Origin of the sequence: Halomonas garicola (assembly GCF_031935715.1) — a bacterium.
GTDB lineage: Bacteria > Pseudomonadota > Gammaproteobacteria > Pseudomonadales > Halomonadaceae > Vreelandella > Vreelandella garicola.
This window is the reverse complement of the sequence record NZ_JASSZF010000005.1, coordinates 57672-106080: the sequence shown is the minus strand read 5'-3', so window position 1 is coordinate 106080 and position 48409 is coordinate 57672. Positions and strand designations below refer to the sequence as shown.

The following is a 48409-nucleotide window of genomic DNA, read 5'->3' as shown; positions in this document are numbered from 1 at the left end:
CGATTGAAACCGTATCGCGCCATTGCGACGCGCTACGATAAGCTCAAACGAAATTACGAAAGCATGGTGGCCTTGGCATGCGGCTTTTTATGGCTACCAATGTGAAACGTCAACAGGCCCTAAATGAAAATTTCTTATTTTTTTCATTGAAGTGTAAATTAAGAGCTCTTCGACGTTTCATGTGGGTTTAGCCTGAACCTCCGGCACCCTACATATAAAAACCTATGGCGCAGCCAGGGCTATCGGCTCAAGCGCATCAAGCACCCATTCAAAGCCCAGGCTTATCACCACCAAAAGCGCTAGCGTGATAAATAGCGTCACCCCGGACCAGCGGCCCAGCACATGCACCTCGCCCCGGGGCTCCTTGAACACGGTCACCGCTATCACTCTGAGGTAGTAGTAGAGAGATATCAGCGTATTAAGCGCCGCCGCCACGGCAAGCCAGATATATCCCGCCTCGATGGTGACCTCGAAGAGCAGAAACTTGCCGAAAAAGCCGACCAGGGGCGGGATGCCGACCAGGGACAGCAGAGAGACAATCAGTGCGGCGGTAACCAGCGGCCGGCGATAGGCCAGGCCGTGATAGTGCTCGATGTCCGTCCGCCCCCTAAGGTGGGTGACAATAGCAAAAGCCAGCAGGTTGGCCAGCGCATAGGCCACCAGAAAAGCCAGCAGTGCCGGCAGCGCGCCGCCACCGCTTCCGACGACGACAATGGCCATTAACATATAGCCGGACTGGGAAACGCTCGACCAGCCCAGCAGCCGCCTGAGGTCTGTCTGGGCAAGCGCCGCCAGGTTGCCCAGCGTCATGGTGGCCGCGGAGATCAGCGCGACAACGCCCGGCCACATCAGGGTGTCAGGCAATAGCATCACAAACCGCGCAAGGGCCACCGCCGCCCCGATTTTGGGCACCACGGTTAGAAACGCCGCCACGGGGGCCGGTGCCGCCTGGGCCACATCCGGCATCCAAGCGTGAGCCGGCACCGCCCCGAGCTTATAGGTCAGCCCCATGATGATGCAGGCCACCGCTACGCTGAGCGCTATCGAGTCCGTGCCGGCTTGAAAGACCTCTGCGGTCTGAACATAGTCGGTATCCCCCACCAGGCCAAACAGAATCACCACGCCAATGGTCAACAGCGCATTGGCCAGAGCCCCAATCAGAAAATACTTCATCGCCGCTTCCAGCGCCGGGGTGAAGCCACGATGGTAGGCCGCTAGCGGATAGCTGGCGGCGGAAGACAGCAGCACCCCCACCACCAGCTCCATGGCGTCATGGGCAGACGCCATCATGATCGCACCCAGCAGCGAAAACAGGCACAGCGCGTAATATTCGCCGTGGCGAGGATCGCTTCGCATCCAGTCCGGCGACAGCGCCACCACCACCGCGGCGCTGAAAAGCATCAACAGCTTGGCGAAAATGGCCATGCCGTCCAGCGCCCATACGCCGGAAAATATCAGCCCGGCCGGCGACTCCCACTGGGCAAGCGTCGTCACTCCTGCCACCAGCAGCGTCGCCAACGCCAGCGCTGCCGCCCAGACCTGACGGTGCCGTGGAGCAAAAGACGCCAGCAGCACAATCGCCACCGCGCCCAGCAGCAGCGCAATTTCGGGAAGCAGACTACCGAGGGGCATTAGCGGCCTCCGGTCAGTAGCACGCTGGCGCTATCGATGACTTCCAGCAGAAAACCGGGATACACCCCGATCGCAACAACACCCAGCCCCAGCACGCTAAGTACCGTGAACTCAATGCGGTCGAGCTCCTTGAACTGGTCCAGAGAGGCAGGCAGCTTGCCGAAAAACAGCCGGCGCAAAATGTCCAGAAAAAGCGCGGCGGTCACCAGAATCCCCACTACTGCCGGCACGGCAAGCCAGGGATAGACGGCAAAAGTGCCGGCAAAGATCTGAAATTCCGCCACAAAACCGGCCAGGCCGGGCATACCCAGGCTGGCAAACGCCAGCAGTATGGTCAGCCCCGCAAGCCTGGGGGCCCTGTGCGCCAGACCACCGTAGCCGTCCAGATCATAGGTGCCGGTGCGATACCAAAAGCTTCCACAAATGAGAAATAGACCGCCGGTGATCAGGCCGTGGGCGACCATTTCCACCGTGGCCCCGGTCAGCGCCAGCTGCTTCGCCATCAGGTTGTCGCTGAAGCTGGCGGCTATCGCAATGCCCAGCACCGTATAGCCCATGTGATTGATGGACGTGTAGGCAATACGCCGTTTGAGATTACGCTGGCCAAGCGCCACCAGGGCCCCGTAGAGAATCGCCACCAGCGCGAGCAGACCGACAAGTAACGCATAGCGCTCAAACGTCGCCGGCAGCATGGCCAACGGCAGGCGTATCATGCCGTAGGTGCCCATCTTCAGCAGTACGCCGGCAAGAATCGCGGAGGCAGGGCCTGGCGCATCCACGTGCGCCTGGGGCAGCCAGGTATGTAGCGGCACCAGCGGTGTCTTGATCGCCAGCCCCAGCATCAAACCGAAAAACACGAGTCCCGCATAGAGGCCGCCGCCCGCCAGCGGCTGCTGTTCGATGAGCAGGCGTATATCAAAACTGGGCGAATCCAGCGAGAGATACAGGCCAATGATCGCCAGCAGCAGCGCCAATGAGCCGGCAAAAGTAAACAGAAAGAAGGTCAGGGCAGACAGCTGCGGCCGACCGTGCCCCCAGCGCCCGATGAGGAAATACATGCCCACCAGGCTTAAATCAAAAAACACGTAAAACAGCAGCAGGTCCAGCACCACAAATACCGCCAGGGACGTGGCCATCAAAAACAGCATCCAGCCGTAGTACTGATGCGCTTGCGACCGCTGACTGTCTTCCCGGGTATCGAGCGGATAGGCAATGGCCGCCACAAAAATCAGAGCGCTCATGGTCACCACCGCCAGCGCGATACCGTCGACCCCGACCCGATAGGCAACGCCGATGGACGGCACCCAGGGGACTTCCCACACGTGCTGAAACAGCGGGCCGTCGGGGTCGAAGCCAAACCAGGCCCCTATCAGGATCAGCAATGAGATTACGGCGATGAGGGTCGCAAACGCGCGTGCGTTGCGCTCCGTCCAGCGCGGTACAAACGCCAGCAGTAACGCACCCAACAGCGGTAAGCACCAGGCCAATGTCAACATCGCGGGGTTTGCTCCTTACAGCGCATCGCCGAGTAACAGCAGGGTCAATAAAACGGCAAAGCCGATGGCCATACCGGCGTAGTAATGATGGGTCTGTCCGGACTGGGCCTGGCGCGCCCGGCCGCCCCCGCGATTCACCAGCCCGGAAAGGGAACCGGGCAGCCGCTCCGACAAGGCTTCGCCGGCGGTGGCACCAAAATCTGCTATCCGCGTTACGGCAGAAGCGCTGCCGTACAGGCTGGCATCGACGCCGTCCGCATCGCGCCGGGCCAGGGCAGAAGCGGTCTGCGACGCTTGCCTCGATAAAAGGAGCGTGGCCCTTTCCAGCACGTCGCGATCAAAGCGCGCCAGGCGAGCGCTCAGCTTCACCAGGGTGGCACCCACGCCAAGCGTCAAGGGTTCAAGCCCCCACCAGCAAAAAGCGGAGCGCCGCCACCCCTGATGCCCGTCAAGCTGACCACGCTGAACCAGCACCGCGCCGAGGGCCATGCCCAGCACAACCAGCACCAGCGACGCCGCCAGCAGCCAGAGATGAACGTCGGCAAGCTCCCACCCCGGCTGCTGCTGTAGCCAGCGCTGGACCCCGGGCCACCAGAAAAGCGATAGCCCCAGCGTCAGCGCGGCGAGACCGCTCAGCGCCAACAACTCAAGCCGGCAAGCGCCTGACAGCGGCGGCCTGCGCTGCTGGGTACGCCCGAACCGAACGGGGCCAAACATAGCGAGCTGAAACCGGGTGGCATAGACGGCACTTAGCCCGCCGGCCAGCGCCACGCCGGCCGTCAGCCACGGCGACGCCGCATAAGCCACCGAAATAATCTGCTCTTTGGTCCAGGCAGCCCCCAATGGCACCATCCCGGCAAGCGCCAGAGCAAAGATGCCGCCAAGCAAGGCGCTACCCGGCAAGCGGCCCCCTAAACGCATATCCTCAAGCTGATAGCTCTCCGCCTGCCGCTCGGCTACCCCGGCGGTCAGAAACAGGCCGGCCTTGAAAAAGCCGTGGCTCAGAAAATGCAGCAGGGCCACGCCGGGAAATCCGGCACCTATCGCCACCCACATCAGCCCGTACTGTGCCGAGGTCGACGCCGCCAGCAGCTTTTTGGCGTGGCCCTGCACCAGGCTTACCACCCCTCCCAGCAGCGCCGTCGTCAGCCCGATCAGCATAATCGCCGGCATGAGCCAGGCGACGTCTGCCAGCAGCGGCTGCAGCCGTGCCAGGACGTACATCCCGGCGGCCACCAGCGTGGCCGCGTGCAGCAGAGCGGATACCGAGACCGGGCCGGACATGGCGGCAAACAGCCAGACCGAGAAGGGCACCTGCGCCGACTTGGCCATGGCGGCCAGTAAAATACCCGCGGCCGCCACCTGCATCAGGCTGCCGTCCAGCCCGGCAAGCTGCGAATAGCCAAAGCCACCGCTACCCGCAAACACGGCCGCGGCCGCTATATAAAGCCCCAGGTCGCCAAAGCGCGTGACCAGAAATACCTGAACGGCATTTTTCACCGTATCCCTGTCCCGCCAGTAATGAGACACCAGCGCCCACGAACAGGCCCCTATCAGCTCCCAGGCGACCAGCAGGGTCACCATATCCTGCGCCAGCACCAGCAGCTCCATGGCACCGACAAATGCCACCATGATCGCCAGTAGCCGCCCGAGCGGGGCCTGTTCATGTACGCCGGCGAAGAGCAGCACCGGAAGCGCCATGATGGGTATGGCCAGCGCCACGAATTGACTTGACGGTACCAGCCCCACCTGCAGCACCAGCGCGGCGTTCAGCGCGTAGCTCCCCTGCCAGTCATTGGCCATCGCCAGGGCTAGCGCACCGATAACCGCTATCAGCGCGGATAGCGCCAGCAGCGTCACCCCGGTACACCCTTCCCGGCGGCCGCTCAGATAGATCAGCGGTGCCATGAGCACCGGCAGTAATGGCACTATCCACAGCATCATGTTTTCAGCCCTTCAAGTCCGCGATAGACTCCGTGACATCCGCCTGCTTGCCCCGATAAACCGCCACCACCAGGGCAAACCCCATGGCCATTTCAATCGCCATCACCGCCATGACCACAATGGCCAGCAGCTGCCCTTCGGGCGCGCCGGCACCGCTCATGGCCCAGAAACCGATAGCCGCCAGCATCACGCCGTTAAGCATCAGCTCAAGCCCCATCATCAGCATCACAAAGGACTGCTGGGAAAGTGCGCCGTAAACGCCGATACCGATCAGGGCGGCTGCCAGCAGCAATACCGCGGTCAAGGTCATGGTCAGCTCCTTTTAATGGCAGTGGTGATGGCCGTGGTGGTGATGCCCGCCGGCTTCTTCATCGTCGTCGGGCATTCCCGCCGGATCACCGCCGGGTTCGAGCCCGGGCGGCATCGAGCCGTGCTCGGCCGAGCCAAAGCGCCCTCGCTGGCTCGATAGCACCACCACGCCAATCATGGTGGCCAACAGCACCACACCGGCGGACTCAAAGATCAGCATGGAATCTCCCAGCAGCTCATTGCCCAGAGCCACCACGGGCTCCAGGTCATCCGGCAGGGGGCGCTGGGGGAAGCCGGCCAGCAACGCCATCGCCGCCAGTATCACGAAGCTGGCAATGCCCGCACCGATGGAAAGCCTGTGCTGGTGCACCATCATCATGGGGTTGAGGCCTGCCGGGTTCATCATGAACATCACCATGAACAGCGCCATGACCATCATCTCGACGCCCATCATGAAAAACATCGCCACGCCCAGGTACACCGCCGACAGCAGCAGCATGATCACGCCGACGGCAATAAAGGAAAGCAGAAGAAAAAACGAGGCTCGCACCATGGAGTCGGTGCGAAATACCCGCCACCCCGTATAGACGGCAAACACCGCGAGCAGCCAAAAGGCCACATCAACAACGACGGACGTATTCATAAAAGCGCCACCACTCCCGCCCAGATAAGGTCGATAAACGCCAGCGGCAAAAGAATGAGCCACATCAGGCTCAGGCAGCGGGACGGCGTGATGACGGCAAACCAGCGCCCGAGCCAGGCCTGCACGGCGAGTATCGCCAGCATCTTGAGCATGACCCACAGCGGCCCGGGCAGCCACGGCCCCAGCCAGCCGCCCAGAAAGACGGTGGCCGCGATGCCGCTAAAGGCCACCAGCATGGCGCTGCGCGCCAGCTCCCAGACCAGGCGCGGAGGGCCCGAGACCTCGACGCTGGTACCGCCGGCAAGATCCTGGCTATCGGCCAGATTGAACGGGCCGCGAAAGGTGAGCGCCAGCCCCACCAGCAGAAACAGCGGCAGGCCCAGCGGCTGGCGCACTACGTTCCAGACGTCCTGCTGAGACGCCACTATCCGGGTAATTGCCAGCGACTCCGCCGGCAGCGCCACCCCAATCAGAACGAACATGCTGATGAGAATATAGGAGAGTCCCAGCGCCACGTAGCGGTAGGCGCCCATCAGGGCAAAATGGCTGTTGGCTGACCAGCCCTGCAGAAAAATCACCACGGTGGCAAGCGCCTCCACGCTCCCCCACAGCACCAGGCTGGTTGCCAGATCCGTTGCCACCCAGTCCCGGGACCAGGGCACCAGCGCCAGCCCTACCGCTGCCAACGCCAAATAGAGCGCCGGCGCCAGGCGCCAGCCCCAGCGGTCAGGTGCCTCGGTATTATTGGACTGCTGGATCAGCAGCCAGGCGCCTCGGCTCAAGGGCCGCTGCCAGACGCTTTGCGCCCGGGGCAAACCGAAAGAGCGCGCTGCCAGGCCGTCGAGCACCGCCCAGAGATAGACCCCGCCACCCAAAGCGGCAAACACCATCGCCAGCGGCCAGACCAGCTGCTCAAGCATCACGGATGCGGCCATGGGGACACCTCCGCTACGTCAAGACTTGCCAGGGTGGCCAGCGCTTCGCTCCACTCAAGCCCCGGCAGCAGGTTTTCCAGCAGGTTATCGGCATTACCGGCACCGCGGGGCAGTTCTATCGCCTCGGTCGAGGCCGTGACGGCGTCGCTCTGCTGCGCGCGGGCGATCAGCGCCAGCGACTGCTCCACTTCGGCCAGGCGCTGCCGCCACCGCGCCGGCACGTCGCCGGCCTGCTGGGTAATCACGGAGAACCCCAGGCGGCGATAGCCTTCGTCCGCCTGGCGCGCATCGTCTTCTACGCCGGCCGCCCGGGCAGCAAAGCCGGCCAGGGTACGGGCGTGCTCGCTATCCAGCGTGCCGCCTTTCGGCAGGTAGAGGGCAAAAAAGCCGCGGCGGGCAAGCGCGCGCGCAAATGCCTTAAAGGCCTTGCCCAGCTTCTCCACCGGCCGGCTATCGCACTCTTCCGCCAAGCCCAGCGCGCGCCAGGCAAGATCCGGCAGGTGCGCCAGGCGCAGGGCGTGAAATAAAGCGCGCAAATGGTATTGCATGCGCTTGCGTTCCAGCCGCGCAATGGCAACCGGCCTGCTTTGCGCCTCAAGGAAGACCGACGGCACGGCGCGGGGATACGGCGCCGAAAGCACGGAAAACTGCTGCACGATATCGCCCTGCAGCGTCACCTCGGCTTCGAGCCCCGCCGGCCAAAGCGGAAAAAACGGCCCCAGGCGAACCGTCAGAATATCCAGCGCCAGGCCGTCACGCAGATCCGGCGCCGGCGGCATGGCCATGGGCCGGCCGTAAGGCACCCCGCCCATCATGCCCTCGCCGCCGCGGCCATCGTCTCCCAGCCCCTGCCACGGGTTGGGCGGCGTGTCCGGCAGCAGCCGGGAAGCCGTGCCCTGCTCGCCCGCTATTACCCGGCGCCAGGTATCCATGACCGCACCGGGCAGAGCTTCCAGATCATCCATTTTCCCGATGCCCGGCTGCTGCAGCTCCAGCAGCGGCTCGCTTTGATACCAAAGCGTGGCAAACGGGGCCGGCAGCTGGTCGTGCACCCGGCGCAGTGAGTCGTGGAAGTGTGGCGGCACGCCGCCGGCCACCAGCAGAATCGTGGCGTGGCGCGGGGTGTCAACCAGCGTTATGCCAGGCGCCTGTGCCAGCCGGTAAACGGCCTCTTCCCCGTGCATTCCCAGGGCAGGAAACACCGTTGCCGGGCCGCGCATGGCCAGACGCGAAAGCCAGCCTACTGCCACTTGAACACCCCCTCTCGCCAGCCATAAAGAATGCCAACGCCGAGGATGGAGAGAAACATCCCCATTTCCGCCACCGCTATCAGGCCCTGCTCTACATACACTACCGCCCACGGGTACATGAACATCATTTCCATCTCGAAGGCGATCAGCAAAAGCGTCATGGGATAGTAGCGAATATGATAGCGGCTCCAGGCGTGGGTATCTGGCGTGCCTCCGCCCAGAAAAGGAGCGCGTTGCGGATACGTAGGCACAGTTTGACGGTGGCCTGGCCACCGCTGAATCAACAAACCACCACCCAGACTCATTAACAATATAAGTAGAAGGGCGAACAGTTCCATGATAATGCCTTCTCCCTGAATAAGTGGCTCTTTTATATATAGCCTGTTTTACTTAAATCACCACGGGAGGCACCCTAGCACCTGTGAGCCGCCCCAAGGTCAAGGCATTAATGGGAGGATATCTGGCGCATGGCGCCTGATACCTGACAAGAGAGCTATGCGGCAAGGCCGAGCCAGAGCGCTAACGGTACTTTTCCTGTCTTATCGCCTCGCAAGCAGTTTGATCCGGCGCATATCGCGCCCCCTGCCAGGCTCATGCTATAACTTTGACAACTATGCCCACGCCTAATAGCTTTATTTTTAATCATGACCGCTGGTTCATTAACCAAAAGGTGAGCAAGATGAGAACGACGCTATTAGCCATTGCCTTGGCGATACCGGGGCTGGGCACTTTTACCGCCGCCAGTGCCGAAGATACCACCACCGATGCCGAAGAATCGGGCGGGATTAACGTTGGGGAACAGCTGCCGCCAAAGGTTCGGGGGCTGCTGATCGAGGAAATGCAGGGAATCCTTGCTGCCAGCCAGGAAATTCAGGCGGCCATTGTCCAGGGCGACCACGAAACCGTGGCCCAGGAAGCCCAGGCGATTCATGACAGCTTCATCATGGAGCAGGAAATGACCGAGGAGGACGAGCAGGCCCTCCTCGCCGCCGTGCCGGATGAGTTTCTCGAGCAGGACCAGGCGCTCCATAAACTCAGCGAGACGCTGGCCGAAGCCGGCCGCGACCAGAATACAGCGCTTCAGCTGCAGCAGTTTAATGAATTGATGGAAGGCTGCGTACGCTGTCACGGCGACTATGCCTCTGCGCGTTTTCCCGACTTATAAATAGCGCATCACAAGCATTCTTCGCCCGCGACGCGAATACGTGAAAGCCGGAGACAGGCACCTCGTCTCCGGCTTTTTTCATGATTAAGCCAGGAACAGCCGAAACCTTACCGCTCTGCCGCGTGCAGGCGACGGGTGCCGATCCAGTGGTTGGCAAACTGCCAGGCCACCCGGCCGCTGCGCCCGCCGCGCAGGGTGGCGTAGCGTACGGCTTCGGCCCGGGCGGCGTCGTCCCAGTCCGCCGGCGTTCCCAGCTGGCTCACCCAGTGCGCGCAGGTCTGCAGGTACATATCCTGGTTGAAAGGGTGCAGCCCCAGCCACAGGCCGAAGCGGTCGGACAGCGATATGCGCTCTTCCACGGCGTCGCCGTGGTGCAGCTCGTCTCCCACCAGGTGCGACTCGCGGTTGTCATCCATGGATTCCGGCAGCAGGTGGCGACGGTTGGACGTGGCGTACAGCAGCACGTTTTTCGGCGGGCCGGTAAGCGCGCCGTCGAGCACGCTCTTGAGCGCCTTGTAGGCGTCGTCGTGGCCTTCGAACGACAGGTCGTCGCAGTACACTACAAAGCGGTGCGGCAGCGTGCGCAGCTCTTCCACCAGCGCCGGCAGGCGGCCAAGATCGTGACGGTCGACCTGAATCATGCGCAGCCCCTCGGGCGCCAGCGAGTTGAGCAGCGCCCGCACCAGCGACGACTTGCCGCTGCCCCGCGCGCCCCATACCAGGGCGTGGTTGGCCGGCAGGCCCTGCAAAAAGGCCCGGGTATTATCCACCAGCGCCAGCTTCTGGCGCTCGATCCCCAGCAGGTCGTCCAGGGTCACACCGTCGCGCACGGGCACCGGCACCAGCCGCCCGCCCAGAGGGTGGCGCTGCCACAGGGCGGCCACGTGGATGTTCCAGTCTACCTGCTCGGGGGCCGGCGGCAGCCAGTGCTCGACGCGGTCCAGCAGCTGGGTCAGTCGATGCGTCAACTCGGCATCCATCGAATTTCCTCCGTTGTCGATTATGCTAGCGTTACACTCGCTGATTGGTATCCTGCGAGTCTGTTCGTATCTGGCAACTGCTGATAGGGCCCACCCGCCCACCGTTTACTGACCGAGAAGGAAACGTTTATGCGCTGGTTTCGTCCCCTTGCCGTCACCGCCCTTTGTACCACCCTGCTGACGGGGCTTGCCGCCTGCACCACCTCACCCACCGGCCGCTCCCAGCTATTGCTGATGTCCGACGACCAGCTCGGCGAGATGGGCGCCAAGGCGTTCGACCAGTATCAGCAGAAGCTGCCCGCCGCCGACGCGCAAAGCCAGCGCTACGTGCAGTGCGTGGCCCAGGCGATCGTCGCCGAACTGCCCGCCGAGCAGCGCCGGCAGAACTGGGAAGTGGAAGTGTTTCAGGCCGATGAACCCAACGCCTTTGCTCTGCCCGGCGGCTACATGGGCGTGAACAGCGGCATGCTCAAGGTCGCCGAGAACCAGGCCCAGCTGGCCACGGTGCTGGGCCACGAGGTCGGCCACGTGCTGGCCAACCACGCCAACGAGCGCGCCTCCACCGAAAATGCCACCGAGCTTGGCCTTTCGGTCCTGTCGAGCGCCTCCGGCGTGGAGTCCGCCGGCGGCGAGCAGCTGATGGGCCTGTTGGGCATGGGCGCGCAGTACGGTATCCTGCTGCCCTTCTCCCGGCGCCACGAAAGCGAAGCCGACACCATCGGGCTTGAGCTGATGGCCAACGCCGGTTTCGACCCGCGGGAAAGCGTGACGCTGTGGCAAAACATGCAGCGCGCCGGCGGCGGTGCCCCGCCCGAGTGGTTGTCCACTCACCCAAGCCAGGGAAGCCGCATCAGCGGGCTTGAAGCCAGCATGCCCCAGGCGCTCGACGCCTACGAAAACGCCCGTAGTGCCGGGCGCACGCCGGACTGCCCGCGGCCCTGAGCCGGCCCGGGCTCGGCCGCTCGGCGCTGGCAGCGTCGCCCGCTCTTGATTCGAGGACCTCATGATTCGCTTAGGTTTACTGCTACTGATTGTGCCGCCGCTGCTGATGCTCGGCCTTTATTTCTGGGAGCTGGCTGACGTTCGCGCCTGCGAGCTCGACGGCGGCCACTGGGACTACGTGGCCAGCGTCTGCCGCGACTCGGCCCAGGACTTTGCGCCCTGGGTCGAGCGCGCGCCGTTTTTGGTCAACGGCGGCATGATGACTTCAATCGTCGGCCTGCTCTTGTGCATGGTCGGGCTCGCCCAGCGGCGCAAGCGGTAACCCCAGGGTTCAGACGTCAGGCCTCTGCCAGCGTCCGGCGCAGGGTGGCGCGTACGGCGGCGGTCTCCGGGCGCACGCTGCGCCACAGGAAAAACGACTCCGCCGCCTGCTCGACCAGCATCCCCAGCCCGTCCACGGGTCGTGCCCCCCGGGCCTCGGCCCAGCGCAAAAACACCGTGGACGCGGCGCCGTACATCATGTCGTAGGCGGTGGCGCCCTTGGCGAAGAGGGTATCCGGCAGCGGCGGCATGTCGCCGGCAAGGCTTGCGCTTGAGCCGTTGATGACCACGTCAAACGCGCCATTGATCTCTTCAAAACCGCCGCCGCTCACGCGCCCGGCGTCGCTGAACGCCTCCGCCAGCGCCGTCGCCTTTGCCGCCGTGCGGTTGGCAATTACGACCTCCCCGGGCTTTTCGGCCAGAAGCGGCGCGAGTACCCCGCGCACTGCACCGCCGGCCCCCACTATCAGCACCCGCTTGCCCTTCAGCGCCACGTCGTGATGAGCAAGGTCCCGCGCCATGCCGACGCCGTCGGTGTTATCGCCGTAAAGGCGCCCGTTGCCGCCCACGATCAGCGTATTCACCGCCCGGGCCTGGCGCGCGCGATGGCTTACCGTATCGCACAGGGCGTAGGCATCGCCCTTGAACGGCACGGTGATGTTGGCGCCGCGCCCGCCTTCCCGGGCAAAGCGCTGCCAGGCGCCGGCAAAGTCATCCGCGGGGGCCTCGACGGCGGTATAGGTCAGCGCCTGGCCGGTCTGCTCGGCAAAGGCAGCATGGATCAGCGGCGACTTGGAGTGCGCCACCGGGTTGCCGAATACGGCGTAGCGATCGGCCATGATTTACTCCGAATCCTGAGGGGTCTGGTCAAAAGAGCGGCCGGGCGCTTCCGCCAGCCAGTCCCGGGGGGTCAAAAACGCTTCCAGCTCGGCTTCTGCGCTAGCTTCTTCGGGGGCGTAGGCGTATTCCCAGCGCGCCAGTGGCGGCATCGACATCAGAATCGACTCGGTGCGTCCGCCGCTTTGCAGGCCAAACAGGGTGCCGCGGTCCCATACCAGGTTGAACTCTACGTAACGCCCCCGGCGATACAGCTGAAAGTCGCGCTCGCGCTGGCCGTAGGGCGTACCCCGGCGGCGCTCGACAATGGGCAGGTAGGCGTCGAGGAAGCTGTCGCCCACCGCGCGCAGAAAGGCGAAGCACTCGTCAAAGCCGCCGGCAGTGACGTCGTCGAAGAAGAGCCCGCCCACGCCCCGGGTTTCGTCGCGGTGCTTGAGGTAAAAGTAGTCGTCGCACCACGCCTTGTAGCGCGGGTAGACGTCCTCGCCGAACGGCTCGCAGGCGGCCCTGGCCACCCGGTGCCAGTGGCATACGTCCTCGAGTACGGGGTAGAACGGCGTCAGATCGAAGCCGCCGCCGAACCACCACACCGGCGTTTCGCCGGCCTTCTCGGCGATGAAAAAGCGTACGTTGCCGTGGCTGGTGGGCACGTGGGGGTTTTCCGGGTGCAGCACCCAGGACACGCCCACGGCGTGAAAGCTGCGCCCGGTAAGCTCCGGCCGGGCCGCGGTGGCCGAGGGCGGGAGCGTATCGCCGTAGACGTGGGAGTAGTTGACCCCGCCCTTCTCGAACACGGCGCCGTTTTCGACCACCCGGGAACGGCCGCCGCCGCCGGCTTCGCGGTTCCAGCTGTCTTCCTGGAAAGTCGCCCCGCCGTCGGCGTCGGCGATGCCGTCGCACAGGCGCTCCTGCAGGTCGAGAAGGTAGCGTTTTACGTCGTCAAGGTGTTCATGAGCCACGGTTTGCTCCAGGGAACTGGCAGAATGAAACGGAAAGGATAGCCGGTAACGGCAAGGCGCCGGGCGTCAGTCGCGCAGCACGCGCCCGCTTGCCAGATCGCGGATCTGGCTGGGGCGCTCGTGCCCGCCGAGCCTGCCGGGTACAACTCCACCCAGCGCCTCGCCAAACATCGCGCCCGCCTCGTCCGCGGTCATGGCCGGGGGCTCGCCGGCGCGGTTGGCCGAGGTGGACACCAGCGGGCCGCCGAAGGCGTCGCACAGCGCCTGCATGCCGGGGTGGTCAGTCACCCGCAGGGCCACGCTATCGTGCTCGCCGCGCACCAGCTTGGGCGCCGTGCCGTTATCCGGCACCAGCCAGGTTACCGGCCCCGGCCAGCTCGCCCGCAGGGGCGCATACAGCGCCTTGTCGAGCCCTTCAAGCCAGGGCGCCAGCTGGGCCATCCTGGCGGCCACCACGATCAGCCCCTTGGCCGGATCCCGGGCCTTAAGCCGCAGCAGCCGGGCGACCGCCGCCTCGCTGTGCGGATCGCAGCTAAGCCCCCATACGGCCTCGGTGGGGCAGGCAATCACCTGGCCCGCGCGCAGGGCGCCTGCGGCCTTGGCAAGCGCGGTGGCGTCAGGGGTATCAGGGTGGCGGTCAGCCGTTGGCATGGGCTCTCCTCGCGGCATCAAACGGGCGGCGGCCATCGTATCATAGCAGCACCCGCCATCGCCTCGCCTCAGCGGCGCGCCCAGCCGCCGGCCTGGTGGCCCACCAGGCCGTCAAGTTCGAGCATTAGCAGCCGCTGCTGGCATTCGCCCACCGTCAAACCGACCTGCTCCACCAGCACGTCGATAGGCACGGGATTCGCTCCCAGCGCAGCCAGCAGCGGGTCGGCCGGTTCTGCGGGTGTTGCCGGCGCCTGGGGCGCCTGCTTCAGCAGCGCGGGTCGCCCCCCGGTATCCGGCCGGCAGGCGGCGTAGTGCCCGCCCCAGTGGGATAGCTCGGCGACGATATCTTCCGCGTCGCGCGCCAGGCTGGCGCCGGTACGCAGTAGCTGCAATGACCCTCTGGCCTGGACGTTATTGAGCGAGGCCGGCAGGGCAAAGAGCTCGCGCCCCTGCTCCAGCGCCAGCCTGGCGCTTACCAGCGAGCCGCTTTTTTCGGCGGCCTCCACCACCAGCGTGCCCAGCGAAAGACCGGTCACGATTCTGTTGCGCCGGGGAAAAAACGCCGGGTGGGCGCGCGTCCCCGGCGGGTGCTCGGCCAGCAGCAGCCCGCCGGGCGTATTGCCCAGCTGCTGATAGAGCTCCCGGTGGCGAGCGGGGTAGATGACGTCGATGCCGGTGGCGAGCACGGCAATGCTGGCCCCGCCGGCGTCCAGCGCGGCGCGCTGGGCCTCGGCGTCGATGCCCAGGGCCATGCCGCTGGTCACGCAGAATCCGCGCCGGGCAAGCTCCCGGGCAAAGGTGCGCGCGTTAGCCGCGGCTTCCCCCGTAGGCCGGCGGCTGCCCACCACGGCAATGCCGGCCTGGCTCAGCGCGCCGAGATCTCCCTGGGCCCAAAGCACCGCGGGCGGGTCGGCAATCTCGCCCAGCAGCGGCGGGAAGTCCGGATGATCGCGGTGCAGGATCGCCCGCCCCGGGGCCGCCCGCTCCCAGTCAAGGTTCGCCTCGACGGCGGGCGTCAGGGGGCTTCTCGCCGGATGATCCAGCCACAGGCGCAGCGCAGCCGCCGCCTGGCGCGGTAATAGCGCCAGCCAGCCTTCGGGCCACGCCGGCGCTCGCTCCTGCAGTTTGGCCAGGCCCTGGGGGCCCAGCCCCGGCAGGAAGAACACGGCAAGCCAGTCCCGGGTATCCACTGCGGCTCCTTGCGGGCGCTACCCGCTCAAGTTTTTCGCCCCAATCAGCGCGGTGGGTGGACAGCATCCCCCACCGCCAGCGTGCTGGTGGCTTCCATGACGATAGCGTAGCTCACCCGGTCGTAGGGGCGGAACACTACCAGCGTGCCCTCTACCTCACCGGGCAGGCGAACCTGCTCTTCCGTGCGCGGGTCCACAACGCGCTCGCCCTGCTGTTCGATACTCAGCACGTGCCCGGGCTGAATGCCGTCTTCGGTCCCCAGGTCAACGGCGACCACCTGCAGCCGGCCGATAAAGCGCACGCCGCCGGGCACGCCAACGATATGGCCGGCCACGTCACGCTGGGGCACCCGGGGGTCCATCTCTGCCGCGTCGAGGCGCGTTTCCAGGGGCAGGATGATGTCGTTGCTGCGCACTTCCTGAGAAGATTGCTTCACGTTCATGCGCATCATGTCAGCGCTTTTACTGGCCAGCACGCCCTCGCCGATGCTGATCAACTCAAGCCCCAGGGGCTCGCCGGCGGCGTCGCGGTACACCTCGCCCCGGCGGAAAATGCCCAGCCGCTGGCCGCTTTGAAGCTCGGCCGTCGCCGAGGCCTCCACGGGTCGAACGAATATCTGATCCCCGGCGCCGCTGATCAGGCGCTTGTTTTCCGTACCGACGACGTAGGCCAGCTCGTCCAGCGACTCCGGCTTGTCGACCACGCGGTGCTCGCGCAAAAAGGCCTTCAGCACGCTCATGGGCAACGGCAGGACTGCCTCACGGCGCGGCAGCGCGCGCATTTTCGGCGTCATTTTTACCACGTCCTGGCCGCGCTCGAGACCCAGGCAGGGGCGGCCGTCGCAGTCGCGCAGCGTGATCCGGTCGCCGGGGTAAATCAGGTGGGGATTGTCGATCTGGGGATTTTTCTGCCACACGCCGGGCCAGCGCCAGGGGGCGTGCAGAAAGTGGCCGGCGATGTCCCACAGGGTATCGCCGCTTTTCACCGTATAGCGCGCCGGCGCGTCCTGGCGCCAGCGCACCTCGTCCGCCACGGCCGTACCGCCTACCAGCAGGGCGATGACGGCGGCAGCCGCCAGCCTTAGCACCCGGCCGCGGCGCGCTCCCTCAGATCCTTTCATGCTTCTGCTTCTCCCTGTGATGGCTCATGCGGCGCCTGGCGCCCGCTGTCGGCATGCCCGGACGACCGTGATATAATGGCCGGCAGCAAAGCGCCCCAACCGGCCTTCCCCCGGACAGCAACGCACAGCGCCTGGGCGCCTTACCCGAATCAGCATAACGGTACACATAACGCTATGGCTAAACTACCTATATTGACCTTTCCTGACGACCGGCTGCGGACAAAAGCCGCGCCCGTCGAGGCCGTCGATGACGAGGTGCGCGCGCTGGTCGACAGCATGCTGGAGACCATGTACGACGCCCGCGGCATCGGCCTTGCCGCCACCCAGGTGGACGACCACCGCCGGGTCATCGTGATGGACGTCAGCGAGTCGGGCAACGAGCCCTTGGTGCTCATCAACCCCACCTACGAGCCGCTGGGCGATGAGCAGGCGCCGATGTCTGAAGGCTGCCTGTCCATCCCCGAGTACTACGCCGAGGTGCCCCGCCACCTGCGCGTCAGGCTGAGCGCCACCGGCCGCGACGGCGAGCCCTACGAGCTCGAAGCCGACGACCTGCTGGCCCACTGCATTCAGCACGAATGCGACCACCTGGAAGGCGTGCTGTTCGTCGACTATCTGTCGCCGCTCAAGCGCGAGCGCGTGCTGAAGAAAATGCAGAAGCGCCAAAAACAGCTGCTGGACGCTTAGCCCGCGCCGTCTCGCCGAGCCGGATCACCTCGCACCGCGCGGTTTTCCGGCTTTTCGCCGTCGGCCCCGGCGGCCGAATCTATCCGCACCTTTCGCTTCAGGGACATCACCATGTCATCACTGCGCGTCGTCTTCGCCGGTACGCCGGACTTTGCCGCCTCGAGCCTGCGGGCGCTGCTGCAAAGCCGCCACCGCGTGGTGGGCGTTTATACCCAGCCCGACCGCCCTGCCGGCCGCGGCCGGCGGCTGGCCCCGAGCCCGGTGAAAGCACTGGCTCTGGAGCAGGGGCTGGACGTCTACCAGCCGGCCACGCTGAAAGACGCCGACGCCCAGGAAGCGCTTGCCGCGCTCGACGCCGACGTCATGGTCGTGGTCGCCTACGGCCTGCTGCTGCCCCGGGCGGTGCTGGACCTTCCGCGGCTTGGCTGTGTCAACGTCCACGCCTCGCTGCTACCGCGCTGGCGGGGCGCCGCGCCCATTCAGCGCGCCATCGAAGCCCAGGACGCCGAAACCGGGGTGGCGATCATGCAGATGGACGCCGGGCTTGATACCGGCGCGGTGTTCGCCGAGGCGCGCACGCCGATCACCGATACCACCACCGGCGGCGAGCTCCACACCACCCTGGCCGACCTCGGCGCCGAAACCCTCGCCACCACCCTTGACGCCATGGCGGAAGGCCGCGCCAGCGCCACCCCCCAGCCCGAGGAGGGCGTGACCTACGCCGCCAAGCTTTCCAAGGCCGAAGCCGAGCTCGATTTTACCCGCCCCGCCGCCGAGCTTGCCGCCCGGGTGCGCGCCTTCAACCCCTGGCCGGTGGCCTGGTGTACGCTTGGCGATGACGACGCCCGCCTGCGGCTGCTGATGGCAAGCGCCGATAAAGCCGCCGGCACGGCCCAGCCGCCGGGGACGCTTTTGCCCCCGGACGCCGACGCCCTGCGCATCGCCTGCGGCGAGAACGGCGATCAGGTGCTGCGCGTAACCCGGGCCCAGCTGCCCGGCGGCAAGGCGCTTGCGGTGCGCGAGCTGCTCAACGCCCAGTCCCCGCGCCTGGCCGAAGGCAACCGCCTGGGCCGCTACGCCAAAGGAGCCACGTCATGACTCGGGAAACGCCCGCCGGCGCTACCGGCACGGACGTTCGCGCCGCTGCCGCCCGCGGGCTGGCGCCGGTGCTCAAGGACCAGGGCTCGCTTGCCGGCCTCAACGAGGCAAGCGTTGCCCCCCGGGACCGCGCCCTGCTCAAGGAGCTGTGCTTCGGCACCTGCCGCCACCTGCCGCGTCTGGAGGCGCTGGCCGGCGAGCTCTTGCGCCAGCCGCTAAAAAAGCGCGATCAGGACGTCCAGGCGCTGCTGCTGCTGGGGATTTACCAGCTGTTGTACATGCGCATTCCCGCCCACGCCGCCGTGGGCGAAACCGCCGGCGCGGCGAGGCTCCTGGGCAAGGCCTGGGCCACCCGGGTGCTCAACGGCTGCTTGCGCCGCCTGCAGCGCGAGTCCGCCGCGCTCCAGGCCAAGGTCGACCGCACGCCAAGCGTGGCGCTGGCTCACCCCGAATGGCTGCTGGACGCCTTCAGAAGCGCCTGGCCCGAGCAGTGGCGCGCCCTAGCCGAAGCCAACAACCGGCCCGGCCCTATGACGCTGCGCGTCAACGCCCGCCACGGCCACCGCGAAGCCTACCTTGCCGCGCTTGCCGAGCGGGGCATGACAGCGCGGGCCTGCGCCCACGCCCCGGACGGCATCACCCTGGTCACCCCCTGCGACGTCGCCGCCCTGCCCGGCTTCGAGGCAGGCCATGCAAGCGTCCAGGACGAAGCCGCCCAGCTCAGCGCAGTGCTGCTCGGGCCTACGCTTGCCCCGCGCCCGGGAGCCCGGGTGCTGGACGCCTGCAGCGCCCCCGGCGGCAAGACCGCGCACCTGCTCGAACAGTTCGACATCGCCCTGACCGCGCTCGACAGCGACGGCGAACGCCTGGCCCGGGTCGACAACACCCTGGAGCGGCTGGGGCTCAATGCCGAACTGCACCACGCCGATGCGACCCGGCGCGGCGACTGGAGCCAGACCGAATTCGACGCCATCCTGCTCGACGCGCCCTGTTCGGGCACCGGCGTCATCCGCCGCCATCCGGACATCAAGCGCCTGCGCCGCCCCTCGGACATCGTCAAACTTGCCGCCCTGCAGGCGCGCATTCTCGACAACCTCTGGCCGCTGCTGGCCCCCGGCGGCACCCTGCTCTACGCCACCTGCTCAGTGCTGCCGGAAGAAAACGCCGACCAGATCAGCGCCTTTCTTGCCCGCACCCCGGACGCCCGGAACACCACGCCCGACGACGTGGCCTGGGGGCAGCCCAGCGGCGGTGGCCGCCAGCTGTTGCCGCTCGATGACGGACACGACGGCTTTTTCTATGCCAGACTCGTGAAAGCGGCCGCCTGAGCGGCCCATCACCAAGCGCTATTCGGTTCGTAAAGGAGAGTAGAAATGAGCAACGTTTACAAACACGTCGAGCTGATCGGCACCTCGGAAAAAAGTATCGAAGACGCCGTCCAGCGCGCCCTTACCAAGGCCGCGGAAACCCTGCACAACATGCGCTGGTTCGAAGTCGTCGAAACCCGGGGGCACATCGAAGACAACCGGGTCGCGCACTGGCAGGTTACCGTCAAGGTCGGCTTCACGATTGAATAACCGCCCCGCCAGGGCGGCCTGCTCTTTCCTCCGCGGCCGGTTCAGGCCGGCCGCCTTACCCGGGACGGCGCGAAAGCGCCGTCCTTTTGCTGCAGACGCTGAGACGCGATGAAGATCATCATTCTCGGGGCCGGCCAGGTCGGCGGCACCCTGGCGGAACACCTGGCCCGCGAAGAAAACGACATCACCGTGGTGGACACCGACGGCGAGCGCCTGCGCGGGCTGCATACCCGGCTCGACATCCGCACCGTGGTCGGCCCCGGCTCCTACCCCAACACGCTGCGCGAGGCCGGCTGCGAGGACGCCGACATGCTGATCGCGGTGACCAACACCGACGAAATCAACATGATCGCCTGCCAGGTGGCGCACACCCTGTTTCGCACCCCGACGAAGATCGCCCGGGTGCGCACCACGGCGTACCTCACGCGCAAGGGGCTTTTTGCCCACGAGGCCATTCCCATCGACGTGCTGATCAGCCCCGAGCAGGTGGTCACCGACCACGTCCGCCGGCTGATCGAGCATCCCGGGGCGCTTCAGGTGCTCGAGTTTGCCGGCGGGCTGGTCCAGCTGGTGGCGGTCAAGGCCTTCTACGGCGGCCCGCTGGTGGGCCAGAACCTGGGCTTTTTGCGCCGCCACATGCCCAACGTCGATACCCGGGTGGCCGCCATCTACCGGCGCAACCGGCCGATCATCCCCCGGGGCGACACCGTCATCGAGGCCGACGACGAGGTTTTCTTTCTCGCTGCCCGGCGGGATATCCGCGCGGTGATGAGCGAGCTGCGCCGCCTCGAGCGTACTTTCCGCCGTATCGTCATCGCCGGCGGCGGCAACATCGGCGAGCGTCTGGCCGAACATCTCGAGCACAACCACCAGGTCAAGATCATCGAGCATAACCTCAAGCGCTGCACCCAGCTCTCCGAGCGCCTGGACCGCACCGTGGTGCTTCACGGCGGCGCCACTAGCAAGCGCCTGCTGGAAGAAGAAAACATCGAAGACTGCGATATCTTCTGCGCGCTGACCAACGACGACGAGGTCAACATCATGTCGTCGCTTCTGGCCAAGCGCCTGGGCGCCAAGAAGGTGCTCACCCTGATCAACAACGCCGCCTACGTCGATCTGGTTCAGGGCGGCGAAATCGACATCGCCATCTCGCCCCAGCAGGCCACCATCGGCAGCCTGCTCACCCACGTACGCCGGGGCGACATCGTCAACGTCCACTCCCTGCGTCGGGGAGCGGCCGAGGCCATCGAGGCCATCGCCCACGGCGACAAGCAGTCGTCCCGGGTGGTGGGCCGCAGCATCGGCGAGATCGACCTGCCCGAAGGCACCACCATCGGCGCGGTGGTGCGCCGCCGCAAAGTGATGATTGCCCGGCGCGACGTCGTGATAGAGTCAGGCGATCACGTCATCCTGTTCGTCATCGACAAGCGCCGCATCCGCGACGTCGAGCGCCTGTTCCAGGTCGGGCTGACCTTTTTCTGACATGCCGTTTTCTGCCATGCCACACGTGCTGCGCCACCGCGATCACAAGGAGCCGCGCCGACCATGAGCCTGCGGGTGATTCTGCGTATTCTGGGGCTGTTGCTGATGCTGTTCAGCCTTACCATGCTGCCGCCGATGCTGATCTCGCTGTGGTTTCGCGACGGCGTGTGGAATGCCTTCAGCCTGGGGATCGCGATCACCGTGTTCACCGGCCTGGTGCTGTACCTGCCCAACCGCCGCGCGCGCAAGGAGCTGCGCATCCGCGACGGCTTTCTGATCGCGGCCATGTTCTGGGCGGTGCTCGCGCTTTTCGGCTCGCTGCCGCTGATGCTGTTCGGCGAAGGGGCGCTGTCGTTTACCGATGCGGTATTCGAGTCGTTTTCCGGGCTCACTACCACCGGCGCCACGGTGATCACCGGGATCGACTTTCTGCCCGAGTCCGTCCGCTACTACCGCCAGCAGCTGCAGTGGCTGGGCGGCATGGGCATCGTGGTGCTCGCCGTCGCCATTCTGCCGACCCTTGGCGTGGGCGGGATGGCGCTTTATCGCACCGAAATACCCGGCCCGCTGAAGGACTCCAAGCTCACCCCGCGCATCACCGAGACCGCCAAGGCGCTGTGGTACATTTACGCCACCCTGACCGTGGCCTGCATGCTGGCCTACATGGCCGCGGGCATGGGCTGGTTCGACGCCCTGGGGCACAGCTTTTCTACCGTGGCCATCGGCGGGTTCTCCACCCACGATGCCAGCATCGGCTTTTTCGACAGCGCCGCCGTGGAGCTGATCTGCGCCGGCTTCATGCTGATTTCGGCGTTCAGCTTCAGCCTGCACTTTATTGCCTGGCGGGAAAAGCGCCTGCTGCACTATTTTCAGGATCCCGAAGCGCGGTTTTTGATGCTGTTCCTGCTGGGGCTGGTCAGCATCACGGTGTTCACCCTGTGGCTGACCCAGACCTACCAAAGCCCCCTGGGGATGCGCCACGCGCTGTTTGAGGTGGTATCGGTTGCCACCACCACCGGCTTTTCCGTGGCGGACTTCTCCACCTGGCCCGGGGCGCTGCCGTTTCTACTGTTCGTGGCGGCCTTTGTCGGCGGCTGCTCCGGCTCCACCGCCGGGGGGATGAAGGTCATCCGCATCATCTTGATCCTGAAGCAGGGCATGCGCGAAATCATGCGGCTGATTCACCCCAACGCGGTGATTGCGGTGAAGGTGGGCAAGGTCAGCGTTCCCGACAGCGTGGCCCAGGCGGTATGGGGATTTTTCTCGGTCTATGTGATGCTGTTTTTTCTGATGATGGTGGGCGTCATGGCCACCGGAGTCGACCAGATTACCGCCTGGTCCGCCGTGGGCTCGGCGCTCAACAACCTGGGCCCGGCGCTGGGCGAGGCCAGCACCCACTACGGCAACCTGCCCGGCTTTGCCAAGTGGGTGCTGGTGCTGGCCATGCTCCTTGGCCGCCTGGAAATCTTTACCGTCCTGGTTTTGTTTACCCCCGCTTTCTGGCGCCGCTAGCGGCGTCGTTCATTTGTCGACGATTGAGACCTCCTGCATGAGCGAAGATCACGTTCTGTCACCCGCGCCAGAGGCGCTGCCCGCGACCAGCGGGCCGCTGCACACCGTCACCGTGGGCAACACGCACTACACGCTGCTGGGCACCGCCCACGTCTCCCGGGAAAGCGCCGACGACGTCGAGGCGCTGCTTGCCACCGGGGCCTTCGACGCCGTGGCCATCGAGCTGTGCGCCGCCCGCCACCAGAGCCTGACCCAGCCCGACGCCATGGGCGAGCAGGATCTCTTCCAGGTATTCAAGCAGGGCAAGGCCGGCATGGTGGCGGCAAGCCTGGCGCTGGGCGCCTTCCAGCAGCGCATTGCCGACCAGTCGGGCATTCAGCCCGGCGCGGAAATGCGCGCCGCCGTGGAGCAGGCCGAGCGCACCCGGCTGCCGCTGCTGCTGATCGACCGCGACGTGGGCACCACACTCAAGCGGGTGTATCACAGCGTGCCCTGGTGGCAGCGTTTCGGCCTGCTGTCGGGGCTTCTCGGCAGCGTGCTGTCGCGCCAGAAAATTTCCGGCGAAGAGATCGAAAAGCTCAAGGAAAGCGACGTGCTCGAGGCCACCTTCAGCGAGTTCGCCGCCGAGTCCGAGGCGCTCTACACGCCGCTGATCCGCGAGCGCGACCGCTACATGGCCCTGCGCCTGGCCGAAACCGCCCCGCCCGGGCGCTACGCTAACGTGCTGGTGGTGCTGGGCGCCGGCCACCTCCAGGGCACCGAAGAGCACCTCTCGGCGCCGCTGCCGGAAAGCCCGGCGGAAGAGCGCGAAACCCTGGAGGCCACTCCGCCGCCGTCGAAGCTCTGGAAAGCGCTGCCCTGGGTGATCTCGGCGCTGGTGATTGCCGGCTTTGCGCTGGGCTTTTCGCGCAATACCGAGCTTGGCTGGCAGCTGGTCAGCGAGTGGTTTTTGATCAACGGCGTGCTTTCTGCCGGCGCCACCGTTGCCGCCCTTGCCCACCCGGTGACCGTGGTGGCGACGTTCTTCGCCGCGCCGCTCACCTCGCTCAACCCCACCATCGGCGCGGGCTTCGTTGCCGCCGGGGTGGAGCTCTATATGCGCCGGCCCAAGGTGCGCGACTTCGCCACCCTGCGCCACGACGTCACCCGGCTCAAGGGCTGGTGGCAAAACCGGGTCTCGCGCACCCTGCTGGTGTTTCTGCTCGCGACCCTGGGCTCCGCCGCCGGCACCTGGATCGCCGGCTTCCGCATCGCCGGCGCGCTGTTCGGATAACGCTGATGCAACGCCCCCGCACGCTATGGCAGGCCGATGCCCTGCTGCTGCTCGTCACCATGATTGCCGCCGCCGGCTGGATTTTTTCCAAGGAAGCGCTGGCCGGGATGCCGCCGGTGGGCTTTATCGGCACGCGCTTTTTACTGGCGGGCCTCCTGCTGGCCGGCATGGCCTGGTCGGGGCTGCGGCAGCTGTCCCGCTCCGCGCTTTATCGCGGGCTGCTGGTGGGGCTTCTGTTCAGCGCCGCCATTGGCTTCTGGGTGCTCGGGCTTGCGCACTCGAGCCACCTGGGCGAAAGCGCCTTTATCAACAGTTTGGGCATCCTCATGGTGCCCGTGGTCGCCCTGCTGCTGTTCGGCGAGAAGCCGCCGCGCCCCACCTGGGTCGCGCTGCCGGTGGCCCTCCTGGGTTTTTCGCTGCTGTCGCTCAACGCCGGCTTCCGGCTCGAGGCGGGCCAGCTGTTCATGCTGTGCTCGGCAGCGTGCTTTGCCCTGTTGATCAACGCCAACATCCGCGTGGTGCGCCACCTGCCGGCGCTGCCGCTCACCGCCCTGCAGCTGCTGGTGGTTGGCGTGGTTCTCACCCCGACGTCTCTGCTCCTGGAGCACGGGAGCTACCAGCTGACGCCGGCCGTTCTGGGCTGGTTTCTGGCTAGCGCCATCCCCGCCACCGCGCTGCGGTTTTTCCTCCAGATCAAGGGGCAAAGCCTGACCACGCCAAGCCATGCCTCGGTCATCCTGATGCTGGAAGCGGTGTGGACGGCGCTGTTTTCCGCCCTGTGGTTCGGCGAGACCATGACTGCGCTGCAGCTTGGCGGCTGCGGGCTGATTTTTGCCGCCCTGCTGATCAGCCGCTGGCGCCGGATCGTCTCGGCGCTGCGCCGCAGCCCGGCGTAAAGCACTGCTCGGCGCTGGCTTTGCTCACTCCCCCGGCGCGCCGGCGCCCGGCTCCTCTGCTTTAGGCACCGGGCGACGCTTCCACCAGCCGGCGAGCACCGAACCCGAGACGTTGTGCCACACCGAGAAAATGGCCCCCGGCAGCGCCGCCCCAGCGGTAAAGAACTGGCTCGCCAGGCTGACCGCCAGCCCCGAATTTTGCAGTCCAACCTCAAAGGCAATGGTGCGCGCGGTGCGTTCGTCAAAGTGCGCCGCCTTGGCCATGCCGTAGCCGCCGGCAAGCCCCACGCCGTTGTGCAGCACCACCGCCAGCGCCACCGTCGGCCCCAGCGTTAGCAAGCGGTCGGCGTTCAGCGCCACCACAATGGCGATAATCAGCACGATGGAAAGCATGGCAAGCGTCGCAAGGCCCGGCTCTACCGCCCGGATACGCGCCCCCAGAAAGTGGTGCACCACCACCCCGGCCGCCACCGGTATCACGACCAGCTGGGCGATGCTCGCCAGCATCCCCAGGGTCGGCACGTCGACGCTGTGCCCGATCAATAGCAGCGTCAACAGCGGCGTAGCAACCACCGAAACCAGCGTTGACACCATGGTCATCGATACCGATAGTGCCACGCGCCCGCCGGCAAGCCAGGCCATGACGTTGGACGAGGTGCCGCCGGCCGTGGCGCCCACCAGCACCATGCCCAGGGTCAGCTCGGGCGAGAGCGAAAGCAAAAGCGAGATTAAAAGCGCCGCCAGCGGCATGATCAGAAACTGCAGCGCCACGCCCACCAGAATCGGCGCGGGGGATTTCACCACCCGGGCAAAGTCGCACCCGGAAAGCGTCAGCCCCATGGAAAACATGATCACCGTCAGCAGCAGCTGGATCTGCCCCGACATGCCCGTAAACCAGTCCGGCACTACGGCCGCAACGGCGGCCAAGAGCACCGCCCAGACGGGGAAAAGCCGGTTAAAGCGCTCAAAATACTGCATTATTGCTGTCATCCTCTACTCGGGTTTGCCTCGCCAGCAGCCGCTGCATGGCGGGGCTGGGCGCGTCGATTTTGCGGTGGCCGCGGCTGGCGGCGTAGCTTTCGTTAAACGCCTCGAAGTAGTCGTCGAGGGCGCTGGCGGCCTCACTATCGCCGTTCTGGCGCAACAGCTCCGCGGCGACTTCGGCGGTGCTTAAATGCTCGGCCAGGGCGGATTTGCGCAGCCGGTAGCGGCTTTGCCGCGCGGTGCGCAGCGGCAGCACCGGCAAGGCGTCCAGATAGGGGCTTTTGCGAAAGATCCGCCGGGCCTGGCGCCAGGTGCCGTCGAGCAGGAGATACACCGGCACGCGGCCCTCTCTCTGCGCCTTGCCGACCGCACGATTATCCACCATCCGGTCATTATCGTAGTCGGGCTGATCGTCGGGAAATACCACAAAGGGCGCGTAGCGCTCGTCTTGCAAAAGCGCCAAAAGCTCGGCGTCGGGCTCGGTACGATGCCAGGTAAACACCCGGGTATCTTCCAACACGTCGCCGATCAGCCGGCCGGTGTTGGTGGGTTTGTAATGCTCCATGCGGTGGGTTAAAAGCCACACCCGAGCACGGCTTGGGGCGCTCACCCGGTAGGGGCAGAGGCAGTTGAGCGCCGGCAGGTTGCAGCCCTCGCAGCGCACCACGAAGCTGCCCCGCGCCTTGAATTCGCCCCGGGTAAAGGTGGCGTCGGGCGTATTCATACGGCCTCCGAGTCGGCAAAAGACTCGCAGTATAAAGCAGCCGCCCCAGCGTGACGACGCTATTAGCACGCGGCCTGTTCGCATCAGCCGTATCCATGGCTCGCTATGTAAACCATTTTATTTTTTCGGGTTGACACGGAATACGGCGCATCGCTAAAGTTCCGTCAACTTTAAATACGAAAAAGGTTTACTCATGCCCGCAACCGCCTCCCGGCAGCGCCATGACTGGTCGATTGACGAGATCAGCGCGCTGTTCGCCCTGCCGTTTAACGATCTGCTGCTGCGCGCCCAGCAAACTCACCGCGCCCACTTCGAGCCCAACGCGGTGCAAATTTCCACGCTGCTGTCGATCAAGACCGGCGCCTGCCCGGAAGACTGCAAGTACTGCCCCCAGTCCGGCCACTACAACACCGGGCTGGGGAAGGAAAAGCTGATGGAGGTGGACAAGGTCGTGACCCAGGCACGGGCGGCCAAGGCGGCCGGCGCCAGCCGTTTCTGCATGGGGGCAGCGTGGAAAAGCCCGCGCGAGCGCGATATGCCGGCGGTGGAAGAAATGGTCCGCCAGGTCAAGGCGCTGGGGCTTGAGACCTGTATGACGCTGGGTAGCGTCAGCGACAAGCAGGCCGAAAAGCTCGCCGCGGCGGGGCTCGACTACTACAACCACAACCTCGACACCTCGCCGGAATACTACGGCGAGATCATCACCACCCGCACCTTCGGCAAGCGGCTGGAAACCCTCGACCACGTGCGCAGCGCGGGGATGAAGGTCTGCACCGGCGGCATTCTGGGCATGGGCGAAAGCCATCGCGACAGAAGCGCTTTGCTTCAGCAGCTGGCAAGCCTTAACCCGCACCCGGAGTCCGTGCCCATCAACATGCTGGTCAAGGTGCCGGGCACGCCGCTGGAAAACGTCGAAGACCTCGACCCGCTGGAGTTCGTCCGCGCCATTGCCGTGGCACGGATCATGATGCCGCAAAGCCACGTGCGGCTGTCTGCCGGGCGCGAGAACATGAGCGAATCGACCCAGGCGCTGGCGTTTATGGCCGGGGCCAACTCGATCTTTTACGGCGACAAGCTGCTGACCACCGACAACCCTCAGGCCGACCGCGACCGCGCGCTGTTTCACAAGCTCGGCCTGCACCCGGAAACCCGCGACGCCGTCCACGCCGGCGCAGACGACGCCGAGGCCGCCCAGCTGGCCCGGCAGCTGCACCTGGCCAAAGCCAACGCGCTAGCGGTGGACGCCAGTGCCTGAGCCAGTCGCAGAACGCCCCGCTAGTGCCCCGCAGCCGTGGCATGAGCACCTCGCAAACGCCCGACACCAGCGCCAGCAGGCCAACCGCTGGCGCACCCGCCGGGTGATGCTGGATGCCGCGCTGGACTTTGCCGGCAACGACTACCTCGGCCTTGCGCTTGAACCGAGAGTGCGCGAAGCCACCGCCGAGGGAGCCCGCCGCTTTGGCGCGGGCGCGGGGGCCTCGCACCTGGTCAGCGGGCATTTGGCCGTACACGAAACCCTTGAGCGCAAGCTGGCCGAGTGGCTGGGGCGCGAGCGGGCGCTTTTATTCTCCACCGGCTACATGGCCAACCTCGGCGTGATTCAAGCGCTGGCCGACCGCGACACGGCGATTTTTCAGGATCGGCTCAACCACGCCTCCTTGATCGACGGCGCGGCCCTTGCCGGCGCGCGCTCGCGGCGCTTTCACCACCGCGACGGCAAAGATCTTGAGCGGCTGCTGTCGCGCAGCGGTGCCGCACGCAAGCTCGTCATCAGCGACGGCGTGTTCAGCATGGACGGCGATATCGCCAACGTGGCCGAGCTGGCCGCCACCGCCAAGCGTCACTCAGCCTTGCTGATGGTCGACGATGCCCACGGCGTCGGCGTGCTGGGGGAGTCCGGCGGCGGCTGCACCGAAGGTATGGGTGCGGCTGAGGTGCCGCTACTGGTGGGCACCTTCGGCAAGGCGCTGGGCACCGGCGGGGCCTTTGTCGCCGGCGACGCCGGGCTGATCGAGCATATTACCCAGTTCGCCCGCAGCTACGTGTACACCACCGCCCAGCCGCCCGCCGTCACCGCCGCCACCCTTGAGGCGCTGAATATCGTGCGCGGCGAGCCCGAGCGTCGGGCGCGCCTTGAGGCCAACGTCGCGCTCTTCCGCCGCGAAGCCGCGCGCCTGAACCTGCCGCTGGCCGACTCCATCACGCCCATTCAGCCGCTGATGCTGGGCGATGAAGCGCGCACCCTGCGCTGGGCCGCCGAACTTGAAGCCGCCGGTTTAGCGGTCGGCGCGATTCGCCCGCCCACGGTGCCAAAGGGCCAGGCGCGGCTGCGCATAACCTTAAGCGCGCGGCACACCGGGGCCGATATCAAGCGGCTGCTTGACGGCCTTGGGCGCTGCCGGCGGGAGGACGCCCCATGAGCCAAGGCTTAACGCTTACCCTACTCCACGGCTGGGGCGTGGACGCCCGCGTCTGGCAGCCTTTGCAGCCCCACTGGCCAGAAGGCGTGGGCGTCGCTGCCCCCAACTGGCCGGGATACGAAAGCCACCCTGCCCTTGCCGACCCGGCCGAACTTTCTACCACGGCCGATCTTTCTGCCAGCGCCGATATTGCCGCCACGGCCAGCGCCATGGCCGCGAGCCTTCCACAAAACAGCGTGTGGGTGGGCTGGTCGCTGGGCGGGCTTTTGGCCGTGGCCATGACCGACCACCTGCCGCCGCCCCAGGGCATTATTCTGCTCGGCGCCGGCGCACAGTTCTGCTCGCCTAACGGCGTTACCCCCCAAGCCCTTGCCGAGTTTACCTCCGCCTTTCAGCGCAGCCCCAGCGCCGCCTGGCGGCACTTTCTGCGCTGGCAAAGCAGCGGCGAGCCCGAGCCCCGCACCGCCCTAAAACGATTGCACGCGCTTTTAGGCAAAACCCCGCCGGCGGATACCCCCACCCTTGCCGCGGGGCTTGGCTTTCTGGAAACGTTGGATAACCGCGAACGGCTGCAAACGCTGCCCTGCCCCGTGGCCACGCTTGCCGGGGAAAACGACCCCTTCCTAAATCAGCCGCCCGCTGGTGAGACGACGGCAGGCGAGCAAATGGCTCAAGCCGGCCACTGCCCGATGGTTTCCCAGCCCGCGGCATTAGTGGACGCGCTGTGCCGCATCGCGGCTGAAATGACCCAGCCTGGGGAGGCCTCATGAGCACCCTTGCCTTATTGGACAATACCACCAACGCACCCAGCGGCGACTGGCAGGCGCGCGTGGCCCGGGCGTTTTCCCGCGCGGCCGAGCTCTATGATGAACGCGCCAGCGCCCAGCGCCGCATCGGCGAGGGGCTGTGGCAGCGCCTGCCGGGCACGGCTCAAAGCGTGGTGGACGTGGGCTGTGCCACCGGCGGCTGGACGCGAAGGCTGGCCGAGCGCTACCCAGCGGCAACCGTGACCGGCGTGGACATCGCCCCGGGCATGCTCGCCCAGGCGCGCAAGCGCGGCGGGCGGGTACGCTTTCGCGAAGGCGGCGCCGAGGCCCTGCCGGCAGGCGACCAGAGCGTCGAGCTGATTTTTTCCAACCTCGCGCTGCAGTGGTGCCGGGACATTGACGCGGTCATGGCCGAGTTCGCCCGGGTGCTCGCCCCCGGCGGGCGTGCGGTATTCACTACCCTGCTGGCCGGCACGCTTGAAGAAATCGGCGCGGCCTTCAATCGCCCCGGCGCATTACTCGACTATACAAGCCGGGCCGACCACCGTTGTGCCGCCGATGCCGCAGGGCTCAGGCTGACCCGCGAGCGCACCCACCTTGAGCGCTTTTACTACCCGGACATGGCCGCGGTGATGGCCTCGATCAAGGGCGTGGGCGCGCAAATCGCCCGCCCGCAAAGCAAGGGACTAACCCGTCGGGATCTCAAGGCGGCCACCCAACGCATGGAGCAGCGGCGCACGCCCGAAGGTCTGCCCGTCAGCTACCGCTGCTTAACGCTTACCTTGGAGCGCCCGTGAACGCCTACTTTGTTACCGGCACCAACACCGACGCGGGCAAAACTCTGGTCACCAGCGCGCTGCTGTGCGCCGCTCGGCAACAGGGTTTGAGCACGCTGGGGCTCAAGCCCGTGGCCTCGGGCAGCGACGCCACCCCGAGCGGCCTGCGCAACGCCGACGCGCTGGCGCTGCAGGCGCAAAGCGTGCCGGCGGTGAGCTATGACACCGTCAACCCCCACGCCTTTGCGCCGGCTATTGCCCCGCATCTGGCGGCGGATGAGGCCGGCTGCACGCTCAGCGCCGGCGGTTTGGCCAACGGCCTACACAGCACCCTTGAGCGCCACCCGCGGGACTTGTGCCTGATCGAAGGCGCCGGCGGCTGGCGGGTGCCGCTCAACGAGGCCGAAGACTTCGCCGACCTGGCCGCGCGGCTGGATCTTCCGGTGATTCTCACCGTGGGGCTAACCCTTGGCTGTATTAACCACGCGCGGCTCACGGCGGAAGCCATCGCCGCCGACGGTCTGACCCTTGCCGGCTGGGCGGGCAGCGTATTGGAAGCCGATTTTGCCGCCGACACGCCGCGCTTTAGCGCCAACCTTGAGCTGCTGGAAGACCGGCTCGGCGCGCCGTGTCTCGGCGTGATTCCCCACCTTGACGCCCCCGGCGCCGAGGCGGCCTCTCACTATCTCAGCCTTTCTTGTCTGACCGCACAGGAGCCCGCATGACCTCCCCCGTTTGGCACCCCTACCAACGCCTGAGCCATTCCACCGATCAGGCCGCTACGCCACCCAAGGTAGTCGGCGGCGACGGCGTCTATTTTGAGCTTGAGGGCGGCGAGTGGCTGCTGGACGCCTGCTGCTCCTGGTGGTGCATGATCCACGGCTACCGCCACCCGCGGCTAACCCGCGCCATCGCCGAGCAGGCCGAGACGCTAAGCCACGTGATGCTCGCGGGGCTGACCCACGATCCCGCCGAACGGCTCGCTCGAGCGCTGGTGCGCGTCACGCCCGCGGGGCTCCACCACGTATTTTTCATCGACAGCGGCTCGGTGGGCATGGAAGTGGCGATGAAAATGGCGCTGCAGTACCACATCCTCACCGGCAGCCCGCAAAAAACCCGCATGCTCGCGCTCAAGCGCGGCTACCACGGCGATACCAGCGGCTGCATGGCGGTGTGCGATCCGGACAACGGCATGCACAAGCTGTTCAGCCCGCTGCTGCCCCAGCACCATTTTGCTCCCGCGCCCACGGCCCCCTTTGACGCCGCGCCCGAAGGCGTCGAGAGCGACCTGGCCGCGCTGCGCGAAGTGCTGGAATCCCACCATCACGAGATCGCCGCGCTGCTGATGGAGCCTTTGTTGCAGGCCGCCGGCGGGCTCAACATGACCTCGCCGCACTACCTGCGCGGCGCGCGCAAATTGTGCGACGAGTTCAACGTGCTGCTGGTGTTTGACGAGGTAGCCACCGGCTTTGGCCGCACCGGCAAGCTGTTCGCCGCCGACCACGCCGAGGTGACGCCGGACATCATGGTGCTGTCCAAGGGGCTCACCGGCGGCTATCTCGGCCACGCCGCGACCCTGGCCACCGACCGCGTACACGACGCCTTCAGAGGCGAAAGCGACATCCACGCCTTGATGCACGGGCCGACCTTCATGGGCAACCCGCTGGCCTGCCGGGTGGCGTTGGAGAGCCTGGCGGTGTTTGAGGAGGAGAACTATCTGGAGAAGATCGCCCGGCTAAGCGCGGTGCTAACCCGGGAGCTTTGCGAAGACGCCGAGCTTGCCGCGAATCCCGCGGTAGCGGACGTGCGCGTGCTGGGCGCGGCGGCGGTGATCGAGGTCCACGACGCGGCGGATCTCGACGGCCTGCGCGACTTCGCTCGAGCGCGCGGCGTGTGGCTGCGGGCCTTTAACCGCTACCTCTACACCATGCCCGCCTACATCACCACCGAAGCGCAAATGACGACCATTACCGACGTGATGAAAGCCTGGTTTTTGGCGCACCGCGATCGACCGGCCGGCTAGACAAAGCCGAGCACGATCCCCAGGTTCAGCAGCGCCAGCGTGCCCAGCAGCGTGGCCACGTTGATGCCCATCCAGAACGGCAGCCGGGACGGCGCGTCGCAGTCGGCGCTGATCCCGTGCCCCAGCCACACGGCGACCGGCAGCGGCAGCAGCGCGACGGCTGTGGGCCACGGCAGCCACCCCAGCAGCAGCCCCAGCGCCACCACCGCATAGCTTGCCAGCAGCATGGCCGTGACCCAGCGCGAGGCCCGCCGCCGCCCCAGCAGAATCGGCAAGTGGCGCCGCCCGTGATCCTCGTCGGCTTCGACATCGGGAAACTGGTTGACCAGCAAAAGCTCGCTGGTCAAAAGCCAGGCCACCAGCGCCACGCAGGCAGCGGTGGCGTCGAGATGCCCGCCCAGCGCCAGCACGGTACCGACGACCATGACCGGGCCAAAGCCCAGCCCCGGCGCCAGCAGGCACAGCGCCGGCGAGCGCGTCAGCCAGCGGGTATACGCCACCACCAGCGCAATACCCAGCACCCCCGGGTAAAGCAGCGCCGCCCCGCGCAGCCAGATAAAATAGACGCCGATCAGCACCACCCCCAGCAGGCTGAGCGCGCCGGCCGCAAGCACCCAAACGGCCGCTGACGGCATTGCCGGCAGGGTCCCGCTGCCCCCGGAAAACGGCGTGCGCGCGGTGGTGAAGTCAAGCCCCGAACGATAGTCGTCGTACTCGTTGAGCCAGTTGACGGCGGCGTGCCCCAGCAGACCGCCCAGCATCACCAGCGCTATCTTCTGCCCGGCGGGGGCCGCTCCCTGGGCCACCGCCACGACCACTCCCAGCAGCACGCACAGCGGGGCCAACACAAGAAAGCTGGGGCGCGACGCCTGCCAGATGGCGGCAATGTTTTGCATGGACTCTCTCCGGTTGCGGCCGCGATAAAACGGTATTCAATCCGCCCAGGGCGGAATCGGCGTGGCAGGATATCCCAATAAACAACGCCCAACCGCTTTTAACGTCGGGAATACGCCGTGTTACGACGCAAGTCTGACATAAATCAATCTATATTTTCATATAAGCTGATATATTGTTAATAAACAGAGTCAGTCCGTGGCACAGCATGAAGGAAAACACATGAAAGAAAAAAAACCCCGCCGCAAGAGCTTCGTGTGGGGGGCCGGCCTGCTCGCCATCGGCGCCTGCATCGGTGCAGCAGCCCTCTACGGCACGCAGTGGTCGCTCAAGGCGACCTCGACCAACGAGTTCTGCGTCAGCTGCCACTCCATGGACGTTCCCTACGAGGAGTGGCAAGGCACCAACCACTTTGCCAACGCCAAGGGCATCCAGGCCGGCTGCGCCGACTGCCACATTCCCCACGAGGGCTTCGCCTATCTGGAAAAGAAGATGACCAGCGGCATCAGCGACGTGATCGCTGAAATGAGAGGCGGCATTTCCGACGCCGACGCTTACGAGCAAAAGCGCGCCGAGATGGCGAAAAAGGTGTGGGCCGAGATGGAGGCCAACGACTCGCGCACCTGCCGCAGCTGTCACAACAGCGAGCACTGGGATCTCTACGAACAGAGCCCCAAGGCGGCAAGCGAACACCGCTCCATGGCGGACAGCGGCGACACCTGCATCAGCTGCCACCGCGGCATCGCGCACTTTCCGCCTGATCTGGGCGACGAAGCCAAGGCAGCGTCGGGCAAGCTCAGCCAGCTGGCCGCCAACCTGCCGAAAAGCCCGGATACGCTCTATCCCATCCGCCAGCACGCGCTGTTCGAGCACCGCGATGACAACGCGCCAATGGCCCGCATCCTGCCGAGCACACCGCTTGACATCCTCGAGCAGGACGGCGACTGGCGCCAGGTTCGCCTCAAAGGCTATCAGCCGCCGGATGCCGACCGGGTTCTTTATCGCCACCCCGGCAAGCGCATTCTTTCGGCCTCCATCGCCGATGCCGGGCAGCAGCGCCTGAGCGTTGAGGCGGATGACAACGACGCCGGCTGGAAGCACGCGCAGCTAACGGGCTGGGTCCAGCCCGACGCCATGGTCGCAGACGCTCAGGCGATCTGGGACTACGGCGAAGAGCTCAACAACGCCTACTGCGGTAGCTGCCACTCCGTCAAGGGGCCCAAGGACTACACCGCCAACCAGTGGCCAAGCATGGTTGACGCCTACGCCGATCGCACCTCGATCAGCGACGACGACAAAGCCCTGTTGACGTTCTATCTGCAAATCCATGCCAACGACATGCCCAAGCAGGAGACTCACTGATGAATACCCTCTGGAACATGAAGCGACGCACTTTTCTCAAGGGCGGCAGCAGCTTCGTCGCCGCGGCCGCGCTTGTATCACCCGCCAGCGCCCTGCGCGCCTTTGCCCAGGAGCCGGCAAAAACCGTCATCACCGCCGCGCACTGGGGGCCGCTTAAAGTCACCGTCGAAAACGGGCGGATCACCGAGTCGGGGCCGGCGCTGGCTGACCGCCGGGAAAACTACCTGCAGAGCGTAGTCGCCGACCAGGTACACCACCGCGTGCGCGTCAAGCAGCCGATGGTGCGCAAGGGCTTTCTCGACGGCCTCGACGACGTCGAAAACCCCGATGGAAAGCGCGGCAAGGACGAGTTTGTCGCCGTGAGCTGGGAGCGCGCCTACGACCTGGTCGAGCAGCAGCTGCGCCGCGTACGCCAGGAGCACGGCGCCAAATCGATCTGGGGCGGCTCCTACGGCTGGTACTCGTCGGGCAGCCTGCACGCCGCCCAAACGCTCCTGCAGCGTTTTCTGCGGCTCACCGGCGGCTACGTCGACCGCGTCAACTCCTACTCCACCGGCGCGATCAGCGTGATCATGCCCCACGTGATGGGCAACGCCGAAACCACCGTGCCGCAAACCACCTGGCCGGTGATCCTCGAGCACTCGGACGTGGTCATGATCATGAGCGCGAACCCGATGAACACCCTCGAGATCGCCTGGACCAGCTCCGACGAGAAAGGCCGGCTGTATTTCGAAAAGCTGCGCGACAGCGGCAAGCGCATCATCATCGTCGACCCCATGTACTCGGAAACCGCGCGCTTTTTCGGCGACCGCGCCGAGTGGATAGCGCCCAACCCGACCACCGACGTGCCGCTGATGCTGGGCATCGCCCACGAGCTTTTGACCACCGAGCGCCACGACCCGGCCTTCCTCGACGAATACACCGTGGGCTTCGAGCGCTTCGCCGCTTACCTCCGCGGTGAGGACGATGGCACCGAGAAAACGCCGGAATGGGCCGCGGCCATCTGCGACGTGCCCGCCGACAAGATCCGCGAGCTGGCCGCGCTGTTTGCCGACAACCGCACCATGCTCATGGCCGGCTGGGCGATGCAGCGCGCCGACAAGGGCGAGCAGCCCCACTGGACGCTGGTGACGCTTGCCGCCATGCTCGGCCAGATCGGCCTGCCCGGCGGCGGCTTCGGCTTCAGCTACCACTATTCCAACGGCGGCGTCCCGCCCCACGAAGCCATCGTCGTACCGGGCATCAGCGCCACGCCCGACGCGCCGCACCTGGCCGACCAGATCGAAGACACCAGCGAATACACGCTGCCGGTGGCGCGCATTGTTCACGCCCTGGAAAACCCCGGCGAGCAGATGGACTACAACGGCGGCAAGGTGACGCTGCCCGACCTCCGTCTGATCTGGTGGTGCGGCGGCAACCCCTTCCACCACCACCAGGACACCAACCGCCTGCGCCAGGCCTGGCAAAAGCCCGAGGTGGTCATCGTCTCCGAGCCCTACTGGACCGCCACCGCCAAGCACGCCGATATCGTGCTGCCGATCACCACCAGCTACGAGCGCGACGACATCACCATGACCGGTGATTTCTCCAACATGCACATCGTGCCGATGAAAAAGGTGGTCGAGCCCCAGCACGAAGCCCGGGACGACTACGAAGTGTTTCGCGAGCTTTCCGCGCGGTTCGGCGTTGAGCAGGAATATAGCGAAGGCCGGACGCAAATTGGCTGGGTCAAGCACTTCTATGAACAGGCGGCAGACGTTGCCCGCGCCCAGCGCGTGCGGATGCCGCGCTTCCAGCAGTTCTGGGAAGAAAACGCCATTATCAAGAACCCGGTCGATTCGAGCCGCGCCGACTGGGTGCGCCACGCCGATTTCCGCGAGGACCCTATCCTCAATCCGCTGGGCACGCCTTCCGGCAAGATCGAGATCTTTTCCGAGACCATCGACGCCATGAACTACGACGACTGCCTGGGCCACGCCTCATGGCTCGAGCCGGTGGAGTATCTGGGCAATGCCACGCCGGAGCATCCGGTCCACCTGATGACTCCGCACCTGGCGTATCGGCTGCACTCCCAGCTCAACTACACCCGCCTGCGCGACGAGTACGCCGTGGCCAACCGCGAGCCGGTGTTCCTCCACCCGGACGACGCCGCCGAGCGGGACATCGCCGACGGCGACCTGGTGAGGGTGTACAACGACCGCGGCCAGATCCTCTGCGGCGCGGTGCTCGATGAGGGCATCAAGCGGCGCGTGATCGCCATACACGAGGGCGCCTGGTACGACCCCGCCGACGACAGCGACAACGCGCTGTGCAAGAACGGCAACATGAACGTACTGGTCGTCGACCGCGGCACGTCCAAGCTCGCCCAGGGCACCTGCGGCTATACCGCGCTGGTGGAGTTCGAGAAATTCACCGGTACCGCCCCCGAGCTTACCGCCTTCGACCCGCCGACCGGCGCGGCCTGACCCCGGCACGCCCTGGAAAAGGGCGTGCTACTTCCCGTCTGCTGTTGGCAGCGCCAGGCTTCCCGCGCGCTGCCACTGCTCAACGAGCGCCGGCACGCCCTGCCCGGCGGCGGCGCTTATCGGCGCCACGCCCGGCGGGCTCAGCGCGTCGGCGCTCGGGTCCACCAGCGCGCAGGGCACTTTCGGTCCCAGGTAGTAAAGCAGCGTGGCCGCCGGCATCACCGCCAGGGAGGTGCCCACCACCAGCAGGAAATCTGCCTCGGCCACCAGCGCGCAGGCCTCCTCAAACAGCGGCACGGCCTCGCCGAACCACACCACGTCCGGGCGCAGCTGGCTGCCCTTGTCGCACAGATCACCCAGAGCAATGCCGCCCTTGGCGAGCGGATAGCGCATGCGCTCGTCCACGCTCGAGCGCGCGTTCAGTATCTCGCCGTGCAGGTGCAGCACCTGCTGCGAGCCGGCACGCTCGTGCAGATCGTCGATATTCTGGGTAATGACGCTGACGCGAAACCCCGCGGCCTCAAGCTCGGCAAGCGCTCGGTGGGCGGCGTTGGGCTGCGCCTTGCGCACCTGCTCCCGGCGGCGGTTATAAAACTCGAGCACCAGGGCCGGGTCGCGCTCGAAGCCCTCCGGGGTCGCCACGTCTTGCACGTTATGCTCTTCCCAGAGGCCGTCGCTTGCGCGAAACGTCTTGATGCCGCTTTCCACGCTGATCCCCGAACCGCTGAATACCACCAGATGCGGCGCTTTGCTCATGGTTATCTTACGCTCCCGTTGATGGTTGACGGCGGTCAGTGTACCAGCGCGTCAGCGCCGCCGTTAAACCGCTGCTTGTTGCGGTAGGGGTATACGTCGATCACCCGGCCGTCGCGCACGTCCTGCTGCAGCCCCTGCCAGTAGGCCGGATCAAAAAGCTCCGGGTGCAGGCGGTAGAAAAGCGCCCGGCGCTCCGGGTTGGCAATCATGAAAGGGCCGAACTCTTCAGGGAAAATATCGTAGGGGCCGATGGACAGCCCCGAGGCGTCGGCCAGCTGCCCGCCGGGGGTGCGCGGCATGGCGCGGAAGCAGCAGTCGGTGAGATAGCTGATTTCGTCGTAGTCGTAGAAGATGACCCGGCCGTGGCGGGTCACGCCGAAGTTTTTCAGCAGCATGTCGCCGGGGAAGATATTGGCCGCCGCCAGCTGCTTGATGGCGTTGCCGTAGTCGTTGAGCACGGTGCGCACCTCCTCTTCGTCGCACTGCTCCAGGTAGAGGTTGAGCGGCGTCATCATGCGCTCGGTATAGCAGTGGCGGATCAGCACCTTGTCGCCCTTCATCGAAACCTTGGAGGGGGCAGTTTCCAGCAGGTGGTCAAGACACTCCGGGTCGAAGTGATCCTTGCGGGTAATGAAGTTGGAGAACTCCTGGGTGTCGGCCATGCGCCCGACCCGGTCGTGGCGCTTGACCAGCCGGTATTTTTCCCGGACCCCCTGATGGGTAATGTCCTTGGCCGGATCGAAGACGTCGCGGATAATCTTGAACACCGTGCGGTGGGACGGCAGCACAAACACCGCCATCACCATGCCGGGGATCCCCGGGGCGAGAATAAAGCGGTCTTCGCGCCGGGCTACCTGGCGGTTGAGCGTGCGGAAAAACTCGGTCTTGCCGTGCTTGAAAAAACCGATCGCCGCGTAAAGCTCGCTTGCCGACTTGCGCGGCATCAAATCCTGCAGGTAGCTGACGAACTCGCCGGGCACGGGGACGTCGACCTGGAAATACGCCCGGGTGAAGGAAAACAGAATCGAGACTTCGTCGGGCTCGATAAGCACGGTATCCAGCTTCAGGCGGTGCTGCTCGTTGGGAGCCCCATCGTGGAGCACCGGCAGCGCCAGCGGCACCTGCTCGCCGCCGCCGCGGATCCGCCCCACCAGGTACGCGCCCTTGTTGCGGTAAAATACGCTGTGCAAAAGCTCAAGCTCGGCATCGTCCGCCCCGAGAATGGCCGGGGGCAGATGCTCGCGCAGAAAGGCCGCGCCAAGGCCGGTATCCCGGGAAAGATCGGCAAAGGGCAGCGCCAGCGGCGCCTCGTCAAGCGCCCAGACCAGCGCCGCCTGCCAGTCGCCGTCGACCCGCCGCCGCCGGCAAAGCTCGATCCCCGAGCGCCGCGCCGCATCAACCCGGGAACTGTAGACAAACACCCAGTCGTTGCGGATGTGGCGATGCTTGAAAACGGCGCAGAACAGCGAGTTGAAAAACGTTTCGGCAAGCTCGTAGTCAAGCCGCTGGCTGATCAGCTCAGCGTAGTGGCCGCGCGCTTCGCGCCAGTATTCGCAGTCGGTCAGCACGTCCCGGCTGAAGGTGCGCTGCAAACGCTCCCGGGTGCCGTCCACCTTCTCTCTGTACAGGTTGATGCGCTCGGCGCTGGCGCGCTGGGTTTCCTGCCAGGCGGCGGTGCAAAAGCGCCGGCTGGCGTCCCGGGTAATGGCCTGAAAGCGCGCGCGGTATTCGTCAAAGCCGTGGAGCACGGTCGCGGCAAGGCGATAGGCAGCGGAAAGTTTCACGGGCGCCTCCTGTGCGTTTCCTAAAGCTTCGCCGAAGCGGCGCTCGCGTACGAGACGACTTTGGTGGCACCGAAAGCGTCAGGCCACAGCCGCGATGTGCGCCAGGCGCAGGCAGAACGCGCCGGCCCGGCGGTCGGCGATCAGCAGACCCAGCTGATAGATGTCGCCCGGCGCCAGCGCCGGCGCATCGCTTAGGTGCTTGCCCCGGCGGACGGCTTCGAACTCGTGCCAGGCAAAGCGCCACGTCTGCCATTCGCCGGCCTCCGGGGTAAACGCCACGCGGTAGGCGCTGCCCTCGTCCAGGGCGCGGCTTTTCAACCGCAGCTGGTAGGTGCGGCCGTCGCCGTAGACGCGTAGTGCCACGCCGCCGGCGCCTGCCAGCGACGGCTCGAAAGCCGTCGGCTCCCGGCGGATCGAGGCAAAGCCGCCGCCGTTGGCAAGCGAGGTTTCGCCCACAAAGCGCCCCTCCCCCTGTGCCACCTGAAAGCCGCTTTTCGATTCGCCGCCCATCACGCCGTCGTTGACCGCGTACCAGCGCCGGGCCTCTTCCTCAGCCGCTTCCCCGGCTAGCGGGGCAAAATGCAAGTCGCTCATGCGGCCTCCTCGCCGTCTATTTACGTTCGCGCCGATGCTATCGCAAGCGGATAATAATCGGCGGTTAACGTCGCCTTTATCGGCGCCTTCTTAAAACAAAGTCGTAAAACAGTTTATAAAAACACGATTTGTAAAACATGGGATAAAAAAACGGCTTTTAAAGCGTTTGTTAAAACACGACCCTTGAAACATAAAAAAACTTCGTTAGGCTATCTATATTACAAAAAGACATAATAAATCATTCTAACTCCACAAAACAGAAGGAAAAGGGAACGATAACCATGCCAAAGACCATGCCAAAGAAGAACACGCTCAAGTTCGCCATCCAAACGGCCGCTGTTGCGACGGCACTTGGTTTCGCCGGCCAGGCCAGCGCCGTTGACCTGAACGTCACCGATGACACGGAGGTCAGCCTCTACGGCTTCGCGCGCCTGAACATGAGCTACGACTTTGACGGCGACAACGCGGTAAGCACCCGCGCCGGCACCTTCGACATGGACAACGACGACAAGGGCCACTTCGGCGCTGACGCTTACCAGAGCCGCCTGGGCGTCAAGGTCAAGCACGCCACGGGCGTCGACCTCACCGTAGAGGGTGGCTTCCGCGGCGGCGACGGCGGTGACTTCCGCCTGCGTCACGCCTACGGCGAATACCGCGGCTTCCTCGCGGGCCGGACCTGGTCCAACTACAACAGCTTCGTCGGCGCTACCCCCACGCTGGACTTTGACAGCCTGGCGGGGCTTGCCGGCCTCCAGGACCGTACTGAGCAGGTCCGCTATACCACCGGCCCGCTGTCCTTCTCCCTGGAGGACGCCGTACGCGGCCCCGATATTGCCGCCGGCACCCCAGGCCCGGATAGTGAACTGGACCGCGAAGGCGTTGCAAACTTCGCCGACACCCGCCAGTCGGCGCCGGTGCTCACCGCGCGCGTTGAAGACTCCGCCGGAGCGGTGTCCTACTCCGCCGCGGGCCTGGTCAACCGCGTAAGCGCCGACGACGCTACCAGCGACGACAGCGCCATCGGCTACGGCGTCTTCGGCGCCCTGACGCTCGACCTCAACGACATGATCGCGGTGCACGGCGCGGTGAACGCGACCGACGGCGCCAACGACTACCTGTACCGCTCGGGCAACAACTTCTACGGCTCCAGCGCCTACGTTGACGGCAGCGACATCGAAACCATCAAGGGCTACGGCGGCTCGCTGGGTACCAGCCTGGATCTTGGCCAGGGCCGCAGCATCAACCTGGGCTACGGCATGACCAAGCTGGATCTGGACGACGCGGTGTCCGCCGGCGCCATGACCAATGAGGCCGCCGAAAAGAACCAGAACGCCATGCTCAACTACCAGTGGACGCCGGTGAACAACGTCATGATGGGCGTCGAGTACGGCTACTATCACCAGGAAACCCGGGGCGGCGATACCAGCGAAGCCAACCGCGTGCTGTTCGCCACCCAGTATGACTTTTAAGCGGCAAACCGCCTGACAGGGCGCTAGCCTGCTGTTTGACGTAGCAAGATCGAATGCCTCGCAGCAAGACACCCCGCTAGCCGGACGCCCCGTTCGGCCTTCGGGGTTTTTTACGTCTGGGGTTCACCCCGACGCTGGGCTAGACTCGACCCGACGTCACACTTCCGGCCTTGAGGGTCTCCTGCCATGTTCAACACCACCGCCTGGAATCGCCTGCGCTATACCGCCTACGCCCCGGTTTACGACGCGGTGGCGGCGCGGGTGCTGCAAAAGCCCCGGGAAGCGGCGCTGAGCCAGGTGGCCTGGGAGCCGGGCATGCGCGTGCTGCTCACGGGCGCGGGCACCGGGCTCGATCTGCCGCTGCTGCCGCCAGATACCCGAGTGCACGCCACCGACCTGTCGGCGGCCATGATCAAGCGCACCGCCGACCGGGCGGCGCGCCTGGGCCGCGACCTGGACTGCGAGGTGATGGACGCCGAGGCGCTTGACTATCCCGACGCGTACTTCGACGTCGTGGTGATGCACTTTATCCTCGCGGTCATGCCCGACCCGGCCCGCGGGCTGGCGGAGGCGTACCGGGTGCTCAAACCCGGCGGCCAGCTTTGCCTGCTGGACAAGTTCCAGCCCGATCACCGCCCCGCCGGGGCCGGACGGCGCCTGCTCAACGCCGCCACCTCGGCCATCGCCACCGACATTACCCGCCGGGCCACGCCGCTGCTCGAGGACGCCGGCTTTACCGTCAAGCGCGACACGCCGGTGCTGATGGGCTCGGTGGTGCGCGCGCTTATCGCCACCAAGGCGCCGCCGGCAGCGCGCTAGCGCACGCCGTCGCGTCGGCTATCGCCATGCCTGCTCGGGCGTCGCTGTCCTCGGCAAAGAGGCTTAACAGCACCATGATGACCAGAGACACCAGGATGTAGAAGGCAAGGCGCTTCCAGAAGCTGATCCGCATGACAGAATCCTTGATAAAAATCGGGGCCAAAGCCGTTAAAACGCCTTTTCCAGAGCAAAGCGCGGCTGCCGCCTGCCGTCTTTTTCCACCGTTTCGTTGAACATGGCAAGCGGGCGCACCCAGAGGCCGTAGTCGCCGTAAAGCGCGCGGTAGACCACCAGCCGCTCTTCGGTTTCGCTGTGCTGCGCGCCGCCCAGCACTTCGTACAGCGGCCCCTTGTAGTGACGATAAATACCGGGAACCGGGTTCATGGCTACCCCTCTACCGACAGAGTGGATGAAGCACCGGCCGTCGCCTCGCCTCGGGCCCGGGCGTTTTTGGCCAGCCGAGCAAGCACCCGGGAGGCGGCCGTAAAGCCGAAGGTGCCGGTCACGAAAGTAGCGGCGCCAAAGCCGCTGGCGCAGTCAAGCCGCATGGACTCCCCGCCGGCGGGCTTTTGCCCGCACACCTCGCCGTCCGGGGCCGGGTAGGTCAGCTGCTCGTCGGAGTAGACGCACTCGACCGCAAAGCGCCGCTTGGGATTGCGCGAAAAGCCGAACTCCCGGCGCAGCCGGGCGCGGGTTCTGGCCAGCAGAGGGTCTTGCTGAGTGCGCGCCAGATCCGCCACCTGAATCCGCGTGGGATCCGTCTGCCCGCCGGCCGCGCCGGTCACGGTCAGCGGTATTTTGCGCCGCTTGCAAAAGGCAATCAGCGCGGCCTTGGCGACCACGCTGTCGATGGCGTCGACCACGTGGCTGGCGCCTTGGGGAATGCGCGCTTCCAGGTTGGTCGGCGTGGCAAAGGCGGCATCCGCCACCACTTCGATCTCGGGAGCGATCAGCCGGCAGCGCTCGGCGAGCACCTCGACCTTGGGCCGGCCCACGGTGCCGTCCAGGGCATGCAGCTGGCGGTTAACGTTGGACACGCAGACGTCGTCCAGATCAATCAGGGTGAGCTTGCCCACCCCGGAGCGGGCCAGCGCCTCGACCGTCCAGCAGCCGACGCCGCCCACGCCGACCACGACCACATGGGCGTGGCGAAAGGCCTCGGCGGCCCGGGTGCCGTAAAGCCGGCGGATACCGCCAAAGCGCAGGCTATAGTCATCGGCCGGCGCCGGCGCTTCAACGGGCGCCGGTATTGTCTCGGTTGCAGCCATTGGGGTTCTCATGACGTAGTGACGTTAAACGTGAAGGTCGCGGGCCGGTATCGGCGCCAGGCGCTGGCGGTCAACCGGCAGGTGGCCGGCCCAGCCAAAGTGCGCAAACAGCGCGGCCATGGGGGCGTCCAGGGCGCACTCAAGTATCAGCTGCTGCTTTAATACCGGGTGTTCAAACGCCAGCCGGGTCGCCGCCAGCAGCAGCCGGGGCGCCTCCAGGTGGCGGGCAAAAAAGCGGTTGTGCACGCTTTTGCCGTGCTTGGTATCGCCGATGATCGGATAGCCGCGCCGAGACAGGTGCCGACGGATCTGATGATGCCGCCCGCTCAGCGGCCGCGCCTCCACCAGCGAATAGCGCGCCTGGGGGTAGCGATCCACCTGCACCGGCAGCTCGACGCTGTCCAGCCGGGTGATATCGGTCACCGCCGGCATCGCCGGCATTTCCGCCTTGGGGCGACTGCCGTTTTCCTCGCGCAGCGCGTAGTCCAGCCGCTCGCTCTCCGGGGCCACCCCGCGCACCACCGCCAGATAGCGCTTGTCGAGTTGCTGCCCGGCAAAGGCCTCGCACAGCCGCGCGGCGATGTCTGACGTCAGCGCAAACACCATCACCCCGGACGTCGGCCGGTCCAGCCGGTGCACCGGGTAGACGCGCTGGCCGATCTGGTCGCGCAGACGCTGGAGCAAAAACTCGCGCTCGCCCCGAGCCAGCGCCGTGCGGTGGACCAAAAGCCCCGCCGGCTTGTGCACGGCAACAAGGTATTCGTCCTGATACAGCAGCGTCAACGAGGGCATGGCAACTCCGGGAAAGCAGAGGGCTATTGTCGCGGCTTGGCGAGCGGATGTCACCTCTGCGCCGGCGGCTAGCTACGCCTGCTTCGCCTCCATCTGCGCGACAAAGGCGGCCACCTCGGCAAAGGCCTCGTCGGCCTCGGGCAGCAGCGGGGCAAAAATCTGCCAGACGTGCACCATGCCGGGCCAGAGCTGCAGCGTGACAGGCGAGCCCTCAGCGGTAGCCCTGGCGGCGTAGCGCCGGGCGTTATCCACGAGCATTTCGTCGGCGCTTGCCTGAATCAGCGTCGGCGGCAGGCCGGCCAGCCTACCGCGTAGCGGCGACGCCTGAGGGTGGGTCGGCGACACGCGAAACAGCGCCAGTACGGCCCACCACACCAGCGGCCGGGGCAGCCTGGCGAAGCGGCCAAACATCGGCCCCAGCAGCCAATCGGTGGCAATATTGCGGCGGTTGCTGGGCGCGGTCAGCGTCAGGTCCGTGGAGGGGGAAAACGCCACGGCGCCGTCGGCCTGGCGCAGGCCGCTGTCGCGCAGCCAGGCCAGCAGCCCCAGGGTGTGGCTGCCGCCGGCGGAGTCGCCGGCGACCAGCATGAATTCGGCCTCGGCGGCGCCCTCGGGGCCGTTGTCGAGCAGCCAGCGGTAGGCCTCGCGGCAGTCTTTCACGCCGTCCATGAAGCGGTGCTCCGGCATCAGCCGGTAGTCCACGGCGAACACCGCGGCCCGAGTGGCCCGAGACAGCCGATCGGTGATCGCCCGGTGGCTGCGTGGGCTGCCGGCGGTCCAGCCGCCGCCGTGAAGATACAGCACTCGCCGCCGGGTATCCGCCTCTGGGGCAACCATCCATTCGCCTTTCGGCGTTTCCTGAAGCCGCAGCGCCGAGTGCAGCACCAGGTCATCGCTCAGCGCGTCCATATGGTCGCGCAGCGCCACTATTCCGGCTTTCCCGGCGCGGCTTTTGGCGACGCCGTGCGCCTGTTCGACAAGCTCGCGCACCCGTTGATTCTCGGGGCCCGGCGACTGCTGCCGGACGGCATACGCCTGCCGGTCCAGCGCCGACAGATCCTTCAAACGAAACGTTAGCCGCGTGGCAAGCGCGGCAACCGCCGCCAGGCCAGCCAGCGCGGCCAGGGTAAGATACAGCCAGAACATTGAGCACCTGTTTGCTTGAATGGCAGGACCGCCGGCAGCCGCAGGGGGATTCGCCCGGGGGAAACCGGCTCCGGCATTTCGGTGCGGCATTGGGTCACGGAGCAAAACTTTGCTAGGCTCGAAGCAGGCTTTCAAGCCAACGCTGCCCCCTGCGGGCAGTATTTTATCAGCAAGGAGGTAACCTCATGCGCTACATTGCACCGCTTACCGGTATTGCCGCATCGCTGCTGCTCGCTGCCTCGGCCCACGCCGCCGATACGCTCGACGTTGACGTTCACAGCGTCAGCGCCGACGGCGTTGGCGACGCTATGGGCACCGTCACCCTCGAGCAGACCGATCACGGCCTGCTGCTGACGCCCTCACTTGAAGGCCTGGAAGCCGGCATCCACGGCTTTCACGTCCACCAGAACGCCAGCTGTGACCCCAAGGAAGACGACAACGGCGAAACCGTTGCCGCGCTGGCGGCGGGTGGCCACTACGATCCTGAATCCACCGAGACCCACCAGGGCCCCTACGGCGACGGCCATCTGGGCGACCTGCCGGCACTCGCCGTCGATGACAGCGGCGAGGCCAACCTGCCCACCCTGGCACCGCGCCTGAGCCTTGACGACATGGACGGCCGCAGCCTGATGATCCACGCAGGCGGCGATAACTACTCCGACGAGCCCCATCTGGGCGGCGGCGGCTCCCGCGTCGCCTGCGGCGTAGTGGAACAGTAAGCGTAGAACAGTAACTCACGCCGTCATCGCCGGCCCGCCGGCGGTCGCACTACGCAAAAACGGGCAGGCCCCATAGCGGCCTGCCCGTTTTTTTGATCCTTTGCTGCGCGCAGCGCAGCAAAGAAAATTACTCTTCGTCGCCGGCCATCTGCATCTGGCGCTGCAGGTAGTTCTGGATACCTACCTGCTCGATCAGGTGCAGCTCGGTTTCGATGTGGTCGATGTGGTCTTCTTCTTCGGCCAGCAGGTCGCGCAGCAGATCGCGGCTAACGTAGTCCTTGACGCTTTCAGCGTAGGTAATCGCTTCGATGTAATCGCGGCGACCGTCGTGCTCGATCTTGAGATCGCTCTCGAGCATTTCCTTGACGTTCTCGCCGATGTAAAGCTTGCCCAGGTCCTGAAGGTTGGGGATGCCTTCGAGGAAGAGGATGCGCTCGATCAGCTTGTCGGCGTGCTGCATCTCTTCGATGGACTCGTCGTACTCCCACTTGGCCAGCGCCTTGAGGCCCCAGTCCTTGTACATCTTGGCGTGCAGGAAGTACTGGTTGATCGCTACCAGCTCATTGCCCAGCGCAATGTTCAAATGTTCGATAACTTTCGGATCGCCTTTCATGACACACCTCTTGGTTGAACGTTGCAGGTCATAACGCCGTCGATAACGCGCCTGACGGAGCATGACACCGCCGTCAAGGCTTAAGCAACCAGGAGACAGGGCGCAACAAGCCTACTCCCGGAGATGCCGAGAGTATAGGCTAAAATAACGAAAACTCAACTAAATCAAAATGTTGCTAAAGGCAACAAAAACAAGAAAGATTCGCGTCACAGGGCGTCGGGATCAGCGCCCCCAACTGTCAAATGGCGTAGGCCAGCCCCATGTCGGCGTCGGCCCGCGCATCGCTTAGCGCCTCACGGGTAACGGCCTTGGCCGTACAGGCGCACTTGCCGCACTGGGTGCCGCAGCCGGTGGCTTCGCGGACTTCCCGCCAGCTGCGCGCGCCGTCATCGACCTCACGGCGGATCCGGTGATCCGTGACTCCCTTGCACATACAAACGTACATGGCACACCTCGCTCAATACACGAGGTTAATGTAAATGATTCCCATAGTTAATCGCAATAGCAACGGCTCTTATTTTTACCCTCCGCCTTTTTACCCTCCGCCGTTGTTCTGCCCCTTTTGCGCTGCCTGCCACTGCTTTTTTCGCCGCCCGCCGGCCTTTCTCGGCGACTCGCCCTGCCCTTTCTTGGGCAGCACCACCGTTTGCGTCCCGGAAGCGATATCCGGCCAGCTCCTTTTCTGGGGGTCAAACAGCACCCACCAGTACCCGAGCCCCAGCGCGGCAAGCGACACCCAGGCCGCCATGCAGCGGATCAGGCTCTGAGCCAGGCTGATCGGCGCTCCCTGGGCGTCCTGCACCCGGAGCCGCCAGGCCTGCATCCCCAGGGTCATCCCCCCCCGGCGCCAGCAGTAGGCAAAAAATGCCGCCGTCGAGCACACCAGCAGCAGCCGCAGCGTTGCCACAGCCAGGCTTCCGGTGCCGATGCTTTCGGCGCTGCGGCCGAGCACGAAGCGCATGAAAGCCGTGTGCGCCACCGTGACCAGCAGCCAGATGGCGAGCACCAGAAAGCCGTCGTAAAGCATCGCCGCCAGCCGCCGGGGCAGCGTCGCCGGGGTTACGCTATCCAGCTGGGTAAAACGTCGTTGGGTCATGGGTCTCTCTCGAAAAACGTGGCGTCGCCTCAGCCGTT

At 65.7% G+C, this 48409-nt stretch carries 51 protein-coding genes and 1 pseudogene (1 of these 52 running past the window's edge); 23 read left to right on the top strand and 29 right to left on the bottom strand.

Annotated features, from left to right (window positions below; translation table 11 throughout):
* Window positions 1-105 (top strand): annotated as a pseudogene (locus RS027_RS03660) (IS5/IS1182 family transposase); the annotation flags it as partial.
* Between the two features lie 117 nt (window positions 106-222).
* Here the strand turns inward: RS027_RS03660 and RS027_RS03655 are convergent.
* The 8 genes from RS027_RS03655 to RS027_RS03620 are packed head-to-tail and all read right to left on the bottom strand — an operon-like array spanning window position 223 to window position 8547.
* The gene (locus RS027_RS03655; protein WP_311954351.1) at window positions 223-1632 is read right to left on the bottom strand and encodes an NADH-quinone oxidoreductase subunit N; all 1410 of its coding nucleotides are present in this window, start codon (window positions 1630-1632) and stop codon (window positions 223-225) included.
* A complete protein-coding gene (locus tag RS027_RS03650; RefSeq protein ID WP_311954348.1) occupies window positions 1632-3128 on the bottom strand; it encodes a complex I subunit 4 family protein in 1497 nt (498 codons plus the stop codon). Before RS027_RS03650 ends, RS027_RS03655 begins: the two co-directional genes overlap by 1 nt.
* A 15-nt stretch (window positions 3129-3143) precedes the next feature.
* On the bottom strand, window positions 3144-5072 hold the full coding sequence (locus tag RS027_RS03645; protein WP_311954345.1) for an NADH-quinone oxidoreductase subunit 5 family protein: 1929 nt from the start codon (window positions 5070-5072) through the stop codon (window positions 3144-3146).
* Between the two features lie 4 nt (window positions 5073-5076).
* A complete protein-coding gene (gene nuoK, locus RS027_RS03640; protein ID WP_311954342.1) occupies window positions 5077-5382 on the bottom strand; it encodes an NADH-quinone oxidoreductase subunit NuoK in 306 nt (101 codons plus the stop codon).
* Between the two features lie 12 nt (window positions 5383-5394).
* Window positions 5395-6024: an NADH-quinone oxidoreductase subunit J family protein gene (locus tag RS027_RS03635; RefSeq protein ID WP_311954339.1), complete on the bottom strand. Its 630-nt coding sequence runs from the start codon at window positions 6022-6024 to the stop codon at window positions 5395-5397.
* Window positions 6021-6959 carry a complex I subunit 1 family protein gene (locus RS027_RS03630; RefSeq protein ID WP_311954336.1) on the bottom strand — a complete coding sequence of 313 codons (939 nt, stop codon included), beginning with the start codon at window positions 6957-6959 and terminating at the stop codon, window positions 6021-6023. The genes RS027_RS03635 and RS027_RS03630 overlap by 4 nt, the downstream gene beginning before the upstream one ends.
* Entirely contained in the window at window positions 6944-8209 is a 1266-nt protein-coding gene (locus RS027_RS03625; RefSeq protein WP_311954333.1) for an NADH-quinone oxidoreductase subunit D-related protein, read from the bottom strand. Before RS027_RS03625 ends, RS027_RS03630 begins: the two co-directional genes overlap by 16 nt.
* Complete coding sequence (locus RS027_RS03620; protein ID WP_311954329.1) at window positions 8200-8547, bottom strand: NADH-quinone oxidoreductase subunit A; 348 nt, start codon at window positions 8545-8547, stop codon at window positions 8200-8202. Before RS027_RS03620 ends, RS027_RS03625 begins: the two co-directional genes overlap by 10 nt.
* 341 nt (window positions 8548-8888) lie before the next feature.
* On the opposite strand from RS027_RS03620, the gene RS027_RS03615 reads away from it, so the two are divergent.
* Entirely contained in the window at window positions 8889-9374 is a 486-nt protein-coding gene (locus RS027_RS03615) for a cytochrome c (RefSeq protein ID WP_311954327.1), read from the top strand.
* A 107-nt stretch (window positions 9375-9481) separates the two neighbouring features.
* Here RS027_RS03615 and RS027_RS03610 read toward each other — a convergent pair whose 3' ends face one another.
* Window positions 9482-10354, bottom strand: a complete 873-nt coding sequence (locus RS027_RS03610; RefSeq protein WP_311954322.1) for an ATP-binding protein — start codon at window positions 10352-10354, stop codon at window positions 9482-9484.
* 129 nt (window positions 10355-10483) lie between these two features.
* On the opposite strand from RS027_RS03610, the gene RS027_RS03605 reads away from it, so the two are divergent.
* Window positions 10484-11296 carry a M48 family metallopeptidase gene (locus RS027_RS03605; RefSeq protein ID WP_311954316.1) on the top strand — a complete coding sequence of 271 codons (813 nt, stop codon included), beginning with the start codon at window positions 10484-10486 and terminating at the stop codon, window positions 11294-11296.
* 61 nt (window positions 11297-11357) lie between these two features.
* Window positions 11358-11618, top strand: a complete 261-nt coding sequence (locus tag RS027_RS03600; protein ID WP_311954313.1) for a hypothetical protein — start codon at window positions 11358-11360, stop codon at window positions 11616-11618.
* A 16-nt stretch (window positions 11619-11634) separates the two neighbouring features.
* On the opposite strand, the gene aroE is transcribed toward RS027_RS03600, so the two are convergent.
* The 5 genes from aroE to RS027_RS03575 all read right to left on the bottom strand — a co-directional run bounded on the left by aroE (window position 11635) and on the right by RS027_RS03575 (window position 16375).
* Window positions 11635-12456, bottom strand: coding sequence for a shikimate dehydrogenase (aroE, locus tag RS027_RS03595; RefSeq protein ID WP_311954311.1), 822 nt, complete (start codon window positions 12454-12456; stop codon window positions 11635-11637).
* A 3-nt stretch (window positions 12457-12459) separates the two neighbouring features.
* Window positions 12460-13413 carry an oxygen-dependent coproporphyrinogen oxidase gene (gene hemF, locus RS027_RS03590; RefSeq protein ID WP_311954308.1) on the bottom strand — a complete coding sequence of 318 codons (954 nt, stop codon included), beginning with the start codon at window positions 13411-13413 and terminating at the stop codon, window positions 12460-12462.
* 66 nt (window positions 13414-13479) lie between these two features.
* Window positions 13480-14064 carry an L-threonylcarbamoyladenylate synthase type 1 TsaC gene (tsaC, locus tag RS027_RS03585; protein WP_311954303.1) on the bottom strand — a complete coding sequence of 195 codons (585 nt, stop codon included), beginning with the start codon at window positions 14062-14064 and terminating at the stop codon, window positions 13480-13482.
* Window positions 14065-14132: 68 nt separating this feature from the next.
* Entirely contained in the window at window positions 14133-15254 is a 1122-nt protein-coding gene (gene dprA, locus RS027_RS03580) for a DNA-processing protein DprA (protein ID WP_311954297.1), read from the bottom strand.
* 44 nt (window positions 15255-15298) lie between these two features.
* Window positions 15299-16375 (bottom strand): LysM peptidoglycan-binding domain-containing protein, encoded by a 1077-nt coding sequence (locus tag RS027_RS03575; protein ID WP_311954294.1) that lies wholly within the window; start codon window positions 16373-16375, stop codon window positions 15299-15301.
* A gap of 174 nt (window positions 16376-16549) precedes the next feature.
* On the opposite strand from RS027_RS03575, the gene def reads away from it, so the two are divergent.
* The 8 genes from def (at window position 16550) to RS027_RS03535 (ending at window position 24900) form a co-directional block, all read left to right on the top strand.
* Complete coding sequence (gene def / locus RS027_RS03570; protein WP_311954286.1) at window positions 16550-17062, top strand: peptide deformylase; 513 nt, start codon at window positions 16550-16552, stop codon at window positions 17060-17062.
* 111 nt (window positions 17063-17173) lie between these two features.
* On the top strand, window positions 17174-18160 hold the full coding sequence (fmt, locus tag RS027_RS03565) for a methionyl-tRNA formyltransferase (protein ID WP_311954275.1): 987 nt from the start codon (window positions 17174-17176) through the stop codon (window positions 18158-18160).
* Window positions 18157-19488 carry a 16S rRNA (cytosine(967)-C(5))-methyltransferase RsmB gene (rsmB, locus tag RS027_RS03560; protein WP_311954272.1) on the top strand — a complete coding sequence of 444 codons (1332 nt, stop codon included), beginning with the start codon at window positions 18157-18159 and terminating at the stop codon, window positions 19486-19488. Before fmt ends, rsmB begins: the two co-directional genes overlap by 4 nt.
* Window positions 19489-19533: 45 nt before the next feature.
* Complete coding sequence (locus RS027_RS03555) at window positions 19534-19737, top strand: dodecin (protein WP_311954269.1); 204 nt, start codon at window positions 19534-19536, stop codon at window positions 19735-19737.
* A 108-nt stretch (window positions 19738-19845) separates the two neighbouring features.
* Window positions 19846-21219 carry a Trk system potassium transporter TrkA gene (gene trkA, locus RS027_RS03550; protein WP_311954267.1) on the top strand — a complete coding sequence of 458 codons (1374 nt, stop codon included), beginning with the start codon at window positions 19846-19848 and terminating at the stop codon, window positions 21217-21219.
* Window positions 21220-21282: 63 nt separating this feature from the next.
* A complete protein-coding gene (locus tag RS027_RS03545) occupies window positions 21283-22731 on the top strand; it encodes a TrkH family potassium uptake protein (RefSeq protein WP_311954265.1) in 1449 nt (482 codons plus the stop codon).
* A 37-nt stretch (window positions 22732-22768) separates the two neighbouring features.
* Window positions 22769-24004 carry a TraB/GumN family protein gene (locus tag RS027_RS03540; RefSeq protein ID WP_311954262.1) on the top strand — a complete coding sequence of 412 codons (1236 nt, stop codon included), beginning with the start codon at window positions 22769-22771 and terminating at the stop codon, window positions 24002-24004.
* Window positions 24005-24009: 5 nt separating this feature from the next.
* Window positions 24010-24900, top strand: coding sequence for a DMT family transporter (locus RS027_RS03535; protein WP_311954259.1), 891 nt, complete (start codon window positions 24010-24012; stop codon window positions 24898-24900).
* Window positions 24901-24924: 24 nt separating this feature from the next.
* On the opposite strand, the gene RS027_RS03530 is transcribed toward RS027_RS03535, so the two are convergent.
* Window positions 24925-25878, bottom strand: coding sequence for a bile acid:sodium symporter family protein (locus tag RS027_RS03530; protein ID WP_311954358.1), 954 nt, complete (start codon window positions 25876-25878; stop codon window positions 24925-24927).
* A complete protein-coding gene (locus RS027_RS03525) occupies window positions 25865-26608 on the bottom strand; it encodes a tRNA-uridine aminocarboxypropyltransferase (protein ID WP_311954255.1) in 744 nt (247 codons plus the stop codon). The genes RS027_RS03530 and RS027_RS03525 overlap by 14 nt, the downstream gene beginning before the upstream one ends.
* Window positions 26609-26801: 193 nt before the next feature.
* Here RS027_RS03525 and bioB point away from each other — a divergent pair, with 193 nt between their 5' ends.
* The 6 genes from bioB to bioA are packed head-to-tail and all read left to right on the top strand — an operon-like array spanning window position 26802 to window position 32594.
* On the top strand, window positions 26802-27863 hold the full coding sequence (bioB, locus tag RS027_RS03520; protein ID WP_311954251.1) for a biotin synthase BioB: 1062 nt from the start codon (window positions 26802-26804) through the stop codon (window positions 27861-27863).
* A complete protein-coding gene (gene bioF / locus RS027_RS03515) occupies window positions 27856-29028 on the top strand; it encodes an 8-amino-7-oxononanoate synthase (RefSeq protein WP_311954249.1) in 1173 nt (390 codons plus the stop codon). Before bioB ends, bioF begins: the two co-directional genes overlap by 8 nt.
* The gene (locus RS027_RS03510; protein ID WP_311954246.1) at window positions 29025-29798 is read left to right on the top strand and encodes an alpha/beta fold hydrolase; all 774 of its coding nucleotides are present in this window, start codon (window positions 29025-29027) and stop codon (window positions 29796-29798) included. The genes bioF and RS027_RS03510 overlap by 4 nt, the downstream gene beginning before the upstream one ends.
* The gene (locus RS027_RS03505; protein WP_311954243.1) at window positions 29795-30592 is read left to right on the top strand and encodes a methyltransferase domain-containing protein; all 798 of its coding nucleotides are present in this window, start codon (window positions 29795-29797) and stop codon (window positions 30590-30592) included. The genes RS027_RS03510 and RS027_RS03505 overlap by 4 nt, the downstream gene beginning before the upstream one ends.
* Window positions 30589-31296 carry a dethiobiotin synthase gene (gene bioD, locus RS027_RS03500; RefSeq protein ID WP_311954240.1) on the top strand — a complete coding sequence of 236 codons (708 nt, stop codon included), beginning with the start codon at window positions 30589-30591 and terminating at the stop codon, window positions 31294-31296. Before RS027_RS03505 ends, bioD begins: the two co-directional genes overlap by 4 nt.
* The gene (bioA, locus tag RS027_RS03495) at window positions 31293-32594 is read left to right on the top strand and encodes an adenosylmethionine--8-amino-7-oxononanoate transaminase (protein ID WP_311954237.1); all 1302 of its coding nucleotides are present in this window, start codon (window positions 31293-31295) and stop codon (window positions 32592-32594) included. Before bioD ends, bioA begins: the two co-directional genes overlap by 4 nt.
* Here bioA and RS027_RS03490 read toward each other — a convergent pair.
* Window positions 32591-33490, bottom strand: coding sequence for a prenyltransferase (locus tag RS027_RS03490; protein ID WP_311954233.1), 900 nt, complete (start codon window positions 33488-33490; stop codon window positions 32591-32593). The genes bioA and RS027_RS03490 overlap by 4 nt on opposite strands.
* Window positions 33491-33710: 220 nt before the next feature.
* Between RS027_RS03490 and RS027_RS03485 the strand changes: the two genes are divergently transcribed.
* A complete protein-coding gene (locus RS027_RS03485; protein WP_311954230.1) occupies window positions 33711-34850 on the top strand; it encodes a NapC/NirT family cytochrome c in 1140 nt (379 codons plus the stop codon).
* Window positions 34850-37315: a molybdopterin guanine dinucleotide-containing S/N-oxide reductase gene (locus RS027_RS03480; protein WP_311954228.1), complete on the top strand. Its 2466-nt coding sequence runs from the start codon at window positions 34850-34852 to the stop codon at window positions 37313-37315. Before RS027_RS03485 ends, RS027_RS03480 begins: the two co-directional genes overlap by 1 nt.
* Before the next feature lie 27 nt (window positions 37316-37342).
* On the opposite strand, the gene RS027_RS03475 is transcribed toward RS027_RS03480, so the two are convergent.
* The 3 genes from RS027_RS03475 to RS027_RS03465 all read right to left on the bottom strand — a co-directional run bounded on the left by RS027_RS03475 (window position 37343) and on the right by RS027_RS03465 (window position 40449).
* Complete coding sequence (locus RS027_RS03475) at window positions 37343-38071, bottom strand: SIR2 family NAD-dependent protein deacylase (protein ID WP_311954223.1); 729 nt, start codon at window positions 38069-38071, stop codon at window positions 37343-37345.
* 35 nt (window positions 38072-38106) lie between these two features.
* On the bottom strand, window positions 38107-39855 hold the full coding sequence (aceK, locus tag RS027_RS03470) for a bifunctional isocitrate dehydrogenase kinase/phosphatase (protein WP_311954220.1): 1749 nt from the start codon (window positions 39853-39855) through the stop codon (window positions 38107-38109).
* A 78-nt stretch (window positions 39856-39933) separates the two neighbouring features.
* The gene (locus RS027_RS03465; protein WP_311954217.1) at window positions 39934-40449 is read right to left on the bottom strand and encodes a CIA30 family protein; all 516 of its coding nucleotides are present in this window, start codon (window positions 40447-40449) and stop codon (window positions 39934-39936) included.
* Between the two features lie 281 nt (window positions 40450-40730).
* Between RS027_RS03465 and RS027_RS03460 the strand changes: the two genes are divergently transcribed.
* Together RS027_RS03460 and RS027_RS03455 are read left to right on the top strand one after the other, a co-directional pair.
* A complete protein-coding gene (locus RS027_RS03460; protein WP_311954213.1) occupies window positions 40731-41918 on the top strand; it encodes a DcaP family trimeric outer membrane transporter in 1188 nt (395 codons plus the stop codon).
* Between the two features lie 186 nt (window positions 41919-42104).
* Complete coding sequence (locus RS027_RS03455) at window positions 42105-42737, top strand: class I SAM-dependent methyltransferase (RefSeq protein WP_311954209.1); 633 nt, start codon at window positions 42105-42107, stop codon at window positions 42735-42737.
* Here the strand turns inward: RS027_RS03455 and RS027_RS03450 are convergent.
* From RS027_RS03450 to RS027_RS03430, 5 genes are all read right to left on the bottom strand, one after another.
* Window positions 42703-42870 (bottom strand): hypothetical protein, encoded by a 168-nt coding sequence (locus tag RS027_RS03450; protein ID WP_311954205.1) that lies wholly within the window; start codon window positions 42868-42870, stop codon window positions 42703-42705. The genes RS027_RS03455 and RS027_RS03450 overlap by 35 nt on opposite strands.
* Before the next feature lie 35 nt (window positions 42871-42905).
* Window positions 42906-43121 carry a DUF1653 domain-containing protein gene (locus RS027_RS03445; protein WP_311954201.1) on the bottom strand — a complete coding sequence of 72 codons (216 nt, stop codon included), beginning with the start codon at window positions 43119-43121 and terminating at the stop codon, window positions 42906-42908.
* Between the two features lie 2 nt (window positions 43122-43123).
* Complete coding sequence (gene tcdA, locus RS027_RS03440) at window positions 43124-44005, bottom strand: tRNA cyclic N6-threonylcarbamoyladenosine(37) synthase TcdA (RefSeq protein WP_311954198.1); 882 nt, start codon at window positions 44003-44005, stop codon at window positions 43124-43126.
* A gap of 24 nt (window positions 44006-44029) precedes the next feature.
* Window positions 44030-44797, bottom strand: coding sequence for a pseudouridine synthase (locus tag RS027_RS03435; RefSeq protein ID WP_311954196.1), 768 nt, complete (start codon window positions 44795-44797; stop codon window positions 44030-44032).
* 72 nt (window positions 44798-44869) lie between these two features.
* The gene (locus RS027_RS03430) at window positions 44870-45943 is read right to left on the bottom strand and encodes an alpha/beta hydrolase (RefSeq protein WP_311954194.1); all 1074 of its coding nucleotides are present in this window, start codon (window positions 45941-45943) and stop codon (window positions 44870-44872) included.
* 185 nt (window positions 45944-46128) lie between these two features.
* Between RS027_RS03430 and sodC the strand changes: the two genes are divergently transcribed.
* Entirely contained in the window at window positions 46129-46662 is a 534-nt protein-coding gene (sodC, locus tag RS027_RS03425; RefSeq protein WP_311954191.1) for a superoxide dismutase [Cu-Zn] SodC, read from the top strand.
* A gap of 127 nt (window positions 46663-46789) precedes the next feature.
* On the opposite strand, the gene bfr is transcribed toward sodC, so the two are convergent.
* The 4 genes from bfr to lptG form a co-directional block, all read right to left on the bottom strand.
* Window positions 46790-47275: a bacterioferritin gene (gene bfr, locus RS027_RS03420; protein ID WP_311884627.1), complete on the bottom strand. Its 486-nt coding sequence runs from the start codon at window positions 47273-47275 to the stop codon at window positions 46790-46792.
* Between the two features lie 238 nt (window positions 47276-47513).
* The gene (locus RS027_RS03415; protein ID WP_311954188.1) at window positions 47514-47720 is read right to left on the bottom strand and encodes a (2Fe-2S)-binding protein; all 207 of its coding nucleotides are present in this window, start codon (window positions 47718-47720) and stop codon (window positions 47514-47516) included.
* 90 nt (window positions 47721-47810) lie between these two features.
* Window positions 47811-48371 (bottom strand): RDD family protein, encoded by a 561-nt coding sequence (locus RS027_RS03410; protein ID WP_311954186.1) that lies wholly within the window; start codon window positions 48369-48371, stop codon window positions 47811-47813.
* A 29-nt stretch (window positions 48372-48400) separates the two neighbouring features.
* Window positions 48401-48409 carry the final stretch of an LPS export ABC transporter permease LptG gene (lptG, locus tag RS027_RS03405; RefSeq protein ID WP_311954183.1) on the bottom strand. 1056 nt of this gene lie beyond the right edge of the window, so the window shows 9 of its 1065 coding nt (coding positions 1057-1065); its start codon lies off the right edge, out of view; its stop codon occupies window positions 48401-48403.

Excerpts from the sequence above, each read along its gene's own strand:
- RS027_RS03655 (WP_311954351.1), bottom strand. The coding sequence starts at position 1,632 with ATGCCCCTCGGTAGTCTGCTTCCCGAAATTGCGCTGCTGCTGGGCGCG.
- RS027_RS03650 (WP_311954348.1), bottom strand. The coding sequence starts at position 3,128 with ATGTTGACATTGGCCTGGTGCTTACCGCTGTTGGGTGCGTTACTGCTG.
- RS027_RS03645 (WP_311954345.1), bottom strand. The coding sequence starts at position 5,072 with ATGATGCTGTGGATAGTGCCATTACTGCCGGTGCTCATGGCACCGCTG.
- nuoK (WP_311954342.1), bottom strand. The coding sequence starts at position 5,382 with ATGACCTTGACCGCGGTATTGCTGCTGGCAGCCGCCCTGATCGGTATC.
- RS027_RS03635 (WP_311954339.1), bottom strand. The coding sequence starts at position 6,024 with ATGAATACGTCCGTCGTTGTTGATGTGGCCTTTTGGCTGCTCGCGGTG.
- RS027_RS03630 (WP_311954336.1), bottom strand. The coding sequence starts at position 6,959 with ATGGCCGCATCCGTGATGCTTGAGCAGCTGGTCTGGCCGCTGGCGATG.
- RS027_RS03620 (WP_311954329.1), bottom strand. The coding sequence starts at position 8,547 with ATGGAACTGTTCGCCCTTCTACTTATATTGTTAATGAGTCTGGGTGGT.
- RS027_RS03615 (WP_311954327.1), top strand. The coding sequence starts at position 8,889 with ATGAGAACGACGCTATTAGCCATTGCCTTGGCGATACCGGGGCTGGGC.
- RS027_RS03610 (WP_311954322.1), bottom strand. The coding sequence starts at position 10,354 with ATGGATGCCGAGTTGACGCATCGACTGACCCAGCTGCTGGACCGCGTC.
- RS027_RS03605 (WP_311954316.1), top strand. The coding sequence starts at position 10,484 with ATGCGCTGGTTTCGTCCCCTTGCCGTCACCGCCCTTTGTACCACCCTG.
- RS027_RS03600 (WP_311954313.1), top strand. The coding sequence starts at position 11,358 with ATGATTCGCTTAGGTTTACTGCTACTGATTGTGCCGCCGCTGCTGATG.
- aroE (WP_311954311.1), bottom strand. The coding sequence starts at position 12,456 with ATGGCCGATCGCTACGCCGTATTCGGCAACCCGGTGGCGCACTCCAAG.
- tsaC (WP_311954303.1), bottom strand. The coding sequence starts at position 14,064 with ATGCCAACGGCTGACCGCCACCCTGATACCCCTGACGCCACCGCGCTT.
- RS027_RS03575 (WP_311954294.1), bottom strand. The coding sequence starts at position 16,375 with ATGAAAGGATCTGAGGGAGCGCGCCGCGGCCGGGTGCTAAGGCTGGCG.
- def (WP_311954286.1), top strand. The coding sequence starts at position 16,550 with ATGGCTAAACTACCTATATTGACCTTTCCTGACGACCGGCTGCGGACA.
- fmt (WP_311954275.1), top strand. The coding sequence starts at position 17,174 with ATGTCATCACTGCGCGTCGTCTTCGCCGGTACGCCGGACTTTGCCGCC.
- rsmB (WP_311954272.1), top strand. The coding sequence starts at position 18,157 with ATGACTCGGGAAACGCCCGCCGGCGCTACCGGCACGGACGTTCGCGCC.
- RS027_RS03555 (WP_311954269.1), top strand. The coding sequence starts at position 19,534 with ATGAGCAACGTTTACAAACACGTCGAGCTGATCGGCACCTCGGAAAAA.
- trkA (WP_311954267.1), top strand. The coding sequence starts at position 19,846 with ATGAAGATCATCATTCTCGGGGCCGGCCAGGTCGGCGGCACCCTGGCG.
- RS027_RS03545 (WP_311954265.1), top strand. The coding sequence starts at position 21,283 with ATGAGCCTGCGGGTGATTCTGCGTATTCTGGGGCTGTTGCTGATGCTG.
- RS027_RS03540 (WP_311954262.1), top strand. The coding sequence starts at position 22,769 with ATGAGCGAAGATCACGTTCTGTCACCCGCGCCAGAGGCGCTGCCCGCG.
- RS027_RS03535 (WP_311954259.1), top strand. The coding sequence starts at position 24,010 with ATGCAACGCCCCCGCACGCTATGGCAGGCCGATGCCCTGCTGCTGCTC.
- RS027_RS03530 (WP_311954358.1), bottom strand. The coding sequence starts at position 25,878 with ATGCAGTATTTTGAGCGCTTTAACCGGCTTTTCCCCGTCTGGGCGGTG.
- RS027_RS03525 (WP_311954255.1), bottom strand. The coding sequence starts at position 26,608 with ATGAATACGCCCGACGCCACCTTTACCCGGGGCGAATTCAAGGCGCGG.
- bioB (WP_311954251.1), top strand. The coding sequence starts at position 26,802 with ATGCCCGCAACCGCCTCCCGGCAGCGCCATGACTGGTCGATTGACGAG.
- RS027_RS03510 (WP_311954246.1), top strand. The coding sequence starts at position 29,025 with ATGAGCCAAGGCTTAACGCTTACCCTACTCCACGGCTGGGGCGTGGAC.
- RS027_RS03505 (WP_311954243.1), top strand. The coding sequence starts at position 29,795 with ATGAGCACCCTTGCCTTATTGGACAATACCACCAACGCACCCAGCGGC.
- bioA (WP_311954237.1), top strand. The coding sequence starts at position 31,293 with ATGACCTCCCCCGTTTGGCACCCCTACCAACGCCTGAGCCATTCCACC.
- RS027_RS03490 (WP_311954233.1), bottom strand. The coding sequence starts at position 33,490 with ATGCAAAACATTGCCGCCATCTGGCAGGCGTCGCGCCCCAGCTTTCTT.
- RS027_RS03485 (WP_311954230.1), top strand. The coding sequence starts at position 33,711 with ATGAAAGAAAAAAAACCCCGCCGCAAGAGCTTCGTGTGGGGGGCCGGC.
- RS027_RS03480 (WP_311954228.1), top strand. The coding sequence starts at position 34,850 with ATGAATACCCTCTGGAACATGAAGCGACGCACTTTTCTCAAGGGCGGC.
- RS027_RS03475 (WP_311954223.1), bottom strand. The coding sequence starts at position 38,071 with ATGAGCAAAGCGCCGCATCTGGTGGTATTCAGCGGTTCGGGGATCAGC.
- RS027_RS03465 (WP_311954217.1), bottom strand. The coding sequence starts at position 40,449 with ATGAGCGACTTGCATTTTGCCCCGCTAGCCGGGGAAGCGGCTGAGGAA.
- RS027_RS03460 (WP_311954213.1), top strand. The coding sequence starts at position 40,731 with ATGCCAAAGACCATGCCAAAGAAGAACACGCTCAAGTTCGCCATCCAA.
- RS027_RS03455 (WP_311954209.1), top strand. The coding sequence starts at position 42,105 with ATGTTCAACACCACCGCCTGGAATCGCCTGCGCTATACCGCCTACGCC.
- RS027_RS03450 (WP_311954205.1), bottom strand. The coding sequence starts at position 42,870 with ATGCGGATCAGCTTCTGGAAGCGCCTTGCCTTCTACATCCTGGTGTCT.
- RS027_RS03445 (WP_311954201.1), bottom strand. The coding sequence starts at position 43,121 with ATGAACCCGGTTCCCGGTATTTATCGTCACTACAAGGGGCCGCTGTAC.
- tcdA (WP_311954198.1), bottom strand. The coding sequence starts at position 44,005 with ATGGCTGCAACCGAGACAATACCGGCGCCCGTTGAAGCGCCGGCGCCG.
- RS027_RS03435 (WP_311954196.1), bottom strand. The coding sequence starts at position 44,797 with ATGCCCTCGTTGACGCTGCTGTATCAGGACGAATACCTTGTTGCCGTG.
- RS027_RS03430 (WP_311954194.1), bottom strand. The coding sequence starts at position 45,943 with ATGTTCTGGCTGTATCTTACCCTGGCCGCGCTGGCTGGCCTGGCGGCG.
- sodC (WP_311954191.1), top strand. The coding sequence starts at position 46,129 with ATGCGCTACATTGCACCGCTTACCGGTATTGCCGCATCGCTGCTGCTC.
- bfr (WP_311884627.1), bottom strand. The coding sequence starts at position 47,275 with ATGAAAGGCGATCCGAAAGTTATCGAACATTTGAACATTGCGCTGGGC.
- RS027_RS03415 (WP_311954188.1), bottom strand. The coding sequence starts at position 47,720 with ATGTACGTTTGTATGTGCAAGGGAGTCACGGATCACCGGATCCGCCGT.
- RS027_RS03410 (WP_311954186.1), bottom strand. The coding sequence starts at position 48,371 with ATGACCCAACGACGTTTTACCCAGCTGGATAGCGTAACCCCGGCGACG.